The 53165-nt window shown below is 60.4% G+C and carries 65 protein-coding genes; 37 read left to right on the top strand and 28 right to left on the bottom strand.

Translation table 11 applies throughout. From position 1 onward, the window contains the following. The first annotated feature begins 65 nt into the window (after positions 1-65). A complete protein-coding gene (locus ACR0J8_RS15510; protein WP_480526223.1) occupies positions 66-3521 on the top strand; it encodes a chromosome segregation SMC family protein in 3456 nt (1151 codons plus the stop codon). A gap of 53 nt (positions 3522-3574) precedes the next feature. Further along, entirely contained in the window at positions 3575-3925 is a 351-nt protein-coding gene (locus ACR0J8_RS15505; RefSeq protein WP_170805946.1) for a hypothetical protein, read from the top strand. Positions 3926-3998: 73 nt separating this feature from the next. Here the strand turns inward: ACR0J8_RS15505 and ACR0J8_RS15500 are convergent, their stop codons facing one another. The 4 genes from ACR0J8_RS15500 to ACR0J8_RS15485 all read right to left on the bottom strand — a co-directional run bounded on the left by ACR0J8_RS15500 (position 3999) and on the right by ACR0J8_RS15485 (position 7886). Next, complete coding sequence (locus ACR0J8_RS15500; protein ID WP_480891013.1) at positions 3999-4682, bottom strand: DUF1194 domain-containing protein; 684 nt, start codon at positions 4680-4682, stop codon at positions 3999-4001. A 146-nt stretch (positions 4683-4828) separates the two neighbouring features. Beyond that, entirely contained in the window at positions 4829-5992 is a 1164-nt protein-coding gene (locus ACR0J8_RS15495) for a lytic murein transglycosylase (RefSeq protein WP_480891010.1), read from the bottom strand. Between the two features lie 11 nt (positions 5993-6003). Continuing rightward, on the bottom strand, positions 6004-6924 hold the full coding sequence (gene cbiB, locus ACR0J8_RS15490) for an adenosylcobinamide-phosphate synthase CbiB (protein ID WP_480526229.1): 921 nt from the start codon (positions 6922-6924) through the stop codon (positions 6004-6006). Beyond that, entirely contained in the window at positions 6921-7886 is a 966-nt protein-coding gene (locus ACR0J8_RS15485) for a threonine-phosphate decarboxylase (protein ID WP_480526230.1), read from the bottom strand. Before ACR0J8_RS15485 ends, cbiB begins: the two co-directional genes overlap by 4 nt. A gap of 183 nt (positions 7887-8069) precedes the next feature. On the opposite strand from ACR0J8_RS15485, the gene ACR0J8_RS15480 reads away from it, so the two are divergent. After that, a complete protein-coding gene (locus tag ACR0J8_RS15480; RefSeq protein WP_170611970.1) occupies positions 8070-8432 on the top strand; it encodes a response regulator transcription factor in 363 nt (120 codons plus the stop codon). On the opposite strand, the gene ACR0J8_RS15475 is transcribed toward ACR0J8_RS15480, so the two are convergent. Beyond that, positions 8414-9403, bottom strand: a complete 990-nt coding sequence (locus ACR0J8_RS15475) for a glutathione S-transferase family protein (protein ID WP_480891006.1) — start codon at positions 9401-9403, stop codon at positions 8414-8416. The two genes, ACR0J8_RS15480 and ACR0J8_RS15475, sit on opposite strands and share 19 nt — an antisense overlap. Positions 9404-9613: 210 nt before the next feature. Here ACR0J8_RS15475 and ACR0J8_RS15470 point away from each other — a divergent pair, with 210 nt between their 5' ends. Beyond that, positions 9614-9967, top strand: a complete 354-nt coding sequence (locus ACR0J8_RS15470) for a hypothetical protein (protein ID WP_170681560.1) — start codon at positions 9614-9616, stop codon at positions 9965-9967. Here the strand turns inward: ACR0J8_RS15470 and ACR0J8_RS15465 are convergent. Further along, positions 9964-10089: a hypothetical protein gene (locus ACR0J8_RS15465; protein ID WP_480891092.1), complete on the bottom strand. Its 126-nt coding sequence runs from the start codon at positions 10087-10089 to the stop codon at positions 9964-9966. The two genes, ACR0J8_RS15470 and ACR0J8_RS15465, sit on opposite strands and share 4 nt — an antisense overlap. 290 nt (positions 10090-10379) lie before the next feature. Then, entirely contained in the window at positions 10380-11552 is a 1173-nt protein-coding gene (locus ACR0J8_RS15460) for a MalY/PatB family protein (RefSeq protein WP_480526234.1), read from the bottom strand. Between the two features lie 94 nt (positions 11553-11646). Between ACR0J8_RS15460 and def (ACR0J8_RS15455) the strand changes: the two genes are divergently transcribed. The 6 genes from def (ACR0J8_RS15455) to speB all read left to right on the top strand — a co-directional run bounded on the left by def (ACR0J8_RS15455) (position 11647) and on the right by speB (position 14978). Beyond that, positions 11647-12165, top strand: a complete 519-nt coding sequence (gene def, locus ACR0J8_RS15455) for a peptide deformylase (RefSeq protein WP_480526236.1) — start codon at positions 11647-11649, stop codon at positions 12163-12165. Next, entirely contained in the window at positions 12162-12656 is a 495-nt protein-coding gene (gene def / locus ACR0J8_RS15450) for a peptide deformylase (protein ID WP_480526238.1), read from the top strand. Before def (ACR0J8_RS15455) ends, def (ACR0J8_RS15450) begins: the two co-directional genes overlap by 4 nt. Positions 12657-12698: 42 nt before the next feature. Next, positions 12699-13613, top strand: coding sequence for a methionyl-tRNA formyltransferase (fmt, locus tag ACR0J8_RS15445; protein WP_480526240.1), 915 nt, complete (start codon positions 12699-12701; stop codon positions 13611-13613). 5 nt (positions 13614-13618) lie between these two features. Then, a complete protein-coding gene (locus ACR0J8_RS15440; RefSeq protein ID WP_170611953.1) occupies positions 13619-13855 on the top strand; it encodes a hypothetical protein in 237 nt (78 codons plus the stop codon). Between the two features lies 1 nt (position 13856). Next, complete coding sequence (locus tag ACR0J8_RS15435) at positions 13857-14093, top strand: GlsB/YeaQ/YmgE family stress response membrane protein (RefSeq protein ID WP_170611951.1); 237 nt, start codon at positions 13857-13859, stop codon at positions 14091-14093. Between the two features lie 63 nt (positions 14094-14156). Then, positions 14157-14978, top strand: a complete 822-nt coding sequence (speB, locus tag ACR0J8_RS15430; RefSeq protein ID WP_480526242.1) for an agmatinase — start codon at positions 14157-14159, stop codon at positions 14976-14978. Here the strand turns inward: speB and ACR0J8_RS15425 are convergent. From ACR0J8_RS15425 to ACR0J8_RS15405, 5 genes are all read right to left on the bottom strand, one after another. Next, the gene (locus ACR0J8_RS15425) at positions 14975-15577 is read right to left on the bottom strand and encodes a COG3904 family protein (RefSeq protein ID WP_480526243.1); all 603 of its coding nucleotides are present in this window, start codon (positions 15575-15577) and stop codon (positions 14975-14977) included. The genes speB and ACR0J8_RS15425 overlap by 4 nt on opposite strands. A gap of 77 nt (positions 15578-15654) precedes the next feature. Continuing rightward, positions 15655-16122 (bottom strand): ribonuclease HI, encoded by a 468-nt coding sequence (rnhA, locus tag ACR0J8_RS15420; RefSeq protein ID WP_480526245.1) that lies wholly within the window; start codon positions 16120-16122, stop codon positions 15655-15657. Further along, the gene (locus tag ACR0J8_RS15415; RefSeq protein ID WP_480890997.1) at positions 16115-16702 is read right to left on the bottom strand and encodes a class I SAM-dependent methyltransferase; all 588 of its coding nucleotides are present in this window, start codon (positions 16700-16702) and stop codon (positions 16115-16117) included. The genes rnhA and ACR0J8_RS15415 overlap by 8 nt, the downstream gene beginning before the upstream one ends. Then, positions 16702-17652 (bottom strand): 4-hydroxy-3-methylbut-2-enyl diphosphate reductase, encoded by a 951-nt coding sequence (gene ispH / locus ACR0J8_RS15410; protein WP_170611941.1) that lies wholly within the window; start codon positions 17650-17652, stop codon positions 16702-16704. Before ispH ends, ACR0J8_RS15415 begins: the two co-directional genes overlap by 1 nt. Positions 17653-17843: 191 nt before the next feature. Further along, the gene (locus tag ACR0J8_RS15405) at positions 17844-18419 is read right to left on the bottom strand and encodes a LabA-like NYN domain-containing protein (protein ID WP_170611939.1); all 576 of its coding nucleotides are present in this window, start codon (positions 18417-18419) and stop codon (positions 17844-17846) included. A 144-nt stretch (positions 18420-18563) separates the two neighbouring features. On the opposite strand from ACR0J8_RS15405, the gene folK reads away from it, so the two are divergent. The 10 genes from folK to rnc all read left to right on the top strand — a co-directional run bounded on the left by folK (position 18564) and on the right by rnc (position 26421). Next, positions 18564-19133, top strand: coding sequence for a 2-amino-4-hydroxy-6-hydroxymethyldihydropteridine diphosphokinase (gene folK / locus ACR0J8_RS15400; RefSeq protein ID WP_480890994.1), 570 nt, complete (start codon positions 18564-18566; stop codon positions 19131-19133). Between the two features lie 94 nt (positions 19134-19227). Next, positions 19228-19581: a DNA-directed RNA polymerase subunit omega gene (gene rpoZ, locus ACR0J8_RS15395; protein ID WP_170611935.1), complete on the top strand. Its 354-nt coding sequence runs from the start codon at positions 19228-19230 to the stop codon at positions 19579-19581. Between the two features lie 26 nt (positions 19582-19607). Next, on the top strand, positions 19608-21740 hold the full coding sequence (locus ACR0J8_RS15390; protein ID WP_480526250.1) for a RelA/SpoT family protein: 2133 nt from the start codon (positions 19608-19610) through the stop codon (positions 21738-21740). Between the two features lie 16 nt (positions 21741-21756). Further along, positions 21757-22455: a DUF2062 domain-containing protein gene (locus tag ACR0J8_RS15385; protein WP_170611931.1), complete on the top strand. Its 699-nt coding sequence runs from the start codon at positions 21757-21759 to the stop codon at positions 22453-22455. Further along, positions 22448-23194, top strand: a complete 747-nt coding sequence (locus ACR0J8_RS15380) for a pyridoxine 5'-phosphate synthase (protein WP_480526253.1) — start codon at positions 22448-22450, stop codon at positions 23192-23194. The genes ACR0J8_RS15385 and ACR0J8_RS15380 overlap by 8 nt, the downstream gene beginning before the upstream one ends. After that, positions 23191-23814 (top strand): LysE family translocator, encoded by a 624-nt coding sequence (locus ACR0J8_RS15375; protein WP_480526255.1) that lies wholly within the window; start codon positions 23191-23193, stop codon positions 23812-23814. The genes ACR0J8_RS15380 and ACR0J8_RS15375 overlap by 4 nt, the downstream gene beginning before the upstream one ends. Further along, the gene (locus ACR0J8_RS15370; RefSeq protein WP_480526257.1) at positions 23814-24431 is read left to right on the top strand and encodes a LysE family translocator; all 618 of its coding nucleotides are present in this window, start codon (positions 23814-23816) and stop codon (positions 24429-24431) included. Before ACR0J8_RS15375 ends, ACR0J8_RS15370 begins: the two co-directional genes overlap by 1 nt. Next, entirely contained in the window at positions 24428-24847 is a 420-nt protein-coding gene (acpS, locus tag ACR0J8_RS15365; protein ID WP_480526259.1) for a holo-ACP synthase, read from the top strand. Before ACR0J8_RS15370 ends, acpS begins: the two co-directional genes overlap by 4 nt. A 57-nt stretch (positions 24848-24904) precedes the next feature. Continuing rightward, positions 24905-25744: a signal peptidase I gene (lepB, locus tag ACR0J8_RS15360; RefSeq protein ID WP_170681526.1), complete on the top strand. Its 840-nt coding sequence runs from the start codon at positions 24905-24907 to the stop codon at positions 25742-25744. Next, the gene (gene rnc, locus ACR0J8_RS15355; RefSeq protein ID WP_480890988.1) at positions 25741-26421 is read left to right on the top strand and encodes a ribonuclease III; all 681 of its coding nucleotides are present in this window, start codon (positions 25741-25743) and stop codon (positions 26419-26421) included. Before lepB ends, rnc begins: the two co-directional genes overlap by 4 nt. Positions 26422-26535: 114 nt before the next feature. Here rnc and ACR0J8_RS15350 read toward each other — a convergent pair whose 3' ends face one another. Together ACR0J8_RS15350 and ACR0J8_RS15345 are read right to left on the bottom strand one after the other, a co-directional pair. Further along, a complete protein-coding gene (locus ACR0J8_RS15350; RefSeq protein WP_480890985.1) occupies positions 26536-27177 on the bottom strand; it encodes a multicopper oxidase domain-containing protein in 642 nt (213 codons plus the stop codon). Positions 27178-27207: 30 nt separating this feature from the next. Next, on the bottom strand, positions 27208-27912 hold the full coding sequence (locus tag ACR0J8_RS15345) for a multicopper oxidase family protein (RefSeq protein WP_480890984.1): 705 nt from the start codon (positions 27910-27912) through the stop codon (positions 27208-27210). Positions 27913-28070: 158 nt separating this feature from the next. On the opposite strand from ACR0J8_RS15345, the gene era reads away from it, so the two are divergent. From era to ACR0J8_RS15330, 3 genes are all read left to right on the top strand, one after another. Beyond that, complete coding sequence (era, locus tag ACR0J8_RS15340) at positions 28071-28979, top strand: GTPase Era (protein ID WP_170815963.1); 909 nt, start codon at positions 28071-28073, stop codon at positions 28977-28979. Further along, positions 28976-29305 carry a DUF1491 family protein gene (locus ACR0J8_RS15335; RefSeq protein ID WP_170611913.1) on the top strand — a complete coding sequence of 110 codons (330 nt, stop codon included), beginning with the start codon at positions 28976-28978 and terminating at the stop codon, positions 29303-29305. Before era ends, ACR0J8_RS15335 begins: the two co-directional genes overlap by 4 nt. Before the next feature lie 113 nt (positions 29306-29418). Continuing rightward, positions 29419-29742, top strand: coding sequence for a SemiSWEET transporter (locus ACR0J8_RS15330; RefSeq protein ID WP_480890980.1), 324 nt, complete (start codon positions 29419-29421; stop codon positions 29740-29742). Positions 29743-29770: 28 nt separating this feature from the next. Here ACR0J8_RS15330 and ACR0J8_RS15325 read toward each other — a convergent pair whose 3' ends face one another. Continuing rightward, entirely contained in the window at positions 29771-30076 is a 306-nt protein-coding gene (locus tag ACR0J8_RS15325) for a hypothetical protein (protein WP_480526266.1), read from the bottom strand. Between the two features lie 126 nt (positions 30077-30202). On the opposite strand from ACR0J8_RS15325, the gene recO reads away from it, so the two are divergent. Then, complete coding sequence (gene recO / locus ACR0J8_RS15320) at positions 30203-30928, top strand: DNA repair protein RecO (RefSeq protein ID WP_170815961.1); 726 nt, start codon at positions 30203-30205, stop codon at positions 30926-30928. Here the strand turns inward: recO and ACR0J8_RS15315 are convergent. The 3 genes from ACR0J8_RS15315 to ACR0J8_RS15305 form a co-directional block, all read right to left on the bottom strand. Continuing rightward, a complete protein-coding gene (locus ACR0J8_RS15315; RefSeq protein WP_170611905.1) occupies positions 30912-31304 on the bottom strand; it encodes an META domain-containing protein in 393 nt (130 codons plus the stop codon). The genes recO and ACR0J8_RS15315 overlap by 17 nt on opposite strands. Positions 31305-31354: 50 nt before the next feature. Next, positions 31355-31909, bottom strand: a complete 555-nt coding sequence (locus ACR0J8_RS15310; RefSeq protein ID WP_480526268.1) for a hypothetical protein — start codon at positions 31907-31909, stop codon at positions 31355-31357. Positions 31910-32164: 255 nt separating this feature from the next. Beyond that, positions 32165-33856: an acyl-CoA dehydrogenase family protein gene (locus ACR0J8_RS15305; protein ID WP_480526270.1), complete on the bottom strand. Its 1692-nt coding sequence runs from the start codon at positions 33854-33856 to the stop codon at positions 32165-32167. Positions 33857-34000: 144 nt separating this feature from the next. Between ACR0J8_RS15305 and ACR0J8_RS15300 the strand changes: the two genes are divergently transcribed. After that, a complete protein-coding gene (locus ACR0J8_RS15300; RefSeq protein ID WP_480526272.1) occupies positions 34001-34765 on the top strand; it encodes a sulfite exporter TauE/SafE family protein in 765 nt (254 codons plus the stop codon). Positions 34766-34769: 4 nt separating this feature from the next. Here the strand turns inward: ACR0J8_RS15300 and ACR0J8_RS15295 are convergent, their stop codons facing one another. The 3 genes from ACR0J8_RS15295 to ACR0J8_RS15285 form a co-directional block, all read right to left on the bottom strand. Continuing rightward, entirely contained in the window at positions 34770-35312 is a 543-nt protein-coding gene (locus tag ACR0J8_RS15295) for a hypothetical protein (protein WP_480526274.1), read from the bottom strand. 33 nt (positions 35313-35345) lie between these two features. Further along, positions 35346-35636 carry a hypothetical protein gene (locus tag ACR0J8_RS15290; protein WP_170681515.1) on the bottom strand — a complete coding sequence of 97 codons (291 nt, stop codon included), beginning with the start codon at positions 35634-35636 and terminating at the stop codon, positions 35346-35348. A gap of 373 nt (positions 35637-36009) precedes the next feature. Beyond that, the gene (locus tag ACR0J8_RS15285; RefSeq protein WP_170681513.1) at positions 36010-37608 is read right to left on the bottom strand and encodes a phosphoenolpyruvate carboxykinase; all 1599 of its coding nucleotides are present in this window, start codon (positions 37606-37608) and stop codon (positions 36010-36012) included. 49 nt (positions 37609-37657) lie between these two features. On the opposite strand from ACR0J8_RS15285, the gene ACR0J8_RS15280 reads away from it, so the two are divergent. Genes ACR0J8_RS15280 through ACR0J8_RS15245 form a run of 8 tightly spaced genes read left to right on the top strand, consistent with a single transcriptional unit; the run spans position 37658 to position 43380 of the window. Next, positions 37658-37933, top strand: a complete 276-nt coding sequence (locus ACR0J8_RS15280; protein ID WP_480440604.1) for a hypothetical protein — start codon at positions 37658-37660, stop codon at positions 37931-37933. Positions 37934-37954: 21 nt separating this feature from the next. Continuing rightward, positions 37955-38659 (top strand): response regulator, encoded by a 705-nt coding sequence (locus ACR0J8_RS15275; RefSeq protein ID WP_170611892.1) that lies wholly within the window; start codon positions 37955-37957, stop codon positions 38657-38659. 33 nt (positions 38660-38692) lie between these two features. Beyond that, positions 38693-40411 (top strand): ATP-binding protein, encoded by a 1719-nt coding sequence (locus ACR0J8_RS15270; protein WP_480526277.1) that lies wholly within the window; start codon positions 38693-38695, stop codon positions 40409-40411. Between the two features lie 4 nt (positions 40412-40415). Then, positions 40416-40886, top strand: coding sequence for an HPr kinase/phosphorylase (locus ACR0J8_RS15265; protein WP_480526279.1), 471 nt, complete (start codon positions 40416-40418; stop codon positions 40884-40886). Then, positions 40871-41764: an RNase adapter RapZ gene (rapZ, locus tag ACR0J8_RS15260; RefSeq protein ID WP_480526281.1), complete on the top strand. Its 894-nt coding sequence runs from the start codon at positions 40871-40873 to the stop codon at positions 41762-41764. The genes ACR0J8_RS15265 and rapZ overlap by 16 nt, the downstream gene beginning before the upstream one ends. Next, a complete protein-coding gene (locus ACR0J8_RS15255; protein ID WP_170611883.1) occupies positions 41761-42153 on the top strand; it encodes a PTS sugar transporter subunit IIA in 393 nt (130 codons plus the stop codon). Before rapZ ends, ACR0J8_RS15255 begins: the two co-directional genes overlap by 4 nt. Before the next feature lie 17 nt (positions 42154-42170). Continuing rightward, positions 42171-42440: an HPr family phosphocarrier protein gene (locus tag ACR0J8_RS15250; protein WP_170611881.1), complete on the top strand. Its 270-nt coding sequence runs from the start codon at positions 42171-42173 to the stop codon at positions 42438-42440. 40 nt (positions 42441-42480) lie between these two features. Then, on the top strand, positions 42481-43380 hold the full coding sequence (locus ACR0J8_RS15245) for a lysophospholipid acyltransferase family protein (RefSeq protein ID WP_480526283.1): 900 nt from the start codon (positions 42481-42483) through the stop codon (positions 43378-43380). Positions 43381-43459: 79 nt separating this feature from the next. On the opposite strand, the gene ACR0J8_RS15240 is transcribed toward ACR0J8_RS15245, so the two are convergent. After that, positions 43460-44335, bottom strand: a complete 876-nt coding sequence (locus tag ACR0J8_RS15240) for a 3-hydroxybutyryl-CoA dehydrogenase (RefSeq protein WP_170805976.1) — start codon at positions 44333-44335, stop codon at positions 43460-43462. A 162-nt stretch (positions 44336-44497) separates the two neighbouring features. On the opposite strand from ACR0J8_RS15240, the gene ACR0J8_RS15235 reads away from it, so the two are divergent. Then, on the top strand, positions 44498-45310 hold the full coding sequence (locus ACR0J8_RS15235) for a DUF6473 family protein (protein ID WP_480526286.1): 813 nt from the start codon (positions 44498-44500) through the stop codon (positions 45308-45310). A gap of 59 nt (positions 45311-45369) precedes the next feature. On the opposite strand, the gene ACR0J8_RS15230 is transcribed toward ACR0J8_RS15235, so the two are convergent. From ACR0J8_RS15230 to ACR0J8_RS15205, 6 genes are all read right to left on the bottom strand, one after another. Next, complete coding sequence (locus tag ACR0J8_RS15230) at positions 45370-46299, bottom strand: electron transfer flavoprotein subunit alpha/FixB family protein (RefSeq protein ID WP_480526288.1); 930 nt, start codon at positions 46297-46299, stop codon at positions 45370-45372. Beyond that, positions 46299-47057, bottom strand: a complete 759-nt coding sequence (locus ACR0J8_RS15225; RefSeq protein ID WP_170611874.1) for an electron transfer flavoprotein subunit beta/FixA family protein — start codon at positions 47055-47057, stop codon at positions 46299-46301. The genes ACR0J8_RS15230 and ACR0J8_RS15225 overlap by 1 nt, the downstream gene beginning before the upstream one ends. A 286-nt stretch (positions 47058-47343) precedes the next feature. Beyond that, the gene (locus ACR0J8_RS15220; RefSeq protein ID WP_480890967.1) at positions 47344-47916 is read right to left on the bottom strand and encodes a cob(I)yrinic acid a,c-diamide adenosyltransferase; all 573 of its coding nucleotides are present in this window, start codon (positions 47914-47916) and stop codon (positions 47344-47346) included. After that, the gene (locus tag ACR0J8_RS15215) at positions 47917-48120 is read right to left on the bottom strand and encodes a twin transmembrane helix small protein (protein ID WP_170611869.1); all 204 of its coding nucleotides are present in this window, start codon (positions 48118-48120) and stop codon (positions 47917-47919) included. 75 nt (positions 48121-48195) lie between these two features. Next, positions 48196-49023 carry an SDR family NAD(P)-dependent oxidoreductase gene (locus tag ACR0J8_RS15210; RefSeq protein ID WP_480526292.1) on the bottom strand — a complete coding sequence of 276 codons (828 nt, stop codon included), beginning with the start codon at positions 49021-49023 and terminating at the stop codon, positions 48196-48198. 69 nt (positions 49024-49092) lie between these two features. Further along, the gene (locus ACR0J8_RS15205; RefSeq protein ID WP_480526294.1) at positions 49093-49722 is read right to left on the bottom strand and encodes an SH3 domain-containing protein; all 630 of its coding nucleotides are present in this window, start codon (positions 49720-49722) and stop codon (positions 49093-49095) included. 198 nt (positions 49723-49920) lie between these two features. Between ACR0J8_RS15205 and ACR0J8_RS15200 the strand changes: the two genes are divergently transcribed. The 3 genes from ACR0J8_RS15200 to ACR0J8_RS15190 all read left to right on the top strand — a co-directional run. Beyond that, positions 49921-52269 carry a DNA topoisomerase IV subunit A gene (locus tag ACR0J8_RS15200; RefSeq protein ID WP_480526296.1) on the top strand — a complete coding sequence of 783 codons (2349 nt, stop codon included), beginning with the start codon at positions 49921-49923 and terminating at the stop codon, positions 52267-52269. Positions 52270-52367: 98 nt separating this feature from the next. Continuing rightward, positions 52368-52958, top strand: a complete 591-nt coding sequence (locus ACR0J8_RS15195) for a hypothetical protein (protein WP_170681495.1) — start codon at positions 52368-52370, stop codon at positions 52956-52958. A 116-nt stretch (positions 52959-53074) separates the two neighbouring features. After that, positions 53075-53165 (top strand): GTP-binding protein (locus ACR0J8_RS15190; protein WP_215675807.1); only part of this gene is annotated, 91 nt, incomplete at its 3' end.

Below are 53165 nucleotides of genomic sequence, written 5' to 3'. Positions count from 1 at the left end.
GTTGACACCTCCCCCTTCGGTTGCGCAGACTTCCTACTCATAGGAATCACGGGACCCAGCGGCCATTGCGCTTTAGCAAACTCAAACTGACCGGCTTCAAAAGCTTTGTTGATCCGACCGATCTGATCATCGCGGACGGGTTGACGGGTGTGGTGGGTCCGAATGGATGCGGCAAGTCCAATCTGCTCGAGGCACTGCGCTGGGTCATGGGGGAAAACCGCCCGAAATCCATGCGCGGCGGCGCTATGGAGGATGTGATTTTTGCCGGCGCTGCCACGCGCCCCGCCCGCAATTTCGCCGAAGTGGTCCTGACCATGGACAACTCGGAACGTCTGGCGCCATCCGGGTTCAACGAGAGCGACCAGCTTGAGATCGTCCGCCGCATCACCCGCGATGTGGGCAGCGCCTACAAGACCAACGGCAAGGACGTGCGCGCCCGTGACGTGCAGATGTTGTTCGCCGATGCCTCGACCGGTGCACATTCACCGGCGCTGGTCGGCCAGAACCGCATTGCCGAACTGATCAACGCCAAACCCCGCGCGCGCCGCCGCATTCTTGAAGAGGCGGCGGGTATCTCGGGCCTGTATCAGCGCCGGCACGAGGCCGAGCTGAAATTGAAAGGAACCGAAGCCAACCTGACCCGGGTCGATGATGTGCTGGAACAATTGGGCACCCAACTGGCGCAACTCGCCCGTCAGGCCCGCCAGGCCGCCCGCTATCGCGAGATCGGCGAACAACTGCGGCAGGCTGAAGGGATGTTGCTGTATCGTCGTTGGAAAGAGGCCGACATGGCCCGCCAGCAGGCCGAGGAAAAACTGCGCGACCGCATCACCGAAGCCTCGCGCGCCGAGGCCGAAGCCCGCGCGGCTGCCGCCAAACGCGCCGAGATCGAAGAAACCCTGCCACCGCTGCGCGAGGAAGAAGCCATCGCCGCCGCCGTCCTGCAGCGCCAGCAGGTTCAGCGCGACCAGCTTTCCGATCAGGAATCCCGCGCACGCCAAACCATCGAAACCCTGACCAACCGCATCAAGCAACTTGGCAACGATATCGAACGCGAAGCCGGGCTGAACCGCGACGCAGGCGAGATGATCGAGCGTCTGGAATGGGAAGCCCGTGAGCTGGCCAAAGCGGCCGAAGGTCATGACGACAAAGTCTCCGAGGCGGCCGAAATCGCGCGCGAAGCCGCATCCGTGCTGCAGGACCGCGAGGATCACCTGTCGCAGGAAACCGAGGACATGGCCCGCCTCGTCGCGCGCCACCAGTCGGCGCAGCGGCTGGTCGAGGACAGCCGCAAGACCCTGTCCCGCTCTGAGGCCGAAGAAGACAAGGCGCGCGCCGCCGTGGATGAGGCCAAAGCTGCCCTGACCCGTGCCAGCGAAGCCTTTGAGGCCGCGCAGGACGGTGAGGAAGAAGCCCGCGAAGCCGCCGAAGCCGCCGAGGAAGCTCTGGCCTCCGCTGACGAACTGCGCAACGACACGCAGGCCCGCGAGGCGGAAGCCCGCGCGCAAAGGTCCGAAGCCGAAGGGGAGTTGGGGGCCATTCGCGCGGAAACCATGGCGCTGGCCAAACTGGTCGAACGGGATACGGCCGAAGGCGGGCAGGTGCTTGATCTGCTGCGTGTGGCGCCGGGCTATGAAAAGGCGCTGGGGGCTGCGTTGGCCGACGATCTGCGCGCGCCCCTGGTCGAAGGCGACGGTCCTTCCGGCTGGGTTCAGGTTGCGGGATATGACAATGATCAGCCCTTGCCCGACGGTGCGGAACCGCTGGCGCTGCATGTCTCGGGGCCGGATCGCCTCAGCCGCCGGATTGCGCAAATCGGGTTGGTGGATGCCGATCTGGGCGCGCGACTGCAAGCTTCTCTGAAGCCCGGCCAGCGGTTGGTGTCGCGGTCCGGCGATTTGTGGCGCTGGGACGGTTTCAGGGCCTGGGCCGAGGATGCGCCAAGCGCGGCGGCCCTGCGGCTTGAACAGCTCAACAAGCTGGAAGCGCTTAAGCAGGAACTGACCCGTACCGAAGCGCAGGCCGATGGTGCCCGCGCCGCGCACGAGGCGCTGTCTCGGAAACTGGCGGATGTGACCGAAGCCGATCGCCGCGCGCGCGAAGCCCGCCGTGCCGCCGATCAGCGCATGGCCGAAACCGCCCGCCTGCTGAGCCGGGCGGAGGCCGACCGCAACCTGGCGCAGGGCAAGCTGGAAACCCTGTCCCTTGCAGTGGATCGCCATACAGAGGACGCCATGTCCGCCCGGGTCCAGTTGCGCGAGGCCGAAGGCGCATTGAGTGGTCTGGGCGACCTCGACAGTGCCCGAGCGCAGGTCGAGGACATCAAGCAGACGGTCGAGGCGGCGCGGATCACCATGCTGACCCACCGCTCGACCCATGACGAATTGCGCCGAGAGGGCGAGGCGCGGACCCGACGCTCGCAAGAAGTGACGAAAGACCTCAGCGGCTGGAAGCACCGTCTGGAGACGGCGGAAAAGCGCATCTCGGAACTGGCTGAACGCAAGGAAAGCTCGGAAGAGGAACTGTCCGATGCTATGGCCGCCCCAGGCGAGATTGCCGAGGCCCGCGAGGAGTTAAACGAACTGATTGAGGCGGCCGAGGCCCGCCGGACCGAGGCCGCCGACAAACTGGCTGAGGCCGAGATCCAGCAGCGCGAGGTGGTCCTGGCCGAGCGCGAGGCGGAACGCCATGCCTCGGAAGCCCGCGAATCCCGCGCCGCCGCTGAAGCGCGCTGTGATGCGGCGAAAGAAAGCGTCGTTGCCGCAGCCGAACGCATTGCCGAGGATCAGCAACTGACCCCGAACCAGCTGCTGAACCAGTTGGACGCGAACCCCGACCAGATGCCCGCCGCAGATGCGCTGGAGGCCGAAGTGAACCGCCACAAGCGTCAGCGCGACGCCATGGGCGCGGTGAACCTGCGTGCCGAAGAGGACAGCAAAGAGGTTCAGGAGGAGTTCGACACCCTGAACAGCGAAAAGGCCGATCTGGAAGAGGCGATCAAGGCCCTGCGCAGCGGGATCGCCAGCCTCAACCGCGAAGGACGCGAACGGCTGCTGACCGCATTCGAACAGGTGAACGCGAACTTCGCCATGCTGTTCAAGCACCTGTTTGGCGGCGGTGAGGCCAATCTGGTCATGGTCGAAAGCGACGATCCGCTTGACGCGGGGCTTGAGATCATGTGCCAGCCGCCGGGCAAGAAACTCTCGACCCTCAGCTTGCTGTCGGGCGGTGAACAAACGCTGACGGCGACGGCGCTGATCTTCGGCGTCTTCCTCGCCAACCCCGCACCGATCTGTGTGCTGGACGAAGTCGACGCGCCGCTGGATGACGCCAACGTCACGCGTTTCTGCGACCTGCTGGACGAGATGTGCCGCCAGACCGACACGCGCTTCCTGATCATCACCCACCACGCCGTGACCATGGCGCGGATGGACCGGTTGTTTGGCGTCACCATGCAGGAACAGGGGGTCAGTCAACTGGTGTCGGTCGACCTCAAAAAAGCCGAGCAGATGGTCGCCTGATCCATCACTGCAATGTCATGCCCAATTCAGAGCCGCGCAGGGTAGGGTGGGGCATGACCCGTTTTCTGATCATTGCCCTGCTGACCGCCAGCCCGCTTGCGGCTGCAGAATGGACCACCAAACCCGGAGACGTCCCCCTGAGCGCGCAGGAATTGGACGCATTGGCGGGCCGCACGCTGACATTCTACGACGACGGAAAATCGAAATACTCGGTGGGTGGGGCCTATTCCTACACCTACGCCAGCGGCGAATCCGCGTATGGCACCTATTCCATCGCGGAGGACGGCAGCGTTTGCATCGCCTATCGCAACGGCTTCAGCCGCTGTGACCTGTATGTCCGCAGTGGTGAACGGCTGATCCTGATTGATCAGAAAGGGAACCGCTATCCGGTGCGGCCGGAGTGAGAGCGAGGCGTGCACCGTCGATCATTTCATCCACTGGCTGCAAGCGGGGCTAAGCTGCCTTGCGCTTTATTTACTATCGCGTTGCAAGCAGCTGATCTTGGAGTTCCCGTAGCAGCTTTCTCTTCATGGCCCGCGCGTAGTCCGCATAGCCGTTCGCGATTTCTACAAATGCGCCGGGCCCAGAAATTACATGGTTCGCATAGTAGGCTTGAACCTCTGTCTCGGCACCTTCGATCACTAGCCCGTTGACAGTCACGCGCTCGAAAGGAAAGTGTCTGTAAGCGCTTTCTGGCGGGTAGCGGTGGTTGTGGATGCCATCACCGGAAACATCGAGAACAAGCCTGTCACACCAAGACACCTCGCTAAGTTTAGTCGCTCCGAAACTAAGCGCAGCCCCTATTGCGGTCGGATATTCGGCCGCTCCGCGCTGATGGACGAACAAGCGCTCAATGAACCCGGATAAATCCTGTTCGTTGTGAATAAATTTCCAGGGAGAGATGATCGCTTGCTGGTAGTAACCACTCCATTCGTAGGCCATCAGCGCAACCGCATCAGGTCTGGACAGGATCACGCTTCGTACTGATGGGTCGGACAGTGCGGCAGCCAGGCCTTCACGCTGCATTTTGTATTCGGCATCGTCCACGCTGACCGAAACATCGAGTGCAAAAGCAAGGGCAGTCGAGCATTCTGGTTCTTCTGCTGTTGCCGGGCAGGTCGGCAGCAGCGCCAATAGGGCAATGCGTGCCAAAGGGATCATCGTGAACCGCTCCTTTGCAACGTGTTTGATGAAAGAACGATAGCATATCGCCCGGGATTCGTCAGAATCGGCGTTGCCAGAACACTTGAAGCTTCGGAACATCCTTCTGTGATATGTTCCGGTCTGGGTTCAAAGCAGAGATTTGATCACAACCGCCCCAGCAATTCCGCCGTTGGCCACGCATCCGCAGGCAGCCCCAACCGAACCTGTTCGGCCTGCACCGCAGCGCGTGTTCCAGCGCCCAGAATGCCATCGATCTTGCCCACGTCATGCCCGCGCGCCTGCAGCTTGCCCTGCAACTGCTTCATTTGCGCACCGGACAGCCCCTGCGCCGGATTGCCCGCATTGTAGATCTGCGCGCCTTCCAGGCGGGTGCCGAAATAGGCGGCGGTCAGAACATAGACAAAGCTCTGGTTCCATTCGAAATAAACGTCGAAATTCGGATAGGCTAGAAAGGCCGGGCCCTTGTGACCCTGCGGCAGGATCAGCGAGGCGGGCAAATCCGCCAACGTCCCATCGCGCGCCTGAACGCCCATCGCCTGCCACTCTGACACGGGCCGCGGTTTGCCGGGGCCAGACAGCGACCAATCCATCTGCGCAGGCACCGTGACTTCCTGCAGCCACGGCTGACCCGGTTGCCAGCCCAGATGCGACAGCATCTTTGCCCCCGACATCAGCGCATCGGGCGCGGATGTCTTCAATGAGACCTTTCCGTCGCCGTCCCCATCGACACCGTTTTCCAGAATGTCACGCGGCAGCATCTGCACCATTCCGATCTCGCCCGCCCATGCCCCGGTGGTGCGGGCCGGGTCGAAATTGCCTTGTTGGTACAGCTCGATTGCCGCGAAGATTTGCGGCCGGAACAGTTCGGGGCGGCGGCAGTCATGGGCCAGCGTCACCAGCGCGTTCCGGGTGTTGAAATCGCCCTGAAACGCGCCGTAGTCGGTCTCGAACGCCCAGAACGCCAACAACACGCCGCGTGAGACGCCGTATTCCCGTTCGATCCGGTCGAACACAGCATCGTATTTGCCTGACATGGCCTTGCCCCGGTCGATCCGGTTCTGCGAGATCAGGCGGCGGGAAAAATCGATGAAGGGTTTCTGGAACACGCCCTGAGCCCGGTCGGCTTTCAGCACAGCGCCATCCTGCTGAACACCATTGAAAAAGCCGTCCACGGTGGATGTGTCGAATCCCTGCTGGATGGCTTCGTCTTTCAGGCCCTTTACAAAGGAATTGAACCCGCCGCCGCATTGGGCAAAGGCAGGGGCGGCAAACAGGGTGGCGGCGATCAGGCCGGAAAGAAAACGCATGAGTGTGTCCGTCAGAAAATAAAGTTAAGCCCAACCCACACCGACACGAGGCCCAGTGCAAGCCCCCAAACCCGCCAAAGCATGTCACATGCGCGGAAAACCTCTGTCGCGCCGATCTCGCGCGGGGCTTCGCCATTGACCCAGGCCAGATCGCGCACCTGCCCGTCGTAGCTGCGCGGTCCGGCCAGTGCCACGTTCAGCGCCCGCGCCATCGCGGCTTCGGGCCAGCCTGCATTGGGCGAGATGTGTCTGTGTGCATCCCCTGTAATTTCAGGCCAGCGGTTCCATTGTCCCGACAACGCCACGATCATCAGACCGGTCAGCCGGGCCGGGATCAGGTTCAGCAGATCGTCGAACCGGGCCGCGGCCCAGCCGAATTCCCGATATTTGTCGTTGCGATAGCCGATCATGCTGTCGGCGGTGTTCACGGCCTTGTAGATCAGCAGGCCCGGAAGCCCCGCGACCAGAAACCAGAAGGCCGGCGCGATCACCCCGTCGCTCAGGTTCTCGGCGGCACTTTCGATGGCCGAGCGTGCGACCTGCGCCTCGCTCATGTCGCGTGTATCACGTGACACGATCATCGCGACCTTCGCGCGCCCTTCGGGCAGGGATACTCGCAACCCGTTCGCCACATCCTTCACATGCGACACCAGCGATTTCTGCGCCAGCAGGATGGCGCAGATCACGACCTCGGCCATCCATCCCAGAAACGAAAGCGCCCAGCCAATTAGGACCGACGCAACAACCAGCAGGGCGACAACCCCGACACCCTTGAGCCGTCGCATGGCCCCATGGTTCAGGCGCTTGTTCAGCCAGCCGATTGCATTGCCGATCACAACCGCAGGGTGACGCAACCGCGACCACAGCCAGTCCGGTTCACCCAGCGCAGCGTCCAGGGACATGGCGCAGATCAGCACGAACGCGCCAGTCACAGCGCGGCCTCAAGCCTGTCCCAGCCGTTGGCGGGCGGCAGACCAAGACGCAGGTAGGTTTCGGAATAGGGAAAGATGCGGCTCCAGATATGGGCCTTGGCCAGACGGTCCTGCCAGGCGGCGGCATTGTCCACCTCGTAGAGGCGGAACAGGGTCGTTCCACCGACCAGCCTTGCGCCCTTGTGCGTGACCAGCCTGTCCAGCTGTGCGGCTTCGTCACTCAACCTTGCATGGGTGGCCTCGGCCCAACCGGTGTCCTGCAGCGCCCGGGTTCCGATACGCAGGGCCGGACCCGATACCGCCCATGGCCCGGTCAGATCGTTCAGTTGGGCGATCATGTCCTTCGGACCGACGGCAAAGCCCAGCCGCAACCCCGCCAGCCCCCAGAACTTGCCAAAGCTTTTCAGAACGATTGTGCCGGGACGGTTCGACAGACGGATCAGAGAGGCGCCGGGTGTGACGTCGCAAAAGCTCTCGTCAATCACAGTCAGCGGGGAATTGGCGTCGCGCTCGGCCCAGATCCGGCCATCCGGGTTGTTGGGGTGCACGATCACCCGGGCCTCGGCCGCGCCGTCCCCGGTGACCGTCCAGCCCTGTGCGGCAAACGCCGCCGCGTGTTCATTATAGGTGGGCATCGTGATCCGGACCCGCCCCGTCGCTGCAAGCGCGGGAATGCGGGCGATCAGGGCCGACGCGCCGGGCGCGGGCAGAATCGCGGCCTCATCGGGAACCGACCAGAACTGTCGCGCAGCCTGAGTGAGAAGCTCGAACGCGCCGTGATCGGGCAGTTCCGTCCAGTCCGATGGCACCAGCCCGGACACATCGTAGGGATGAGGGTTGATCCCGGTCGACAGATCAATCCAGCCGCTGCGCATGCCGCCATAGCACCGGATGGCCCCGTCCAGCCCGCCGCCGTGATCCCGGTTGCTGCGCGGGTTCAGGTTGTTATCGCCGCCGATCATGTGAATTCTGCCCCAAAACGCCCGATTCAGCCCGCTTCAAGCGGATTTTTGCCTTTTTGACAAGCAAATCCGCGTGATCAGAGCCCCTCAGGGCCGTCATTAACACTTTGTTAAGGAAATCGCGTGATCACGAATTACGGGGGTCGGCACCGTTCACCTTATCAAGTGCCGAGGTTGTTGCAAATGAATGTTCTGATTGTTGAGAGTAACCCCGACCTTGGTCGGGTCTGGAAAAGGCATCTGGAAAGACAAGGCGCGATCGTTACGCTCGTCGCCGGGCAGGAGGCTGCGATCCTTGCGCTTTACGGAACGGCCTTTGATGTCATCGTGCTTGACCTGGTTCTGGAAACCGGCAGCGCGCTGGCGGTTGCGGATTTCGCCAGCTATCGCCGCCCCGAGGCGCGGGTGATCTTTGTCACCAACACCACGTTCTTCTCGGACGGTTCGATCTTTGCCCACAGTCCCAATGCCTGCGCTTATGTGCAAAGCGAAACGCCGCCAGAGGATCTGGCGGCGATGATCGAGCATTACGCAGCGGGTCGCTGATCGCGCCGGTGCGGTTCTGAATAATCCAGCACCGGGTTCACGGGAATGATGCGATGCGGGTTTATGCTGTCGTGGCTGTAGTGATAGTGACGCACAATGTGGTTCATGTTCACAGTCTGCGCGACGCCCGGCCACTGATAAAGTTCGCGCGTATAGGCCCAGAGGTTCGGGTAATCGATTAGACGGCGTTTGTTGCACTTGAAATGCAGATGATAGACCGGGTCGAACCTGATCAGAGTGGTGAACAGACGCCAGTCGGCCTCGGTAACGCGGTCGCCCATCAGATAGCGGCTCCGGGTCAGCCTCTCCTCCAGCCAGTCCAGCGTGTCGAACAACGGATGCACGGCCGCGTCATAAGCTTCCTGTGTGGTGGCAAAGCCTGATTTGTAGACACCGTTGTTGACGTCGGAATAGATGCGGGCGTTGACCGCTTCGATCTCATCCCTCATCGCCTCGGGCCAATAATCATCGGTATTGCCGGTGATCCCGTTGAAGGCGCTGTTAAACATCCGGATGATTTCCGAGCTTTCGTTCGACACGATCGTCTCCTGCGCCTTGTCCCAAAGGATCGGCACGGTCACTCGGCCCGAATAGGCAGGATCGGCTTTGGTGTAGATTTGATGCGCATGGGTCAGACCATAAAGCGTGTCGCCCGTGGCACCTTGCGCGTCCGGTTCGAATGTCCACCCCTGATCCAGCATGTCCGGGTTGACCACCGACACGGAGACATGATCACGAAGACCCTTCAGTTCCCGAAAGATCAGCGTGCGGTGCGCCCAGGGGCAGGCCAAACTGACATACAGGTGATAGCGCCCGCTTTCTGCGGCGAACCCGCCTCTGCCCGACGGGCCGGGGCTGCCATCAGCGGTCAGCCAGTTGCGAAACTGCGCGGCCGAGCGTTTGAAAGCTCCGCCGGTTGATTTGGTGTCATACCAGGTGTCATGCCACGTGCCGTCGATCAACAGGCCCATATCGGCTCCTCCGTTTGCAGTTCCCCTAAACATATGATGCCGCGCCGAACCTTCCTACGTCACCAAGCGCGCAACCGGTCTGCGCCCGTGCACATCCGGCGCTGGGATTTTCGTGCAACAGATCATTGGCAAGCCGCGCCATGTGACCCGGTTCACTGGATTTTTACATCCATGCCCTCACAATAAAGGGCACCGAAGGGGAATTTTTGTATGAGTACGTATGTTTCAAAGGAAATGCGCGCCGAGTTGGACGCCGCGCGAATCGCCACATTGAAGAAAACCAGCCGTTTGCGGGTGGAGATGGGCGACAATTACTTCAAGATCCTCAAATTGTGGAAAGACGGTTTCTCGGTTGAGGCCGCGACGACCCCGCGCCTGCGCGGGCTGGTCGATATCTATGACGGCGCGACCCACCTGTACCAATGTTTGATCATCGCCGATGAAGAGGAAGCGGGCGAAATGCGCTATGAATTCAAGCGCAACACCGTTGCCGCCGACAGCGCTCCGCTGGATTTCTACCGATCCCCCGATGCGCCGATCGCACTTCTGGGGCATGAGGACTAGGGGCGGATTTCCACCGTCCTACCGTTTTCCGTCAGGCTCCAAAGCTGCGCTATCTCGATATTGGAAATTGCAATGCAGCCTGCTGTCCAATCGCCGGGTAAGGTCGGCCCGACAACGCCGATGGGTTGCCAGTGGATGAAAATATCGCCACGGGGATCAACCCCTGCTGCCGCGCAAGGGCGATGCCCTTCGGTTGCGGATAATCAATCCCAATGGACAGGTGAAAAGCGCTTTGCGGATTGTCGCGATTGACGGCGAACGCACCCTCGGGCGTATTGCCGTCGCCTCCCCGTACCTTATTGCCATCCGCTGCAAACCCCAGCGCGATATCGGGCTGCATCACCACCGCGCCCTTCAGAGTAGCGGCCAGGTGCCGGGCAGATTTCTCGATCAAAAAGGCCCGGCGCACCTGTTACTGCAAGTCGCCAAACGCCCGTTTCAGCCGGGCGCAGGCGTCTTCGATCCGTGATTTCTGGGTCGCCAGATTGAACCGCTCAAACGTCTCGCCGCCCTTGCCGAAACCGGGGCCCGATGAGGTCGCGATCTTTGCATCCTCGCGCAGGCGGCGGACAAATTCGGCGTGATCCATCCCGGTGCCCGAGAAATCGACCCAGGCCAGATAGGTCGCCTGCAACGGCATCGACCACAGTCCGGGAATTTCGGCGATGGCGGCATCGAACAGTTTCCGGTTGTCGATCAGATGCGCGATCTGCGCATCGACCCATTCCGCCCCCGCAGGGGAATAGGCGGCGGTAACCATGGCAACACCCAGAGCGGATGGATCATAGTCCAGAGTGTAAAGCCGATGCCGCATCGTGGCGCGCAGCTTGTCGTCGGGGATGATCAGGTTGCCGGTGCGTTGACCCGCGATATTGAACGTCTTGGACGCCGCGGTCAGCGTCACTGTCCGGGGCCGCGCCTCGGGGGCGGCGACATCCATCGGCACGAAGGTGTTTCCAGGATAGACCAGATCGTGGTGAACCTCGTCTGAAACCAGAAGCAGCCCGTTGCGTTCGGCAAATTCGGCAACGGCCCGCAGTTCATCCGGCGTCCAGACCCGGCCCGACGGGTTCTGCGGCGAACACCACAGCAGCAGCTTCTCGGATCCGTCCAGCCGCGACTGCGCATCTTCCAGATCCAGCGCGTATGTATCGCCGTCGTGCACCAATGGGCATTCCACGACGCGCCGCCCGGTCTTGTTCACCTTATGGGCAAACTCGTGGTAAACCGGCGGGAAAATGACCACGCCGTCGCCCGGTTCGCTCCAGACATCCAGACACAGTGCAATGGCATTACCCAGGCCTTGCGCGGACAGCACCCAGTCGGTGTCGATTTGCCAGTTGTGCCGGGTTTTCATCCACCAGGCGATGGCCTCAAGGTATTGCGGGTGCTGCCAGGAATACCCGAAAGTCCCTTGATCGGCCGCCGCGCGCACCGCTTCGATCACGCAAGGCGCAGTGGCATAATCGGAATCCGCCGTCCACATCGCCAAACCGTCCCGGGGTGAAACCCCGTACAATTGTTCCATCTTGTCCCACTTGGTACAGTTGGTTTCGCGGCGGTCGATCGGGTCGTTGAAAGTCATGTCTGCTCCATTTGTCACGCCGAAAGCTAGCCACTATTGACACAAGCGCAAGGGGGGCGTTGCGGCTGGGCGCGCGTTGCCCTAAATCAGCCTCATGAAACGTGATATTCTGATCCATCCCGACCCCCGCCTGAAAAAGGTCTGCGCGCCTGTGGCCGACCTGACGGACGCGCTGCGCACGCTGGCCGATGACATGCTGGAGACGATGTATGATGCGCCCGGCATTGGCCTTGCCGCGCCGCAGATCGGCGTGCTCGAACGGCTGATCGTGCTGGATTGCATCAAGGAAGAGGGCGAAGCGCCGCGCCCGCTGATCATGTTCAACCCGGAAGTCATCGCCGCCTCGGAAGAAACCAATGTCTATGAGGAAGGCTGCCTGTCGATCCCTGAACAGTATGCCGAAGTGACCCGGCCCAAGGTGGTGGACGTGGCCTGGATGGACGAGAACGGCAATGCACGCACCGAAACATTTGACGGTTTGTGGGCAACCTGCGTTCAGCATGAGATCGACCACCTGAACGGCAAGTTGTTCATCGACTATCTCAAACCGCTCAAACGCCAGATGATCACCCGCAAGATGCAGAAGCTCAAACGTGAACGGGCCCGGACATGACCGTCCGCACCTGCCTGCCCTGGCCGGACAAGCGCCTGCGCACCAAGGCAGATGACGTCACCGAGATCACCGACGAAATTCGCGCCATCTGGAACGACATGATCGACACGATGGAGGCGATGCCGGGCGTTGGCCTCGCTGCGCCTCAGATCGGCGTCATGCTGCGGCTGGCGGTAGTCGATGGCTCGACCGAGCGGGGCCGGGCGATCCGGCTGGCGAACCCGGAAATCCTGCACCGTTCCATTGAGCTGCGCGAGCATGATGAGGCCAGCCCGAACCTGCCCGGTGTGTCGGCCAAGGTGAAGCGTCCTCGCGCGGTGACGGTAAAATACATCAATGAACAGGGCGTCGTCGACCGCCGCGACTTTGTCGGGATCGAGGCGACAAGCGTTCAGCATCAGATCGACCACCTGAACGGACGGATGTATTTCGACCGCCTCAGCAAGGTCAAACGCGACATGCTGCTGCGCAAGGCCAAGAAACTCACGTAGGCCGGGCTTCAGCCCGGCACCCCAGCACCTCCGGAGCCGACGATGCGCATAATCTTCATGGGAACCCCTGATTTCTCGGTCCCGGTGCTGGATGCGCTGGTCGAGGCCGGGCACGAGATCGCCGCCGTCTATTGCCAGCCGCCGCGCCCGGCCGGACGTGGAAAAAAAGACCGTCCGACCCCCGTACATGCCCGCGCCGAGGCGCTGGGCCTGACCGTCCGCCATCCCGTTTCGCTGACATCAACCGAAGAACAGGCCAAATTCGCGGCACTGCAGGCAGATGTTGCCGTTGTTGTCGCCTATGGGCTGCTCCTGCCGCAACCCGTTCTGGATGCGCCCGCGCGGGGGTGTCTGAACATCCATGCCAGCCTGCTGCCGCGATGGCGCGGCGCCGCCCCGATCCACCGGGCAATCATGTCGGGGGACGCGCAGACTGGTATCTGCATCATGCAGATGGAGGCCGGACTGGATACAGGCCCGGTCCTGCTGCGTCAGGCAACTGATATCGGGCCCGAGGAGACGACAGTCCAATTGCACGACCGGCTGTCTGACATGGGCGCCGGGCTGATCGTCGAAGCGATTGCCAAACTGCCTGATCTGACACCCGAGCCGCAGCCCGATGATGGCGTGACCTATGCCACCAAGATCGACAAGGCTGAGGCGCGCATCGACTGGGCACGGCCCGCCGCCGAGGTTGATCGCCAGATCCGCGGCCTGTCACCGTTTCCCGGCGCATGGACGGATATCAGTGGCGAGCGCATCAAGCTGCTGGCGTCGCGTCTGGCTGAAGGGCAGGGCGCACCGGGCGAGGTTCTGGATGCAACCCTGCGCGTGGCCTGCGGTGACGGGGCGGTCGAACTGCTGCGCTTGCAAAGGGCGGGCAAAGGCGCGCAGGATAGGGAAACCTTTCTGCGGGGCTGGCCGATCCCAACCGGCACCCGGATGTCTGCGGAGTAAGCTGAATGTTCATGATCCTGATGGGGACCGTCGTGATCGCCGGAATCGTGGGGTACCTGGCCGAGAAGACGGGTTTTACGCATAACGGATATCTGCCCTCGATCATCATCTGCGTTGGCGGGGCTTTTCTGTTCTATTTCGTCCGTATCATGTTCGGCATCAGCTTTGGCCCGCCCGGTCTGGACGCAATGCTGTCATCTATCGGGGCACTGATCATCGTGCCGACGCATTGGAGGAAATGACATGCCGGTTGTCGCCCTGATCGTGATCGGAGCCGCCGCAGGTTTCCTCGCCACGCGATTGATGCGGATCGAGGCGGATATTCCCACCACCATGCTGATTGGCATCGTTGGCGCTCTGATTGGCGGCTTTGTGTTGCGGATGCTGGTGACTGTGATGGGCTGGCTTTCCGGCTTCGTGGGCGCTGTTTTGGGCGCGCTTCTGGTGATCTGGCTGTGGCAGAATTACCTGCGGCGCTGATGTCTTGACCTTTCGGTGCGTTGGGGGCCAGATCACGGCCGATCCGCAACGTAAGGAAGTCCAATGCCGCATGATCTGAAACCGGGTGACGTCGCCCTGATGGGTGTCCCGCTGGACCTGCATTCCTCTTTCCTGCAAGGTCCGGCCTTTGCCCCGGGCCGCATCCGCGAGGCGTTGCATTCCGGTGCCGCCAATCTGACCGCCGAAGACGGCACCGATCTGGGCGCGACCGACCGGTTCAGGGACACGGGCGATCTGGACGTGTTCGAGATGCGCGGCCAGGAACCCATTGACCGGATCGAAACAGGGGCAGCCGAGCGCATCGCCACAGGCGCGCGGTTGTTGTCGCTGGGCGGCGATCATTCGGTCGCCTTTCCATTGATCAAGGCGCATTCCGAACGGTACGAAGGGCTGAACATCCTGCATATCGATTCACACCCCGATCTGTATGACGAACAGGATATCGGCCCGCTTGGCCATGGATGCCCCTTTGCCCGCGTGATGGAAAGCTGCCGGATCAATCGTCTGATGCAAGTTGGCATCCGGACGATGAACACCCATCAGCGAGAGCAGGCCGAAAAGTTCGGGGTCGAGGTCATCGACATGCGCAACTGGCGATCCGACCTGCAGATTTCTTTCGAAGGTCCGGTCTACCTGTCGCTGGATCTGGATGCGCTGGACCCGGCCTTTGCGCCCGGTGTCTCGCATCACGAACCCGGTGGACTCAGCACGCGCGAGGTCATCGACCTGATAAACCGGTTTCAGGGCCAGCTGGTCGGTGCGGATATCGTGGAACTGAACCCGCATCGCGACCCTTATGGCATGACGGCCATGGTCGCGGCCAAGTTTGTCAAGGAAGTCGGCGCGCGCCTGCTGCGCCGTTAGCGGTCGTCACAAACCTCGGCTGATCCAAGCCGCGGGGCGGTGCCGGTCGTCATGCCAAACAGTTCGGTCTCGGCCGCGGTCATCCAATGCATGCCCTCGGCCGGGGCTGCGGCCAGCGTGAACCAATAGAACTCCTCGGGCGCGCCGATATCGCGGAAATAGTCCAGATAGCGGTCGTGTTCGGGGTCGGTGGTTGGAATTTCGGTCGCAACGATGCCTGCCCCGCTCCAGCTGTGAACGCCGACGCAGGCACCCGGCTGCAAAATGCGCCGCTTGCCGGCCAGGAACAGATCCGTTCCGCCAGACGCAATCAGCCCGTTTGACGGAACGATGATGTCGAACCCCGCTTCATGCACTGCGCGGCTGAACACCACATTGGCGTCGTCGTCTGCCGACCCTTCGATATTCAACAACACCAGCGTCCGGATGTCTGGGTTGCGCGCGACGACCTTTTCAAAGGCGGCAAGCGTGGTGTCATCGATTGTGCCGGTTGCGATGATCTGATCATCCCGGGCGACAAACTGCACAGGCTGGTAGAACGTGCCGCATGACGCCAGCAGGCTCAGGCAGGTGCAAATAATGGCTGGGCTGGTTTTCATCCGGATACTCGCACTGTGACGGCCATGAGGTATCAGCGCGCAGATGGCCCGTCCACCGGTCAGGGCGACACTGCGGATCAGACCTGCGCCTTCTTGGGTTTGAACGGGGCCATTCCGGCACGGGCCAGTTCATCGGCACGCTCGTTATCGTGGTGTCCGGCATGGCCTTTGACCCATTCCCAGGTCACGTGATGGCGCGACTGCGCTTCGTCCAGCCGCTGCCACAGATCGACATTCTTGACCGGTTTCTTGTTCGAGGTTTTCCAGCCGTTTTTCTTCCAGCCGAATATCCAGCCGGTGACACCGTTTTTGACATAGGCGCTGTCGGTCACGATGGTAATCGCGGACGAACGCTCCAGTGTTTCCAGCGCACTGATCGCGGCCAGCAATTCCATCCGGTTGTTGGTGGTTTCGGCCTCTCCGCCGTTCAGTTCACGCTCTTTCAGAATGCGTTCGCCATCCACCGCGCGCAAAAGAACACCCCATCCGCCGGGACCGGGATTTCCCGAACAGGCACCATCGGTGTAGGCAAACAGATCAGGCATGGGCGAAAACCAGAACGAACCCGTCATAGGACCCGGCCAGCCCTTTTCCCATCCCGGTCACGCAACGATCCAGCGTGAAACCGGCATCGGCCAGCGCCGTTTCGATCTCGGGTTGCGAATAATAGGTGTAGTACCGGTCCAGATCGTCGCGATGTTCGCCCGTACCCAGCTTCATGCCCAGAAACAGCTGGCCGCCGGGTTTCAGCGCCCGGTGGATCGTGCTCAGGTGTCCGGGGAAATCGGCGCGTGGGGCGTGCAGCAGGGAAAAGCTGGCATAGATGCCGTCATATTCGGCCTCTTCGGTGACGTCTTCGAACGTACCCAGATGCGCATCCACCCCGTTTTCGCGGGCATGGTCCACAAAGGCTGGCGTGGCATCCAGCGCCCTGACCTTCAGGCCCTGCCGCATCAGAAACGCGCTGTCCGATCCGGGGCCCGAGCCCAGATCCAGCACGTATCCGCCTGCGCCGACCGCGTCGGCAAAAGCCTGTCGTGCCTCAAGCTGTTCGGCAGGCAGCGGCATCTGCAGATAGTCCGATACCCGGCTGGTATAGGCGTCGATCGTTTTCCGGTCCGGCATCACGCAGGTTCCCTCAGTACGCGCGGCACTTTGAACTCCACGTTTTCCACGGCGGTCTCAACCAGTTCGACGGTCACGTCGTAATGATCACGAAAAGCGTCGATCACCTCATTGACCAGCACTTCGGGGGCCGAGGCTCCGGCGGTGATAGCGATGCTGGAAATCCCCTCAAGCGCACGCCAGTCGATCTCGGTCGCGCGCTGAACCAACTGTGCATAATTGCACCCCGCGCGCGACGCGACCTCGACCAGACGGCGCGAGTTGGACGAGTTCGGCGCGCCCACCACCAGCAGGGCATCGGATTTCGGCGCCACCGACTTGACCGCTTCCTGCCGGTTGGTGGTGGCGTAACAGATGTCTTCCTTGTGCGGACCGACAATGGCGGGGAACCGCGCCTCAAGGGCTGCTACGATATCCCGCGTGTCATCCACCGACAGGGTGGTCTGCGTGACAAAGGCCAGCTTGCCCGGGTCGCGCACCTGTACCTGCGCCACATCGTCGACGGTTTCCACCAGCAGCACCTCGCCATCGGGCAGTTGCCCCATGGTGCCGACAGTCTCGGGATGGCCCTTGTGGCCGATCATGATCATCTGCAACCCGGCATCCGCGTGGCGCTGTGCCTCGACATGGACCTTGGACACCAGCGGGCAGGTGGCGTCGACATAGATCATCTCGCGCTGGGCGGCTGTTGCAGGAACTGATTTTGGCACACCATGGGCGGAAAAGATCACCGGCCGGTCGTCGGGGCATTCGTCCAGCTCCTCGACAAAGACCGCGCCCTTGTCGCGCAGCCCGTCGACCACGAATTTGTTGTGCACGATCTCGTGGCGCACATAGACAGGCGCGCCCCATTTCTGCAGCGCCATTTCCACGATCTTGATCGCACGGTCCACACCAGCGCAGAAGCCCCGCGGGGCAGCAAGGTAGAGTGTCAGGGGCGGCTTGGTCATTGGGCGGTCTCCTTACGGCACAGGTATTTCTTTTCCTGGCCTTGGTCCAGACAGAACCGCGTCACTGATCTGACATGAATCGGTGTTACCAAGATGGTGTTTCAGCACCTGTTCCTAGTTAAAGAAAGCGCGGCCAGGATCCAGATCCTGACCGCGCATATTTTTTCCCCATCAAGAAAACGTTGGCCGGGTCAGTGCCCACCAGCGACCGCGACACTGCGCGTCTCAGCGGGCATCTCGCGCGGAGGGCGGCCGATCACGTCGCGCAGGTCCTCGAGTTCAATGAAGTTGTCGGCCTGGCGGCGCAGCTCGTCCGAGATCATCGGCGGCTGGCTACGGATGGTCGAGACGACCGAAACGCGCACGCCCTGGCGTTGCAGGCTGGCAATCAGCGGGCGGAAATCCCCATCGCCCGAGAACAGCACGATATGATCCACGCGCGGTGCCAGTTCCATGGCATCGACGGTAAGCTCGATATCCATGTTCCCTTTGACTTTCCGACGCCCCATGCTGTCGGTGTATTCCTTGGCCGGCTTCGTCACCATGGTGAAACCGTTATAGTGCAGCCAGTCGACCAGCGGGCGGATGGGTGAGTATTCGTCGTTTTCCAGTAGCGCCGTGTAATAAAAAGCTCTAAGCAGTTTGCCTCTGCGCATGAATTCCTGACGCAGCAACTTGTAGTCGATATCAAAGCCGAGTGCTTTTGCGGCCGCATAAAGATTCGAGCCGTCGATGAACAGCGCCAGCCGCTCGTCCTTGTAAAACATAAATAGGTCCTTCCGGTATAATCCAGAGCGCCGCTTGTTACGTGAGTGAGCGAGTGAGAAAAATTATGGGCACCCCGATACCCCATAATTTAGTGCTTTTAATGTGTATCGCAAGTATGCAATTCGCCGAATATAGGGGGTGTAATGGTTAATTCTTCGTTAATCGCGGTTGTAGCGCTGGGCGCCAATCTCAGTCTGAGAGGAGCCGCGCCAGAAATGACCCTACGTCAATCTCTGGATGCGCTGGCGCATCGGGGCGTGGTGATTCGCTCTGTCAGCCGCTTTTTTGCGACCCCCTGTTTTCCCGCCGGTGCGGGTCCAGATTACGTCAATGCCGCGGCTTTGATCGAAACGGATCTGGCACCGGAAGACCTGCTTCAGATCCTGCACGAGGTCGAGCATGAGTTCGGGCGCGAACGCGCGCAGCGCTGGGGAATGCGGACGCTGGATCTGGATCTGGTCTGTTACGGCGACCAGGTGCATCCGGACCGGGCGGAGCATGACAGCTGGCGCACCCTGCCGACGCAGGACCAGGCCCGTCAGGCTCCCGACCGTCTGATCCTGCCGCACCCACGCCTTCAGGACCGGGCTTTCGTGCTGGTTCCGATGGCGGACGTGGTGCCCGACTGGCAGCATCCCGTACTGGACCGGACAGTGACCGAGATGGTCGCAGCTCTGCCGCCTGAAGATGTTGCGCAGGTTACGCCGCTGTGATCCGCGCATTTTCGGTATTTCCCGCTTGTCAATGCCGGGATTCGCGCTTAGATAATCCCCTTCCTGACATGGATTCAGTAACGGAGAGCGCTCAATGGCCCGCGTGACGGTTGAAGACTGCGTAGACAAGGTACCGAACCGGTTCGAACTGGTGATGCTTGCCGCCCATCGTGCGCGCGAGATTTCCGCCGGTGCGTCGATCACCGTGGATCGCGACAACGACAAGAACCCCGTCGTGTCGCTGCGCGAGATTGCCGACGAAACCCAAAGCGCGGATGACCTGCGCGAGCGCCTGATCGAAGCCAACCAGACCCAGATCGAGGTTGATGAGCCGGAAGAAGATCAGATGGCGCTGCTGATGGGTGCGGAATCGGACAAGCCTGCCGATGACGACATGTCGGAAGAAAAGCTCCTGCGCGCTCTGATGGAGGCACAGGGTCAGGGGTAAGCCCAAAGAATGAGGGTGCGGACCGGATGATTTCTGCTGACGACCTGATTGCGCTGGTCCGCAACTACAACCCAAAGACAAATGCTGATCGCATCGCCCGCGCCTATGAGTTCGGGATGCAGATGCACGAAGGGCAGTTCCGCCATTCCGGCGAGCCCTATTTTTCCCATCCCGTTGCCGTTGCCGCCATCCTGACCGAACAGCGTCTGGATGATGCAACGATCATCACGGCGCTGCTTCACGACACGATCGAAGACACCAAAGCCAGCTATGGCAAGGTCTCGGAACTGTTCGGCGATGAGGTCGCCAAACTGGTCGACGGCGTCACCAAGCTGACCAACCTGCAGCTTTCCAGCCGCGAAACAAAGCAGGCCGAGAATTTCCGCAAGCTGTTCATGGCCATGTCCAAGGACCTGCGGGTCATTCTGGTCAAGCTGGCTGACCGACTGCACAACATGCGCACCATAAAGGCGATGCGCCCGGAAAAGCAGGTGCAGAAAGCGCGCGAGACGATGGATATCTATGCGCCGCTCGCAGGCCGCATGGGGATGCAGTGGATGCGCGAGGAACTCGAAGACCTCGCCTTCCGCGTCCTGAACCCCGAAGGCCGCCAGTCGATCATTCGCCGCTTCATCACCCTGCAACGCGAAACCGGCGACGTGATCCACCGCATCACCGGCGACATGCGGCATGAGCTGGAAAAGGCGGGCATCGAGGCCGAGGTCTTTGGCCGCGCCAAGAAACCCTATTCGATCTGGCGCAAGATGCAGGAAAAGGATCAGGGCTTCTCGCGCCTCTCGGACATCTACGGATTCCGCATCATCACGCCCAGCGAGGAAGATTGCTATCGCACCCTTGGGGCCATTCACCAGCGCTGGCGCGCGGTGCCCGGTCGGTTCAAGGATTATATCAGCCAGCCCAAATCGAACGGCTATCGCTCGATCCACACCACGGTTTCGGGGCGTGACGGCAAACGGGTCGAAGTTCAGATTCGCACCCGCCAGATGCATGACGTTGCCGAAACCGGTGTCGCCGCGCACTGGTCCTATCGCGATGGGGTGCGCTCGGAAAACCCGTTTGCAGTCGACCCGGCCAAATGGATCGCCAATCTGACCGAACAATTCGACAACGAGGAAGATCACGAAGACTTCCTCGAAGCGGTCAAGCTCGAGATGTATTCCGACCAGGTGTTCTGCTTCACCCCCAAGGGTGACGTGGTGAAACTGCCGCGCGGGGCGACACCGATCGACTTTGCCTATGCAATTCATACCCGCATCGGGCATGCCTGCGTGGGGGCAAAGGTCGATGGTATCCGGGTGCCGCTGTGGACCCGGCTCAAGAACGGACAGTCGGTGGACATCATCACCGCCGATGGCCAGACGCCGCAGGTCACATGGCTGGAGATTGCCGTCACCGGCAAGGCGCGCACTTCGATCCGTCGTGCCCTGCGCGAGGTTGACCGCGAGCGGTTCATCAAACTGGGCAAGGAACTGGCCCGCGCCGGGTTCGAACATGTGGGCCGCAAGGCCACCGACAAGGCGCTGGACACCGCCGCCAAGCACCTGCGCCTCAAGGACCGCCATGAATTGCTGGCCCGTCTCGGCAGCGCCGAACTGACCGCGCACGAGGTGGTCAGCGCCGTCTATCCCGAACTGACCCAAGACGACGGCGATGCCATCCCGCTGCGCCGCGCGGTCATCGGGCTTGAGGCGGGGCAGAAATTCGACCGCGCGCCCTGCTGCCAGCCGCTGCCGGGTGAACGCATCGTTGGCATCACCTATCGTGGCAAGGGCGTGGTGGTCCATGCCATCGACTGCGACCGGCTGTCCGAATTCGAGGATGAGCCCGAGCGTTGGGTTGATCTGCACTGGCATCACGGCACCCATCAGGCGGTTTATGGCGCGACACTTGATCTGACCATCGGCAATGATGCCGGTGTGCTGGGGCGAATCTGCACATTGATCGGCGAGAAAAAGGCTAATATCTCGAACCTGGAATTTGTCGACCGAAAACCGGATTTTTACCGCCTGCTGATCAATGTCGAACTGCGTGATCTGGAGCAGTTGCATTCGCTGATGCTGATGCTCGAAGCGGAAAGCGACGTTGCCGCGGTGGAGCGTTTCAGGGATCGGACTAAAACCGCAGTGGCGGCTGGTTGAGAGAGGGTGATCACGAGTGGTTTTCAAGCGCCGAGACCGACGCTCGCCTGCCCGGATCGCTTCGGAATTTGTCTATCCCCGTGGGGGCTGGACCCGTGCCTTTCACTATGTCAAACACCGCGTCCGTCGCCTGCCTGACACGCCTGAACGCATTGCGCGCGGTATCGGGGCAGGGGTCTTTGCCGCATTCACCCCTTTCTATGGTCTGCACTTTCTGGTCGCGGCGGTCGGCGCGCGGCTGATCAACGGCAATATCCTGGCCTCCCTCAGCGGTACGTTTTTCGGCAATCCTCTGACTTATGTCCCCATCGGTGTGATCTGCCTACAAACCGGGCATTTCCTGCTGGGAACCGAGTTCGAAAAAAGCGAAACCCGGGGTCTGATGGGCAAGTTCGCCGATGCCATGGGCGATCTGAAGGACAATTTCTTCGCGATGTTCACCGACCGGGTCGCAGACTGGGACGGACTGAGTATCTTCTATAGCGAGGTATTTTATCCCTACATGATCGGCGGCGTCCTGCCGGGCCTTCTGGCCGGGATAATCTGCGGGTATCTCAGCCTCCCGCTGATCCGCAAATACCAGCAGCGCCGCCGGGCGAAGATCAAGGCGAAATTTGAAGAAATCAAACGGCTGGCCGGCGCAAAGACTGCAGTTCCCGAAACAAAGCCTCTAGGCTCGGGCCAAAACCAGAAAAAGGAATCGCGTGATGTCTGACAACTATCTGCGTCTGGGCGTGAATATCGACCACGTGGCCACCGTGCGCAACGCACGTGGTGGGGACTATCCCGACCCTCTGCGCGCCGCAAGGATCGCGGAAGAGGCGGGCGCGGACGGCATCACCGCGCATTTGCGCGAAGACCGCCGCCATATCTCGGACGCCGATATCGACGGGCTGATGGAGGTTCTGTCAGTGCCCTTGAATTTCGAAATGGCCGCGACCGACGAAATGCAGAAAATTGCCCTGCGCCACAAACCGCACGCAGTGTGTATTGTCCCGGAAAAGCGCGAGGAACGCACCACCGAAGGCGGGCTCGAAGTCGCGCGCGAGGAAAACAAGCTGGCCCATTTCATCGCCCCCCTGCGCGATGTCGGTTGCCGCGTGTCGATCTTCATCGCCGCCGACAAGCGCCAGATCGACGCCGCCCACCGTATCGGTGCCGAGGTGATCGAACTGCATACCGGCGCCTATTGCGATTTCCACGCCGAAGGCCGAATGGAAGACGCCGCGCGCGAGCTGGAAGCGCTGCGCGAGATGTCCACATACGCCCATTCGCTGGGGCTTGAAGTTCACGCGGGCCATGGCCTGACCTATGAATCGGTCAAACCAGTTGCCGCTTTCCCCGAGGTGCGCGAACTCAATATCGGCCATTTCCTGATCGGCGAGGCGATTTTCCGGGGCCTCACCCCAGCGATTGCCGAGATGCGCCGCCTGATGGACGAGGCGCGCGCATGATCACGCCCGCCTTTGTCGCCATCTGGTTTGCCTGGCTGATGGCCGGCGGCTCTCCTGGTCCGGCGACGATGGGCATCGCGAGCACCGCGATGAACGAAGGCCGCCGCGCCGGGCTGGTCTTTGCCTTGGGCATCTGCGCCGGGTCCGCTGCATGGGGCATCGCCGCCGCGCTGGGGCTGTCGGCGATCATGCTGGCCAATGTCTTGGTATTCGAGGTGATCCGTTACATCGGCGTGGCCTATCTGGGCTGGCTGGCCCTCAAGGCCCTGCGCCGCGCCTTGTCCGCGGATGAGGTCGCGCTGGGCAACCCGATCCGCGGCTCGCTGCAAGCCATATTCGCCAAAGGTGCCGCCATCAACCTGACCAACCCCAAGGCGATCCTCAGCTGGGGCTCGATCTACGCCATCGTCGCGCCCAACGACGCCAGCCTTTCCATGCTGCTGGGCTATTTCGGCATGCTTTACGCAGGCTCACTGCTGATCTTCATCGGCTACGCCTTCCTGTTCTCCTCCGAACGCACGGTCCGCGCCTATCGCCGCGCCCGTCGCTGTTTCGATCTGGCCTTTGCCGGGTTCTTTGGCGTGGCGAGCTGCAAGATTTTGACGGTGAGGTTGGCGTGATGGACATAACTGCACTTTTGGCCACTGCGGCAGCGTTTTTCATTGTTGCTGTCTCGCCCGGCCCGGCTAATATTTCTAATGCAGCGATTGCAATGAAACACGGCCGTAGAACCAGTCTGATCTACGGTTTCGGGCTTTCGTCCGGTTTGGTCTTTTGGGGATCGGTCGCGGCTAGCGGCATGGGGGCCGTGTTGCAAACCTCGCTCTACCTGCTCATTACGTTGAAGATTCTGGGCGGGTTGTATCTGCTGTGGCTGGCCTGGCAATCCTTCAAATCGGCGATGCAGCCGATTGAACAGCCAAAAACTACTGCGAATGGCGGCAATTGGTATTTGCGAGGTTTGATTCTGAACCTGTCAAACCCGAAATCCGTCATCGCCTGGATGGCCGCCCTTTCGGTGGGGCTGGGACCCGACGATGGCTTACTGAATCTGGCGCTTGCCACACTGACTTGTATGGTCGTCGGCTTTGCCAACAATGCGGCATATTCGGTTGTTTTCTCGTTCGATGGAATGATGCAGGGATACCGCCGCTGTCGTCGCTGGATTGATGGCGCTGCGGCTGGTCTGTTTGCGTTGGGCGGGTTCGGATTGATCAGATCGGCGTTTGCCAGATGATCCTCGGCATCGGCACAGACCTCGCAAACATAGACCGCATCCAGGGCACGCTCGACCGGTTCGGCGACCGGTTCCGCAACCGTGTCTTCACCGAAACCGAACAGCGCAAGGCCGAACGCCGCGCCGACACCGCGGGCACTTATGCCAAGCGCTGGGCCGCAAAAGAGGCGTGTTCCAAGGCGCTGGGCACCGGTCTGCGCATGGGCATTGCGTGGAAGGACATGGCCGTGACCAATCTGCGCACCGGCCAGCCCGTTATGCATGTCACCGGCTGGGCTGCCGAACGGCTGAAGGAAATGACCCCTCCGGGGCACGAGGCCATCATCCACGTCACCCTGACGGACGACCACCCCTGGGCGCAGGCGTTTGTTGTGATCGAGGCGCGCCCCGTTCAAGATCGCCCCGCGCAGCCTTGACTTGCCCCCACCCGACCCGCATGAAGCACCCCAACAAACCAAGGACCGGAGAGCAGTATGGCCGAGGAAGCCAAATCAGGTAACGCCGTCTGGGAGACGATCAAAACCATCGTCTATGCCCTGCTGATCGCGGGCATTTTCCGCACCCTGTTCTTTCAGCCCTTCTGGATCCCGTCCGGCTCGATGAAACCCACCTTGCTGATCGGCGACTTCCTGTTCGTGAACAAGATGGCCTACGGCTACTCCTACGCGTCCTGCCCCAGCGTGATCATTCCCAGCGTCGGTCTGAACATCGATGCCGAGGATATCTGCGGCTGGATGCAGGGGGATGACAATACGCGCATCTGGGGCGGCGAGCCCGATCGCGGCGATGTCATCGTCTTCCGCCACCCCGTCACAGGGCGCGATTTCATCAAACGGCTGATCGGCCTGCCCGGCGACCGCATTCAGGTCCGCGACGGGGTAATCATTCTGAACGGCACTCCCGTGCAGCAAACCCCCGACGGCGTGTTCACCGAAATCGCCGAACCGCAAGGCCCGCAGGGTCTGCGCCCGCGCTGCGAAAACGGCCCTGTCGGCATTGGTGGTGCCTGTGAAAAAAGCCGCCTGATCGAAACCCTGCCGAACGGTGCTTCCTACGAGGTGCTGAACATCCGCAATCAGGGGTCCGACAACACCGGCATCTACACGGTGCCCGAAGGCCACTATTTCTTCATGGGCGACAACCGCGACAATTCCAGCGACAGCCGCGTGCCACAGTCCGCAGGCGGCGTCGGCTATGTTCCTTATGAAAACCTGATCGGCCGCGCCGACCGGATTATGTTCTCGTCCGCGGGCCGTTCGATGCTGTTCTTCTGGACCTGGCGGGGCGACCGCTTCTTCAAGGCGGTCAATTGAAGCTTTCAGCCGAAATAAAAGCCTTCCAGCAGCGTTTGGGGTACGAGTTCAAAAACCCCGAAATTCTGCTGCGCGCGCTGACCCACGGATCGGTGTCCTCGACGACCCGGCCCGACAATCAGCGGCTCGAGTTTCTGGGCGACCGGGTCCTGGGCTTGGTGATGGCCACCGCATTGCTTGAGGCGGACAAAAATGCCTCCGAAGGCCAACTGGCCCCGCGCTTCAACGCACTTGTCCGCAAAGAGGCCTGCGCCGACGTGGCCCGCCAAATCGATCTGGGCGCGGTCCTGAAATTGGGCCGGTCCGAGATGCTGTCCGGCGGGCGCCGCAAACAGGCCTTGCTGGGCGACGCGATGGAGGCGGTGATCGCCGCTGTCTACCGCGATGCGGGGTTTGAGGCTGCCCGCGATGTCATCCTCGCGCTCTGGGGCGATCGTATTCACAAGGTCGAGGCGGACGCCCGCGACGCGAAAACCGCGCTGCAGGAATGGGCGCAGGCCCGCGGTCAAAAGCCGCCCGCTTACGTCGAAGTCAAGCGCAGCGGTCCTGATCACGCCCCGGTCTTCACCATTGCCGCCCGTCTGCAGGACGGAACCGAAGCGCAGGCTACGGCCGGATCAAAGCGGCAGGCGGAACAGGCTGCAGCTAAGGCGCTGCTGGAAAATCTCGCGAAATAACCCGACAGGGATCCGTCTTCATCTGGCCGAAAATATCTCGGGGGTGAGCCCGGATGACATCCGGGCGAGGGGGCTGGCCCCCTACCGGTCGGATTGGCGCGGCCGATCCGACGCTTAGACCACCCGGATATACGCGGTCAGCCCGGTTTTCTGATGCTCGATTACATGGCAATGAAATGCCCAGTCGCCGGGATTGTCGGCGACCAGCGCGATCTCGGCCACCTCGTCCTTCAGCAACAGCATCGTGTCGGTCATCAGGGGTGGAAGTTGGCGCAGGTTCGATTTCAGCGGCACAAAGGCCAGCCCATGCAGGTGGATCGGATGCAGATTGGGCGATTCATTGCGCAGCCGAAGCACATAGGTTTTGCCCATTTCCAATGTGGCCAGCGGGCCGACACCCTGGGCCGCATCGCCGGGCCACGGGGTCCTGTTGACCGACCAAAAATTGTAACCCAGCGAACCGCAGAACCCGTTATTGGGCGCGCCGCCCTCGGGTGTCCAGCCAAAGACGAATTCGTGCACCTCGGCCCGCACCAGATCCGGCCTGGCGACCGGGTTGATGGGCAGGGGGCGCAGGTCCCGCAAGTCCCGCGAAAGCGTTGCTCCGACAGACCGCAGTCGCGCCATGGCAACCGGTGCACTTCCCGGCAGTTTCGCCATCAGATCGACGGTTCGCCCCTCACCGGCAGGCATCGCAACGGCAAAGTCGACCCGTTGGCCGGGACCGACCAGCAACGGGTCTTCCACGCTTGGCATCGGCAGCGCGATTTCGACCGGATGACCATCTCAGGCGATAATCCGCGCCTCGGCCCCGGCCAGATGCAGTTTGTAGATGCGGGTCGTATCCGAATTGAGAACCCGCAGCCGCACCAGGCTGCCCGCCGCATGATCATAGGCCGGCCCCGTCAGCCAGTTCGCCGTCTGAACATTCCCGAACGTACCCGCCCGCGCGGCCCCGCGCGCGGTAAAGGCAGGCAGAAACTGCCCGTCCTCGCCCAGACGGAAATCCCGCAGGTTGATCACTTGCTCACTGTCAAAGCCGGGGTCTTCGGCCTCGGCGATGACCATCACCCCGGTCAGCCCATGGGCCATCTGCTCCATCGTCATGCAATGGGGGTGGTACCAATACGTCCCCGCGTCCGGGGGTGTGAACTCATAGGTAAAGACCTCATCCGTTCCGATCGGCATCTGGGTCAGATAAGGCACCCCGTCCATCTGGTTGGCAATCCGCATCCCGTGCCAGTGCATGGCGGTGTAATCTGGCAGAGTGTTGCGCACCGGCAGGCGCATCACCTCACCCTGCGTGCCATACAGAACCGGCGGCGGTGCGTCGGGTGAGAGGCTGACCATGCCCGTGGTCAACTGATCCTTTAGCGCAAAGCTGGCCGGTTGAATGACCAGTTCCTGCCCGCCTGCTGCCAGTCCCAATCCACCCAGACTCAGTGCGCCTGCGGCAGCCCCGCTGCCCAAAAGAAACTCACGGCGTTTCATATGTGCCTCATTTTCGGATTTGATCGCCTGGCTGGGTTCGGCTGAGCGCACGGTATTCGTGCCATCCCGGACGCATGGCGGCAATGCGACAAATCCCTCTGGCCCGCATGGCCAATCTGCTATAGGGATGCGCAGTTGCAAACAGGATCGCATTGAACATGACCACACGCGCCGGATTTATCGCCCTGATCGGAGAGCCCAACGCAGGCAAATCCACCCTGCTGAACCGCATGGTCGGGGCGAAGGTTTCCATCGTGACACACAAGGTGCAGACCACCCGTACCCGAATTCGCGGCGTGGCGATGGAAGGCGACGCGCAACTGGTCTTTGTCGACACGCCGGGCCTGTTCAAGCCCCGCCGCCGCCTGGACCGCGCCATGGTCGCCGCCGCTTGGGGCGGGGCGGCGGACGCTGATGTCGTCGTGCTGATGGTCGAGGCCCATCGCGGCATCACCGAAGGGGTCGAGCGTATCCTCGAAGGTCTCGAGGAGATCGGTCAGGGCCGCACCGTCGCGCTGGCCATCAACAAGATCGACAAGGTGCCGTCCGAGAAACTTCTGACCCTGACAAGCGACCTGAACGCGCGCTATCCGTTTGCTGAAACCTTCATGATTTCGGCGGAAAAGGGCCATGGCGTCGATGACCTGCGCAAATGGCTGGCCTCGGAACTGCCCGAAGGTCCTTGGCTTTACCCCGAGGATCAGATCGCCGATCTGCCCCTGCGCATGATCGCCGCCGAGATGACGCGCGAGAAACTGACCCTGCGCCTGCATCAGGAACTGCCGTACCAGCTGACCGTCGAGACCGAGAACTGGGAAGAACGCAAGGACGGTTCCGCCAAAATCGATCAGGTCATCTATGTCATGCGCGATGGCCACAAGGGCATCGTGCTGGGCAAGCGCGGCGAGACGATCAAGGCCGTCAGCCAGGCCGCGCGGGCAGAGTTGGAAGAGTTCCTCGACCGCAAGATCCACCTGTTCCTGCAGGTAAAAGTCCGGCCCAACTGGCTTGAAGAATCCGAACGCTATTCGGAAATGGGCCTGGATTTCAAAGACGGCAACGCATGACCCGTCTGACGGCGGAATTCTGGGTCCATGCCTATCTGGCACGACTTCGCTTTCAGGAAATTCCTGCCTTCGTCGTGGCCCATGGCGACGACACGGCAGGCGCGGTGCTGATCAAGCTGAACACGCTTGACGGGCAGGCCACGGCCTTCCAGCGCAGCTTTGATCTGATGAGCGGCGAACGCAAATGGGTCGAACTGTCCGGCGGCCCCGAGCCGGACGTGGACGCCGCCATCCAGCGCCAGCGCAGCTTTGACCCCGACCTCTGGGTGATCGAGGTCGAGGACCGGCAGGGTCGGCACCTGTTGGGGGAAGAGGGGTTGGAATGATCCCTGCTTCGAAGGGTCTTTGACGCGCGGATCAAAGCGTCTATTTTGGACCCGCACCTGGCCAGAACGGACTGGCCTATCCGTGAAACAACACAAGACGATGAGGTGTTTGCGTGGCTGAAACACTCGCTGAGAAACTGGAAAAATCCGAGCTTGGCCTCTGGATGCAGCGGTTCGAGGGCTTCATGGTTTTCGTCGGAGTCTTCGGCCCGTTCGCTACCCTTCCGCAATTGATTAAGCTTTACTTTACTCACTCCCAGCACGCCACCGGTCAGTCACTGCTTTCGTGGTCGCTCTATGCCGGTCTGTCGTTTCTGTGGTTCGCCTATGGGCTGGTGGTCGGCAAACTGCCGATTTACGTGGGCAACGGCATCTCCATGGTGCTGAATCTGCTCATGGTCATCGGCATCCTGATCCACGCGGGCGTGACGTTCTGACCCCGCATACTGTGGAACCACTCTGGCCTTACCACCCGCCGCTTTTCTGCGTGATATCGTGCCCGGTGGCGCTGAGCGTATCACCGGCAAACATTTTCACCTTGGGCGCAAACGCCTGAAAATATGGCTGCGATTGCACATGGGCCAATGTCTCGGCACTGTCCCAGCGTCCCCAGTGAAACCGAGACACACCATCATCGGCCACCGCAACCTGATAGGCGAATTTCCCTGCGGCCTCGGGGTCGGCGTCGATCGCCGCGATGAACGTGTTTATGGCTTCCAGCCATTCAGTCTCGTCGCCATCGTAGCGATATGTGATTGTAATTCCGCGCATCGGATCTCATCCTTATTTAACTCTAATGTTAATTAGAGAGTGATATCGCCTGCGCGTCAAGCTTTCATGGTTGCGGTCCAGACCCGCCACAGGTCAAATGGGCACAGCAAACGGCACGGGGCCCATTTGGACTGGCGCGATCACGGCATACTTCTGACCTCTCGCCGCCATGGCGAAACGGCGGCGATTATCGAGGTCTTTACCCAGACCCATGGACGTCATGCCGGTGTCGTACGTGGCGGGGCCAGCCGCAAGATTGCGCCGATCCTGCAGCCCGGCGCGCAGCTGGATGTGCTGTGGCGGGCGCGGCTTGAAGAACATATCGGAACCTTTCAGGTCGAACCCCTTCGGTCGCGCGCGGCGGCGGCCTTTTCAGGACGTCTGGCGCTGGCCGGGCTGAACACGGTTTTGTCGCTTCTGTCCTTCTGCCTGCCCGAGCGGGAACCGCATCCGGGCATCTACCAACAAACCGAACAACTGATGGACCTGCTGGGGCAGGATGACATCTGGCCACTGGCCTATCTGCGCTGGGAACTGGCCCTGCTGGAAGAGCTGGGTTTTGGCCTCGACCTGTCGGCCTGTGCGGCAACCGGCGCAACCGAAGGGTTGATCTATGTCTCGCCGAAATCGGGCCGCGCCGTCAGTGCCGCCGGCGCCGGAGAATGGGCCGACCGATTGTTGCCGCTGCCCCCCTGCCTGCGAGGCGAAGGACAGGCACCGGATGCCGAGATCGTCGAAGGGCTGAAAACAACGGGCTATTTTCTGGAACACCGCGTGGCGCCTGCACTGGGCCACCACCCCTTGCCAGCGGCCCGGGCGCGGTTTCTGGATCAGCTCACTCGACGGCTTTGAACACCATCTCGTGCCCGTCCTCATTGCGCAGGATCAGCACGTCGCCCGACACCTCGGATTGGGTCATCGCCAGCAGGGCCGCGAAATAAAACCCTTCGGCCTCAAGCCCCGCACAGGCCGCGCGGGTTGCGTTCAGGTCCGTGACCTCGAACCACGGATAAGGCGCGTTCAAGGTGCCGCTGTAGCTGTTGCAAGGCGCGTTGCCTTCGATCCTGCCCTCTTCGGGGAACCGCAGCAGAGCGCTGGCTTCAAAAGACTGCCCGTCAATTTCCTGCAAGGTCCATGTGCGGTCCGCCGCGCCATATGCGGCCACGGATTCGTCCTTGTCGCATTGCAGCAAGGCCAGCAGGGGCAGAGTCAGGATCAGCCGTGTCATACCGGTGTCTTATCCTTTTGCGGACGGTGGCGAAACCTGCGCGGTCCGGATCAATAAGGAATCTCGCCGCTCAGCAATTCAGCGCGCACCTCGCTTCGGGGTCTCCAGTTGTACTTGGTATCCTTGCGCACCGGCGCCCAGTGCAAGGCGCCGCTGTTGCGCCACGGGTCCAGGATAATGCCGTCATACAACGACGCCCCCGTGGCGCTGATCGATGCCGAATGGTGGATGATCCGGAACGCCGTGGGCGGAGATGTGGCCCAGTTCAGGTCCAGCGTGCGGAAATCTTCCTGCCGCAGCCGCTTCGTCATGGCCTCGGCCCAGTCATTGCACAACCCATATTCGCGAAAACCGTTGATGACTTTGGCGTTGTGGATGATGGCCGGATCCTCGACCTGCCATTCCCGCGCCAGACGCTGCGAATAGGTGTAAGCGATTGTGGCGGCCTTTTGCGCCTCGGTCGGGTCAACGTCGGGCCCGAGGCCGCCGATCGCTTGCGCCAGCGCGTCGATGTCGCTTTGGCCTGCCGTCGGCTGCGTGGTCGCGCAGCCGCTCAGGGCGAGCGCGGCGATGGTTGCCCAAAGTGCAAAAAGTATTCTGGTCATTCTTTGTTTACCAACTGCCCGTGTGGTTCCGTCTGTTCCACGGGATGTTCTACCCCAGTTTCGCGCGGACTCAGAGGGGGAAATTTTCGTGCCCCAATTCAGTGCCACATTCTGGTGTGCACCCGGGTTCGCCAGGGTTTGCACATGTGCAAAACGAACAGCCGGAAGGTCCAGGCACGTACAAATCCGACAAAACAAGAAAAGACCCGGCGCAAGACCGGGTCCAGTTGGGGAAACAGAGATGCCGAAAACCGGTCAGCCGAGCAGACGTCGCGCGATAACCTGAGCTTGAATTTCGGCAGCTCCTTCGAAAATGTTCAGAATGCGCGCATCGCACAGCACGCGGCTGATCTTGTATTCCAGCGCAAAGCCGTTGCCGCCATGAATTTGCAGCCCGTTATCCGCTGCCGCCCACGCGACACGCGCGCCCAGCAGCTTGGCCATTCCGGCCTCAAGATCGCAGCGCTGGCCATGGTCTTTTTCCCAGGCGCTGAAATAGGTCAGCTGCCGCGCGATCATGATCTCGACCGCCATCATGGCCAGCTTGCCCGAAACACGCGGGAAGTTGATCAGAGATTTGCCAAACTGCTTGCGGTCCTGCGCGTATTGCATGGCAATATCCAGCGCGCATTGCGCCACACCTATGGCGCGTGCCGCCGTCTGGATACGCGCGGATTCGAAGGTTTCCATCAACTGCTTGAAGCCTTTTCCTTCTTCGCCGCCCAGCAGGTTCTCTCCCTTGACGTGGAAGCCGTCAAAACCCAGCTCGTATTCCTTCATGCCGCGATAGCCCAGCACCTCGATCTCACCGCCGGTCATGCCGGGGGTGGGGAAGGGGTTTTCATCCGTACCGGGCGTCTTTTCCGCCAGGAACATGGACAATCCGCGGTGATCGGTGGTGTCGGGATTGGTGCGCGCCAGCAGGGTCATCACATGGGTGCGCGCCGCATGCGTGATCCAGGTTTTGTTGCCGGTGATCTTGTAATCACCGTTCTCGTCCTTGACCGCACGGGTGCGCAGGCTGCCAAGGTCCGAGCCGGTGTTGGGTTCGGTGAACACGGCAGTCGGCAGAATCTCGGCGTTGGCGATCTTGGGCAACCATTGCGCCTTTTGCTCATCCGTGCCGCCCGCAATGATCAGTTCAGCCGCGATCTCGGACCGGGTCCCCAGTGAACCAACGCCGATATAGCCGCGTGACAGTTCCTCGGACACTACGCACATCGAGGCTTTGGATAGACCGAACCCACCGAATTCTTCGGGAATGGTCAGGCCAAATACGCCCATTTCCGCCAGTTCTTCAATGATCTCGATCGGGATCAGTTCATCCTTGAGGTGCCAGTCATGCGCGTTCGGCTCGACCTTTTCCTGCGCATATCGGCGGAACTGGTCGCGGATCATTTCAAGCTCTTCGTCCAGACCCGAAGCGCCGAACATGGTGGCGCCGGACTGATCCTGCATCAGCGCGACCAGACGGCTGCGTGCGGCCTGTGAATTGGCCTGTGCCATCAGGGTTTGAACTTCGGAACACTGGAACCCGGACAGCGCGTCCCAGCCGAGCCCCAGATCCTGCAGGCGCACAACCTCGCCCTGGTTCATCGGAATGCCGCCCGCGACCTGATGCAAGTATTCGCCAAAGGCGATCTGGTGTAGCAGCTGTTCGATTTCACCGAACTTGCCGTCGGCCTCCAGCGTTTCGGCCCAACGCTGCATCTGTTGCAGGGATTGATTATAGGTGGCCAGCCATGCAAGGCCGTGCGCGGCGGTCTGGTTGGCTTCGATCAGTGCCCCCGAAATCTTACCATCAGCGCTGACCATACCGCGGACGGATTCCCGCGCCCGTTCAAAAACCGTCTCGACCGCCGGAACGGCAGCTCGGGTCAGGGTCAGCAGATCGGGCAAAATCGCAGGTGTCGTCATCTGGGTCATATCCTGTCCGTCATGGGCCATGAATCACGTCCTTCTCTGGGTCGTCTGGTCATATCATGCTGCACGTGCAGCGCAACAAAAATACGAAATTTGCAGGTAAAAAGTTCAAAAATTACCCGATGAGTTTTGCAGTGCAGAGAAATCTGGGAATGGTATCAACGAGGCATGACATGGTTTTCAATACTCTCGACACAGGATCTGGCGCTGGCCGTTTCGATTGCCTTTCTTGCCGGTTGCATCAAGGGAATGGTCGGATTTGCCATGCCCATGGTTCTGGTTTCGGGGCTGAGCATCTTCCTGCCGCCCGAATGGGCCGTGGCCGGGCTGATCCTGCCAACTTTGGTCACAAACGGAGTTCAGGCGTTGCGCGAAGGTGTCCCCGCGGCGGTGTCGTCCATCCGACGGTTCCGTGTGTTTCTGATCGTGGGGCTGCTGTTTTTGTTGGCGGGTGCCCAACTGGTCAGCCTGGTTCCGCCGCGAACGTTGTTGCTGATGATCGGCGCACCGGTGACGTTCTTTGCGCTGATTCAGGTCTTGGGATCAAAGCTGACATTGTCGAAACCTTCAGCCTGGATTGAGGCGGCGATGGGTTCGGTTGCCGGTTTCGTGGGCGGCATGTCAGGCATCTGGGGGCCGCCGACCGTGATGTACCTGACGGCCCTCAACACGCCGAAGGCAGATCAGATGCGGGTTCAGGGCGTCGTTTACGGGTTGGGTGCGGTGGCGCTGGTTTTTGCCCACCTGGGATCAGGCATCCTGCGCATGGAAACGGCCGCATTTTCCGGTTTTCTGATCGCACCGGCGGTCATTGGGTTGTGGGCAGGGCTTAAATTCCAGGCACGGATTGATCAGGCTCGGTTCCGCAAGGTGACGTTGATCGTGTTGCTGATCGGCGGCCTGAATCTGCTTCGCCGGGGGCTGACGGGTTGAAGGGTCAGGCCCGGCTGTCCGCGTAGCGGAACGAGAAGTAGAGGATCAGCATCAGAAAAAACAAGCCGGAGATATCGCCGATCAAAAAGGCGATGTATTCCGCCGTGGCGCTGCCAAAGGCCATGTTGGTCAGGATCGACACCAGAAATGACGTGACAATCCCCACACCCATGACACAGGCCCAGCATGGCCGTTTGCCAGGCCGGGGAAACAGGTCCCAACCAAGCCCCTTACACAGATAAAACACCGCAGGCGCGGTCGCGACGGCAATGACCATTGCCATCAGGCGGCTGGGCAGGAACACGTCCCATCCGCCGACATAAGCGAAGACGATGAAAACACCCGGCAGCAGTGCAAAAATGGCGCGCCATCCCAACAGCCAGGCGGCCAGAACCCGTACGCCATGCGGCAGAAACAACAGGCTGGCCCGGCTGGGGTATTCCGGAAAAAACACGTTCTGAAGGGGCATCAGAACCTCAAACGTGAGGAACGATACCACCACATAGGCCAAAGAGGCGTAGAAGGTTTCGGTAGCCCATTTTCGCACGACAATCAGCCGTCGTCACGAAACGCGGCGGCTTCATCTGGGTGCATGAACGATATACCGCCCCCGGTTGGCGCTGCCGCTTTGTGACAGGTACCCTTTCTGGACCAGCGATTTCAGCGCGCGGAAGAATGTCGGGCGCGAAACGCTTTTGACAAGGGTGTGTTCGATCAAACCGAAAGTGCGCACTTCCTCGTCGGATTTGGACAGTTCCTCGGCGGCATAGTAGATATCGCGCTCAACCGGAGAGAGCTTCTCGAGGCCCAGCGTTTGTTCCATGCTCTGCATGAGTTTGCGCAATTCAGTGAGTTTCGAAATTTCCGTCATGATTGTTCCGTTTTCCCCTTAATCAGGTTTCAGACACCCGAGGTGATGAGAAACATGCAGTGTGGTGCTGTACTTGGCATGTCTCATATTGACACTCATCCCTCTGGGACTAAACTGGTTTCCTGATTAGGCTGCTCAATTTCCAAGGTGAGTGAGTTCTTGAGAGCTGCCCAAAAGTTCTTTCAGTTGCGGCCCGGTGCGTTTCGTGCCGGGCATTTTTTTGACCTTAATGAAAACGTGGGTAGCGCAATTTGCCGCATCAGGCAATGCAATTGCCAACACATATGGGTGAATACATCTATATGGAGAGTAGTGCCGCGCCTTTCACCCGGGTCCGGATGAAATCAGGGGCGCTGCGGCCCCTGAAATTGCCTTATCCGATCGCGACGGCTTTGATGTCTTCGTCGATAAAGGGCAGATATTGCTCAAAGTTTTCGGCAAACATCTGCACCAGTTTTTCAGCCTGTTTGTCGAAGGCCGCCTGATCGTCCCATGTGCGGCGCGGGTCCAGCAGGACTTCGGGCACACCGGGAACAGAAACCGGAACGTCAAAGCCAAAGCTGGCATCCTTGCGGAATTCCGCATCCGCCAGCGACCCTTCCAGCGCCGCAGTCAGCAGCGCGCGGGTTGCCTTGATGGGCATCCGGCTGCCAACGCCGTAAGCGCCTCCGGTCCAGCCGGTGTTCACCAGCCAACAGGTCGCGCCGTGCTGGGCAATCTTGTCCCGCAGCAGGTTGCCGTAGGCCTCGGGGCGGCGCGGCATGAAAGGTGCGCCAAAACAGGTCGAGAATGTGGGCTGAGGCTCGGTAATGCCACGCTCGGTACCGGCGACTTTCGACGTGAAGCCTGACAGGAAGTGATACATCGCCTGCGCCGGTGTCAGCCGCGCAATCGGGGGCAGAACACCAAATGCGTCGCAGGTCAGCATGATGATATTCTTTGGATGGCCGCCCAACGCCGATTTCGATGCGTTCGAGATATACTCCAGCGGATAAGCGCAACGCATGTTCGCTGTCAGGGAATCGTCGTCGAAATCCAGTTTTTTGGTCTCGGGATCGAAGACCATGTTCTCGATCACCGTGCCGAATTTCGTGGTGGTGGCGTAAATCTCGGGTTCTGCCTCGGCATTCAGGTTGATGGTCTTGGCATAGCAGCCACCTTCGAAGTTGAAAGTGCCGCGGTCGGACCAGCCGTGCTCGTCATCGCCGATCAGCACGCGGGACGGGTCGGCGGACAAGGTGGTTTTGCCGGTGCCGGACAGGCCGAAGAACACGGCGGTATCAACCGGGTTGCCCACAGCATGGTTGGCCGAGCAGTGCATCGGCATCACGCCCTTTTCGGGCAGCATGTAGTTCAGCAGGGTAAAGACCGACTTTTTGTTCTCACCTGCATATTCTGTGCCGCCGATCAGGATCAGCTTGCGGTCGAAGTTCAGCGCAATCACGGTCTCGCTGCGGCAGCCGTGCTTTTTCGGGTCTGCGCTGAAACTGGGGCAGTTGATGACGGTGAAATCCGCGGTGAACTCGTCCAGGTCAGCGCGGTCCGGCCGTCGCAGCAGGTGGCGGATGAACAGGTTGTGCCAGGCCAGCTCGGTGACCATGCGCACGTTGATCGAATAGGCGGGATCGGCGCCACCGACGAGGTCCTGCACGAAATAGTCGCGACCCTTCATATGGGCCAGCATATCTTCATATAGCGCGTCAAAGCCCTGGGGGGTCATTGCGGCATTGTTTTCCCACCAGATGGTGTCGGCGACGCTGTCGGTCTTGACGACATGCTTGTCTTTCGGAGACCGGCCTGTGAATTTGCCAGTCGTAACCAGAAACGCGCCGCCATTGCCCAGCGTGCCCTCGCCGCGCTTCAGCGCCTCTTCGATCAGCGCCGGTTCCATGAAGTTGTAATAGACATTGCCCAGACCCTCGATGCCCTGATCCTCGAGGCGGAATTGCGGGTTAACCCGTCCAGATGTCATGTGTGTCTTCTCCTGTGGCGGCGCGAAGGCTGTTTGGCCTTATGCGCTCTTGGGGCAGTATGCCGGGAAAAACCGGCGGATGGGCGGGTCTTATCACGGTCATTTAGGGCATGAACAGGACGGTTTGGCGCAGTTAGCGCAACCAAGTACAAGTTTAGCGCCACCAAGAATTTTCCGCCAAAAATCTGGGCGGCAATTTGCGGGCAGCAAGGCAAATTTGCCGCAAGCTTGCCCCAAGAAAGGCACGATTCGCAGTTACGGATTGATTCGGCGTCCTAAAAACGCCAACAATGCCTTACAAATAAGCCAATTATTGCAAGAGTGAGCAGGAATAGGGATGAACCCGATGTCAAAGATTGCACTGGTGGATGACGACAGGAACATTCTGACGTCGGTATCCATGACGCTCGAAGCCGAGGGTTTTGAGGTCGAAACATATAATGACGGGCAGGCTGCCCTGGATGCATTCAACAAGAAATTGCCGGACATGGCGGTGCTGGACATCAAGATGCCCCGCATGGACGGCATGGACCTGTTGCAAAGGCTGCGCCAGAAAACTCAGATGCCGGTGATCTTCCTGACATCCAAGGATGACGAGATCGACGAGGTTCTGGGCCTTCGCATGGGCGCGGATGACTATGTCAAAAAGCCTTTTTCACAGCGTCTTCTGGTTGAACGTATCCGCGCGTTGCTGCGCCGGCAGGAAGCGACCGAGGGCGATGTGTCCGCTGCCGCCTCTGGCGACGCCAAGGTCATGGAGCGTGGCGAGCTTCGGATGGATCCGCTGCGCCACGCCGTAAGCTGGAAGGGCACCGATGTTTCGCTGACAGTGACCGAGTTCCTGTTGTTGCAGGCGCTGGCGCAGAGACCGGGGTTCGTCAAAAGCCGCGATCAGTTGATGGATGTGGCCTATGACGATCAGGTTTATGTCGACGACCGCACCATCGACAGCCACATCAAGCGGCTGCGCAAGAAAATGCGTGCGGCAGATCCTGAGTTTTCGGCCATCGAAACCCTGTACGGCATCGGGTACAGATACAACGAAGAATAAGAACAGCCTTCTGATAAGGGGTAGCCGGGTCTCGTGCGCGATACCGAACAAGCCAATGCGCTGCGCGACGGAGATGTCGTTCTGGGGGATGACTGGGTCATCCCGCATGATCCCGAGTCCCATGAAGTCAGGGCAACGCGGTCGCGACGCAATCTGTTTTCTCTGCGCGGCTCTCCTCTGGCGCGCAAGATCATCACGTTCAACCTGATCGCCCTGGTCATTCTTGTTACCGGGTTGCTGTATCTGGACGATTCACGCAAGGAGCGGGTCCAGCAGACGGCGCGCAATCTGGTGGGTGATGCCCAGCTGGTCAGCAACGTGTTCGAAACCCAGCTGCGTCAGGCGGACTCCGACGGCCCCCGGGACGCTGCTGATCTGGATGTCAGGGACACGCTGTCCGGACTTACACTGCCCGATGGCGGCGAGGTCTTCATTTATGATACCCAGGGCACCCTAATTGGCTGGACCCGAGGCGCTTCGCTGCCGGCGCAAATGCCTCTCGGGTTGGAGTCAGGGGCCGATGCGCCAACCGGCAGTACAGTTATCAGTGACGGTCTCAATGCCGTCTGGATGGGTCTGACGACAGTATTCACGAAACCGCAGGAAACCGATCCACCGACGCTTGCACAACGCGTACAGGAAATCATCCCGCAGGCATTGCTGGGCAATGTTCAAATGCAGGCGGTTCAGGATGATGCAGGGGAAACCGCAATCGTTGCGGCTGCGCCCATTCTGTTCGAGGGAAGCCCGGTCGGTGCCGTTGCCATGGCCGGTCCGGCCGGTGAGATTGATGCGCTTGCCCGGCAGGAGCAGGAGCGCATTCTACAGATGTTCGTGGTGGCCCTGCTGGTGTCCGTCGGCCTGAGCCTTGTTCTTGCATCAACCATCGCCAACCCGCTTGCGGATCTGGCGGCGGCTGCCGAGATGGGCAGGGACAGAGGGGCTGGTGTCAATCCGGGCCGCATTCGAATTCCCGACCTCAGCGCCCGCCCCGATGAAATCGGGCAACTCAGCGGAGCGCTGCGAGGGATGGTGACTGCGCTTTACAACCGGATCGATGCGAACGAGCAGTTTGCGGCGGACGTGGCGCATGAAATCAAGAACCCGCTTGCAAGCCTGCAATCGGCAGTCGGGACGCTGCGCATGGTCAAACGCGACGACCAGCGCGAGAAACTTTTGGGCGTGATCGAACATGACGTGCGGCGCCTGGACCGGTTGGTCAGCGATATTTCGAACGCATCCCGACTGGATGCCGAATTGGTCAAAGAAGAGGAGCAGCCCTTTGATCTGCTCAAGCTGCTGGGCAATCTTGGGCAGTATCTGGGCGAAGACGCCCGGTCGAAAGGGATCGACTACATCACCGATCTGCCGCCCGATCCGATTATGATCAACGGGCTTGAGGCGCGACTGGCACAGGTTTTCGTCAATCTGATCACCAATGCGATTTCCTTCTGCGAGGAAAGCGATGCCATTCGGGTCTGGGTACGACAGCGCGAGAACCGGGTTCTGGTGGTGGTTGAAGATACCGGTCCGGGCATACCCGATCAGGCGCTGACCAAAGTGTTCAAACGCTTCTACTCGCAGCGCCCGGTCGAGCATTTTGGGAACAACTCGGGCTTGGGGCTTGCGATTTCAAAACAGATTGTTGAGGCCCATGGCGGCGTGATCTGGGCGGAGAACATCCGTCCGACCGAAGCGGACATAACTTCGGATCCTTTGGGCGCCCGGTTTGTTGTCGGGCTTCCTTTGTAGGCATATGTCCAGCCCGACCCTTTCTGCCATCGAACAACAGAACACAGCTTGTATCCATGCCGCTTGCGTCAGCATCGAAGGGCACGGCCTTCTGATCGTGGGGCGTTCGGGCGCGGGCAAGTCGTCACTGGCGCTGCAGATGATGGCGCTGGGGGCGAGTTTTGTTGCGGACGATCGGGTCAATCTGCATGTACGGGATGGCCATGTGATCGCCGACGCCGTTCCGGAGCTGCGGGGCGTGATCGAGGCGCGTGGTATCGGCCTGTTGCGCGCAGATCCGAAGGGGCCGGTTCCTGTCAGCGTCGTTGTAGATCTGGACCAGAGCGAACCCGCACGTTTGCCCGAGCCACGGATGGTGGTTCTGCTGGGGCATCCTGTTCCCTTGCTTTGGGGCGGTGAAGTCCCCAATTTGGCCGCAGCATTGGTGCAATTAATGAAAATGGGACGAATGGATCCGGAATGGCCCGGGAACTGACAGCACAGCGGCGTATCGTTCTGGTCACCGGGCCTTCGGGTGCCGGACGTTCGACCGCAATCCACGTTCTCGAAGACCTGGGCTTTGAAGCCATCGACAACCTGCCCATGGGGTTGTTGACACGCCTTCTGGATGGCCCGGAAAGCGACCGGCCCATGGCGCTTGGGATCGACGCGCGCAACCGCGATTTTTCAACCATCGGATTCATTGAACTGGTGGCGAAACTCAGCCGGATGGAACAGGTCGATCTGACCACCCTTTATCTGGATTGCAGCGATGACGTGCTGCTGCGGCGCTTTTCCGAAACCCGTAGGCGGCACCCGGTGGCAAGGGATTCCAGCCCCGAATCCGGCGTACGCCAGGAAAAGGAACTGCTGGCCCCGATCCGCGAAATTGCCGATACGCTGATCGACTCGACAGCACTGAATGTCCATCAGTTGCGCGATGAGGTCGAGCGATGGTTCGCACCTCAGGGCGGCCGGCATCTGGCGGTGTCGATTGAATCCTTTTCGTACAAGCGCGGCCTGCCAAGGGGACTGGACATGGTGTTTGACTGCCGGTTTCTGGCCAATCCGTACTGGCGCCCTGAATTGCGCGCGGCCGATGGTAGAAACCCGGATGTTGCAAGCTATGTTCAGTCGGATATGAACTACCGACCGTTCTTCGACAGAGTCGTCGATCTGCTCAGGCTTTTGCTGCCGGCCTTCCGGGCCGAGGGCAAGGCGCATCTTTCGGTTGCGTTTGGCTGCACAGGTGGGCAACATCGCTCGGTCGCGATGGCCGAAGCGGTCGCAAAAGCCCTTGCGGAAGAGGGCCAGCAGGTGGCAATCAGACACCGCGAAATGGAACGACGCTCGTTGAATGTGAGGCCGGATTGATCGGGATCGTAATTGTAGCGCATGGCAGGCTGGCCGAAGAATACCTGGCCGCGATGCAGCACGTGGTCGGGACACAGCCGGGTCTTGTCGCGATCCCGATCGAGGCCGATCATGATCGCGACGCCAAACAAAGCGAAATATGCCGTGCCGCGGATCAGGTCGACGCCGGCGACGGTGTCGTTGTCGTGACTGACCTGTTTGGCGGCAGCCCGTCGAATCTGAGCATGCGGGCCTGCGCCCCGCAGGATCGTCGCATACTTTACGGCGCAAACCTTCCCATGTTGATCAAACTGGCCAAAAGCCGCCACTTGCCCGTCGGCGATGCCGTCCGGCAAGCGATTGAGGCTGGACGAAAATATATCAATGCGCAGAATGTCACGTTGGACTAAAATCGGATTAATAGACCATGACCACCCGAAGCTTGAAAATTATTAACGAAAAGGGCCTGCACGCCCGTGCCTCAGCCAAGCTGGTCGAGGTGGTCGAGGGATTTGATGCCAGTGCCGAGGTTTCGCGGGACGGACTTTCTGCATCCGGAGACAGTATTATGGGCCTTTTGATGTTGGCAGCATCGCGCGGAACCACTATTGACGTCGAGACGTCCGGACCGGATGCTGAGGCGTTGGCGGAAGCCTTGGAAACTTTGGTGAACGACAAGTTCGGAGAGGGATTCTGAGCCGGTCCTGCCAGGACAGGAAGAACGGGAAAACCAGGAATTGGCGGAAACAACGCACGAGACCAAGACGAACCCGGTGGTAGATGGGGCCGGTGAACAAGGCGAAATCTATGATCGCAGAACGCTGACCTACGCCAACTCGTTTGACGATGCCTGGACTTCGGCTGCCATTCGGGTCATCGAATGGTGCACCGGAAAACTGACCATTTTGCGAATGGTCAATAAATTCGAGAAAAAGAACGAGTTGTATCGCGGCCAGCGTTTCTGGGGCGGCGCGCTCGAGGTGATGGGCATCAAACTGACCACGCCGCAGGAACAGATCGATCGCATTCCCAAGGAAGGCCCGGTCGTTGTGGTCGCCAACCACCCCCATGGCATGGTTGACGGCATGATTTTTGCCGAACTGATCGGCCGCGTGCGCAGCGATTATCGCATCCTGACCCGCTCGGTTCTGACCGGCCTGGATGAAGCTGCGACATCGTTCATGATCGCAGTTCCGTTTCCGCACGATCCCGAAGCCCAGGCCAAGATGCTGGAAATGCGCGGCAAGGCGATGGAACACCTCAAGGACGGCGGCGTGGTAGCCTTGTTCCCTTCGGGCGTGGTGATGTCTTCGGACAGTTGGTTCGGCCCCGCACAGGAACGGGAATGGAACGTCTTTACGGCGAAGATGATCCGCCGGTCCGGTGCTCAGGTCGTGCCGATCTTTTTTCCTGGTTGCAACTCGCGCTGGTATCAGATCGCAAACCGTGTTTCCCCGATCCTGCGTCAGGGGCTGCTGCTGCACGAGATCGTAAGGTCCTGCAACAAACCGCAATCTCCGGTCATCGGTGATCCGATATCGCCGGACGACATGCAACTACTCGAAAAAGACCCGCGCGGGTTCATGGCATGGCTTAGAAAGCACACCTTGGCTCTGGGCGGTGGGACCAGGGCCTGATCCGCGTCTTCATCTGGCTGAAAATATCCCGGGGGTGAGCCCGGATGAAATCCGGGCGAGGGGGCTGGCCCCCTGTGCGTCAGCGCGTTGGTATTGGGACTTCGCCACGATAGTCATAAAACCCGCGCTCGGTCTTGCGGCCCAGCCAGCCGGCCTCGACATACTTTGTCAGCAGTGGACACGGACGGTATTTGGTGTCGGCCAGACCCTCATGCAGCACATTCATGATCGCCAGGCAGGTATCCAGGCCGATGAAATCCGCCAGCTCCAGCGGCCCCATCGGATGATTGGCGCCCAGCTTCATTGACTGGTCGATGGACTGAACGCTACCGACACCCTCATACAACGTATAAACCGCCTCGTTGATCATCGGCATCAGGATCCGGTTCACGATGAAGGCCGGAAAATCTTCGGCGCTGGCTGCGGTCTTGCCCAACCGGTCCACAACAGCTTTGCAGGCTTTGTAGGTCGCTTCATCCGTTGCGATGCCGCGGATCAACTCGACAAGCTGCATCACCGGTACAGGGTTCATGAAGTGAAACCCCATGAACCGTTCCGGACGGTCGGTCCGGCTGGCGAGACGCGTGATCGAAATAGATGAGGTATTCGAAGTCAGGATCGTATGGGGCTGCAGATGCGGTTGAAGGTCCTCGAAAATGGCCTGCTTGATCGTTTCGCGTTCGGTCGCGGCCTCGATCACAAGATCGGTTTGACCCAGTTTAGGCAATTCAAGCGTGGTCGCGATGCGCAAAAGGGCGGCCTGCATTGCCTCGTCGGTGATCTTTCCGCGGGACACTTGCCGGGCAAGATTGCCTTCGATCGTCGCCAGAGCATTGTCCAGCGCCTCCTGGCTGACGTCGGTCAGAAGGACGTCATATTCCGCCAGCGCCAAAACATGGGCGATGCCATTGCCCATCTGGCCCGCGCCGATCACTCCGACTGATTTTACATCCATGTTCAGGTGCCTTTGTCCCATAGGTTGATCCGACACTATCGGCAGATCGGGGCGGGCGGCAAGGGGTTGGATCAGGCTGAATTTGCTTCAAATGCGCACATTAGGGTTTTATCAATTCCTGCGGCCGCAAGATGGCACCCGGGTGAAAAACAGGTGGGTGTTATGAGCTATCTTCAGGTCGGCTCGGACCGGGTCGATGTTGCCGTTTGCCAATATGAACAATCCAGGCTCTGGTTTCGCGGGCCTGAGAAGCGACCGGACAAGTCCTCAGTGGTTTGTGTTGGCGGCGACGAAACATTCGGGCGGTTCGTGGATCAGCCGTTCCCTTCAGTGCTGGAAGGGCGTGTGGGAAAGTGTTGTGTCAATCTGGGCAGCCTGTTTGCAGGGGCCGAGGCGTTGGTGCGCGATCAAGGGATACTGAACCTGGTGAATGGTTCCGGCCTGTGCGTGCTGCAAATCCCCGGGCTTGCTGATCAGTCGAACCCATTTTACCGGGTGCATCCCCGCCGAAATGATAGGTTTCTTGAGCCGACGCGTAAACTCGTAGACCTTTACCCCGAAGTTGATTTCACAGAGTTTCACTTCGTGAAGCATCTTTTGACGCGGCTATTGGATCTTGGGGCCGCCCGGTTTGCGGTGTTAGCCCAGGGTTTGCAGGATCAGTGGTGCAAAAACCTGCAGTCCTTTCTCGAGCGTGTTGGACCGCCAGTGATATTGCTGTGGCTGCGTGTGCACAGGCAATCGCCATGCGATGTTGGCGGGCAATTGCAGATCGATAGGCCCATGGTCGAGCAATTCCGATCGCAATGCGCGGGTATCGTCGAGTTGTCGGTCAGCGTTGCCGGCGCTTCGGACGAACTTGAGGACGTGCTGTTCGGAACATTGCAGCAGCCCATGGCAGAGCACATGATCGGCCCGGCCGCACACAGGGCCATCGCGGATGCTCTGGTGCCGGTTGTTCAAGATCTGAACTGAAAAAGGCCCGCCTTGTGGCGGGCCTTGAAGATTTCTCATCGAGAAAATTGTGTTCTTGATCAGCCAAGCTTTTCGGTCAGTTCCGGAACGGCCTGGAACAGGTCGGCAACCAGTCCGAAGTCGGCGACCTGGAAGATCGGCGCTTCTTCATCCTTGTTGATCGCGACGATGACCTTCGAGTCCTTCATGCCGGCCAGGTGCTGGATCGCGCCCGAGATGCCTACGGCAACGTACAGGTCCGGAGCCACGACCTTACCGGTCTGACCCACCTGCCAGTCGTTCGGAGCGTAACCCGAGTCGACCGCCGCGCGCGATGCGCCAACAGCGGCACCCAGCTTGTCAGCCAGAGCTTCGATCAGTTTGAAGTCTTCTTCGGAGCCAACACCGCGGCCACCTGAAACAACAACGCCAGCCGAGGTCAGCTCGGGGCGGTCGCTGGCCGCAACCTTGTCCTCGACCCAGGACGACAGGCCCGGACTTTCGCCGACCGAGATGGTCTCGACCGGGGCCGAACCACCTTCGCCAGCCGCGTCAAAGCTGGCAGTCCGCAAGGTGACAACCTTTTTGGCGTCGTTCGATTTCACGGTCTGGATCGCGTTACCTGCATAGATCGGGCGTTCGAAGGTCGAGCCGTCGACAACGCCAGATGCATCCGAGATCACCATCACGTCCAGCAGCGCTGCAACACGCGGCATCACGTTCTTTGCGTCGGTGGTGGCGGGTGCCACGATGTGCTCGTACCCGTCGGCCAGACCCACGATCAGCGCTGCGGTCGATTCCGCCAGGCGGTGGCCCAGCGAAGCGTCTTCGGCAACCAGAACCTTGGAAACGCCGTCGATCTTGGCAGCAGCTTCACCAGCGGCAGCGGCGGAACCGCCAGCGGCCAGAACGGTCACATCGCCCAGAACTTTCGCGGCATTGACGGCCTTGGCGGTGGCGTCCAGCGACAGCTCACCATTGTTGACTTCAGCGAGAAGAAGAACAGCCATTACACAGCCCCCGCTTCTTTGAGTTTCTCGACTAGCTCGTCGACCGAGCCCACGATGATGCCCGCAGCGCGTGCCGGCGGCTCTTCGGTCTTGACGATTTCCAGACGCGGAGTGACGTCGACGCCGTAATCGGCGGCGGTTTTCTCGTCCAGCGGCTTTTTCTTCGCCTTCATGATGTTGGGCAGCGACGCATAGCGCGGCTCGTTCAGACGCAGATCAACGGTCACGATGGTCGGCATCTTGACGCTGATGGTCTGCAGGCCGCCGTCCACCTCGCGGGTGATCTTGGCAGTGTCGCCTTCAATGTCCAGCTCGGACGCGAAGGTGCCCTGGCTCCAGCCCAGCAGGGCCGACAGCATCTGGCCGGTGGCGTTCATGTCGTTGTCGATCGCCTGCTTACCCGCCAGAACGATGCCCGGCTGTTCTTCCTCGACCACTTTGGCAAGGATCTTGGCAACGGCCAGCGGTTCGATGTCCTGATGCACGTCATCGGCAGCAACGACCAGAATGGCGCGGTCCGCGCCCATGGCCAGAGCGGTCCGCAGCGTCTCCTGCGCCTGCTTCACGCCGATCGAGACGGCCACGACTTCCTCAGCCTTGCCAGCCTCTTTCAGGCGGATCGCCTCTTCCACTGCAATCTCGTCGAACGGGTTCATCGACATCTTTACATTGGCGAGATCAACACCGCTCCCGTCCGCCTTCACGCGAACCTTCACGTTGTAGTCAATCACGCGCTTGACAGGCACAAGTACCTTCATTTTTGCGTACGCTCCTTACAAAAACGGCAAGCCGCGTCGCGACTCCACCAATGCTCTCGGGGTGTAGATAGCGTCTCAATCCGCGCGACAACAGAGCAAAATCGTCACGTCGTAAGCTTGAGACGTCGCGTTTCATGATTTTTTTACGTAGCGGTAGTGTCGCAGTGGGAACAGGTTGGTGCGCGACGGGACGAGTGGCAGACCGGAACAGACGCTTTACTGTGATTGTCGGGCCGAGGCCTCACCCTTCCGGTCGCCACCGGGTCTACAGGACACCGTGCCGCTTTCAGCGGTTCGCGCCCGGAACCCACAAAACGTCAGCCTGGCCGTCGTTGTTGGCGCAGCGGGCGGCGACGAAGAACCAATCGCTCAGCCGGTTCAAATATTTCACGGCGACTACGTTGACGGGCTCCATATTGGACAGTTCGACCACCAGACGCTCGGCACGCCGCGACACCGTGCGACATACATGCAATTGCGCCGCCAGCCGGGTGCCGCCCGGCAGGATGAAACTGCGCAGTGGCTCCAGCCGTTCGTTCATGGAGTCGATCTCGGCTTCCAGCCGGTCGATCTGTGCCGGAGCGATCCGCAATGGCGGGTAATCCGCCTCGGCATCCTTTTCCATATCGGGACGGCACAGATCAGCGCCCAGATCGAACAGATCGTTCTGGATGCGCGCCAGCGCTAGTTCAACATCGCCATCAGCTTCAGTGCGGGCGACGCCGACAAAGGCGTTCAGTTCGTCCACCGTGCCATAGCCAGCCACACGGCCCGAGTATTTGGCGACCCGTTCGCCATTGCCAAGCGCGGTTTTTCCATCGTCGCCTGTGCGCGTGTAGATTTTGTTCAGAACAACCATTTATTGCCCTCCCTGTCCGCGCAGATAGACGTAGAGCACAATCAGCACCACGGCAATGAACTGAAACAGGATGCGCAGGCGCATCATCTTGTTGCTTTTGTGGGCCGCTTCGGTCCCACCTTTGCCAAAGTTTGCAATGCCCAAAGCCAAAACGACGACAACTGCCGCCATGGCCAAAAGCAAGACCAGCATGATCAGGTCCATGGAGCCCTCGTCCGCGTTTGTTTTCACGCCTCCATCTAGCGGGCGCAGCGGCAAAAGCGAATGGGTTTTTGTGTCTCAGCCCAATGACAGAATGCGATCTATGGTTTTTGTGGACAAAACCCGGCGCAGATACCCGGCGATGTAGGTGGGCGTGGTGACGTAATAGCGCGCGCGCGGTCTTTTCGCGCTCACGGCAATCGCGAGTTTGTCGGTCACGGCTGATGCGGGCAGTTCAAACCGGTCGGGGCCAGAAGATTCGTAGAGGCGCGTCAGCAGCGAAGTCTCGTATTTTTCCCGCAATGCCGAGTTTTCCCAGTCGATGAACCGTTCAAACACCGGGATCGAGTTTTCCCGAATCTTCGAAGTGATCGGCCCGGGTTCGATCAGGACGACCTTAATATCGGTATCCCTGAGCTCCAGCCGCAGGGTGTCGGTCAGACCCTCGATCGCGTATTTCGTCGCGACATACGCACCGCGCCAGGGGAACGCGACCAGTCCAAGCACCGATGAGCATTGTACTATACGACCGTGACCCTGACGCCGCATCACCGGGATGACCCGCCGGGTCAGCTCATGCCAGCCGAAAACATTGGATTCGAATATGACACGCAACCCATCCGTCGGCACGTCTTCTATCGCACCGGGCAATCCATGTGCACCATTGTTGAACAGTGCATCCAGTGTGCCGTCGGTCGCTTCGAGCACCTGTTCCAGGCCTGTTCGTATACTCTCCGCATCTGCATAATCGATTCGCGGACTGTCAAAGCCCTGTGCCCTCAGCCTGTCGCAGTCGCGCTGTTGGCGGCAGGCCGCGAAGACTCGCCAGCCGCGGGCGCGCATCCCATGAGCCGCATCCAGGCCAATACCGGAAGAGCAGCCTGTGATCAGAATGGATTTCTGCATGTCATCCCCGAGATGTTCTTTTGCCAAAAGCTATGGCGCGGTCCCGGTCAGGACAATGACATCGCTGTGTCAGTTTTCTGTTTTTCGGATCAGTGAGGCGGAAATCCATCCGATCTGTTGCCCGGGCAACACGCGCAGCCGCAGCCATCCGGTTCCCGAATCGCCAATCACTTCGACCTTCTGTCCGATCGAAACCTTGCCAACGACCGGATAGATCGTGCCGGGCCCATCGCGCATGTTGACGCGGGTGCCCGTAACTTCGCGGATGTCTTTTGCGGGCTCGGTGGGGGCAACGGTCTGCGTAACCCCGTCAGGCACCTCAGGTGTGATCTGACGCAGCGCTGCCGCGCCCTGATCCAGAGACGCCAGAGAGAATGTCGCGGCCTGATCGCCAAACAGGGACAGGTCTGAATTCAGCCCAACAGCAACCTGCGTCAGCTGTGCCTGAGTATCGACCTGAACAGGCGCTGGTTCAGGTTCCAGCTTTGGCTTCTCGGGTTCGACCGGCCTAATAGCGGCTTTTTTCACAAGGTCTTCCGCCGGGGCCGGGGCAATCTGCTTTGGTGCAGGTTTGGGAACTGACGCCACTTGCACAGGTTTTTCCGTGCGCAGGCCGCGCGGCTCGAAATCGGGGCCGCCGCTCATCACGTAGAAGCTCCATCCGAGCAGAGCAAAGGTAACAAGTATAAGGCGCGTCATGACGCAATCCCCCGGGTAATCGCAACAACAAACAGGCAGCATTCAATTGATGAAAGTTTAGCATAGCTTGGGGATTGAGTCGAAAGATGGGGGAAATCCGGGGCTTGCCTCCCCGTGTTGCAAAAAGCGCGACTTGTCCCCAGTAAATTGTGCCCTGCTTGCTTTACCACGCCGCGCTTGCGTCGTATCACATCATATATGAACGACACGATCGACGACCCCAACATGGAGACCCCCGGCAACGGGGGTGAGGTAGCCGAACCGCTGCGCCGCGCGATTGGCGAACGCTATCTGACCTATGCGCTGTCCACCATCATGCACCGGGCGCTGCCCGACGCGCGGGATGGGTTGAAACCGGTGCATCGGCGAATCCTCTATGCGATGAGAGAGCTGCGACTCAGCGCAACCGGAGGATTCAGGAAGTCGGCCAAGATTTCCGGCGATGTGATGGGCAACTATCACCCGCACGGGGACGCCGCGATTTACGACGCGATGGCGCGTCTGGCGCAGGACTTCAACGTCCGTTACCCGCTGGTCGACGGTCAGGGGAACTTTGGCAATATCGACGGCGACAACCCGGCGGCCTCGCGATACACCGAGGCGCGGATGACCATCGTGGCCGAGGCGCTGTTGGAAGGTCTGAACGAGGACGCCGTCGATTTTCGCGACAACTATGACGGCACGCTGACCGAACCAGTCGTGCTGCCCGCACAGTTTCCGAACCTGCTGGCCAACGGCTCCAGCGGTATCGCGGTGGGGATGGCGACCAATATCCCGCCGCACAATATCTCGGAACTCTGTGATGCCTGTCTGCATCTGATCAAAACGCCGGACGCGCGTGACGACACGCTGCTGAACTATGTTCCCGGCCCGGACTTCCCGACCGGCGGCGTGATTGTCGAGCCGCCAGAGAATATCGCACAGGCCTATCGCACCGGGCGCGGTTCGTTCCGTCTGCGCTGCAAGTTCGAGGTCGAGGATCTGGGGCGAGGTCAGTGGCAGATCGTTGTTACCGAGATCCCCTATCAGGTTCAGAAATCGAAACTGATCGAAAAGATCGCCGAACTGATCCAGACCAAGAAAATCCCGATCCTCGCGGATGTCCGCGACGAATCTGCCGATGACATTCGCCTGATCCTGGAACCACGCTCCAAGAACGTGGACCCCGAGGTGCTGATGGGGATGCTCTATCGCAACTCGGACCTTGAGGTGCGGTTCAGTCTGAACATGAACGTTCTGATCGACGGGGTGACGCCCAAGGTTTGCTCGATGAAGGAGGTGCTGCGCGCTTTCCTCGATCACCGGCAAGAAGTGCTGATCCGCCGCTCGCGTCACCGTCTTGGCAAGATCGACCACCGGTTGGAGGTGTTGGAGGGCTTTATCGTCGCGTTCCTCAACCTCGACCGCGTAATCGACATCATCCGCTACGATGACGACCCCAAAGCCGCGCTGATGCGCGAGGATTGGGGCATCGATCACGTCCGCGCGACCAACGAGGCCGACTATGTCTCGCCCAAGCCAGGTGAGGGCGAGCTGTCCGAGGTGCAGGTCGACGCCATCCTCAACATGCGCCTGCGCAGTTTGCGCCGTCTGGAAGAGATGGAGCTGGTGCGTGAGCGTGATGAATTGATGCTGGAGCGCGCCAACCTCGAAGACCTGCTGGCCGATGAGGGCCTGCAATGGGCCAAGATCGCCGAGCAGTTGAAAGAGACCAAGAAGACATTCGGCAAAGACTACGAAGGCGGCGCGCGTCGTACGCGGTTCGCCGAAGCGGGTCAGGTCGAGGAAGTGCCGCTTGAGGCGATGATCGACCGCGAGCCGATTACGGTCGTCTGCTCTCAGATGGGGTGGATTCGCGCCATGACCGGCCATATCGACCTGAAGCGTGAACTGAAGTTCAAGGACGGTGACGGCCCACGATTCATTTTCCACGCCGAAACGACCGATCGCCTGCTGGTGTTTGCCTCGAACGGGCGATTCTACACCGTCAGCGCCGCCAACTTGCCCGGCGGGCGCGGCATGGGCGAACCGCTGCGCCTGATGGTTGACCTGCCGAATGAGGCGCAGATCATCGACATTTTCATTCACAAGCCAGGCCGAAAGCTGCTTGTCGCATCGGGTGCGGGCAACGGCTTTATGGTGCCCGAGGATGATGTGCTGGCCCAGACCCGCAACGGCAAACAGGTGCTGAACGTCAAAGGCGATGAAACCGCGATGATCTGTAAACCGGTGGATGGGGATCACGTGGCCGTTGTGTCTCAGAACGGCAAGTTCCTTGTGTTCCCGACCGAAGACCTGCCCGAGATGACACGTGGCAAGGGCGTGCGCCTTCAGAAATACAACATGGCGCGCGGCCGCCAGGGCACGCTGGAGCTGGATGGCGGGTTGTCCGACATCACCACTTTCAACTGGGAAGAGGGCCTGAAGTGGTCGATGGGTGGTGACAAGACCCGGCACGAGGCCGATATGTCCCAGTGGCTGGCCAAACGTGCCAGCGTTGGTAAAAAACCTCCCTATGGCTTCCCGCGCGACTATAAATTCTCGTGATCAGGGCGCGCTTACGGGTGGATTTCTGCCGATACGACTTGGCACAGGCCGTATCGGTGCGCTAGATCAAAGAAAAACAGGCCTATCGAGACGAGAACATGTTGCGCATTCTGACCCTGATCACCGGATTGGCCCTGATGGCCGCCTGCACCCAGACGCAGGTTTATGAAGAGCCAGAATCGCTGGGCGAATTCAAGCTGCGGGTCAACTATGCCTTTGCCGAAAAGGCGGTGCAGGGCCCGGTGTCGCGGGATGCGACGCCTGATGAATGGACCGCAGCCATTCAGAACGCGGTCGACATTCGCCTGGGTCGCTACTCCGGTGCACAGGAATATGACATCGGTATCAGTCTGGAAGGCTATATGCTGGCGCCTCCGGGCATTCCCGTGATCTACAATCCCAAAAGCACGGCGATTGTTTTGGTAAACGTGTATGACGTGAACAAGAAAGAGTTTCTGGCCAAGGGCAAACAGTTTCAGGTTCTTGAGGACACGACCGGCGGAAGTGCCCTGAAAGGCTCGGGGCACGAGCGGACCAAAGAAGAGCAGATGAGCGGGCTTGCCCTAAAAGTCGCCGACCGGGTTGAGGAGTGGCTGGCCGAGGAACACAAGGACAACGGCTGGTTTGATCGGCGGCCCGATCTGATCCGGCCGCTCGAATCCGGGGATGTTACGCAAAATCCGGCATAAGGGGCCGCTTTTCCCTCAGGATGTGCTTGATTTTCCCCTTTGAACCAAATATCTCGCGCGCGCAGATGTAACCACGGGACCAAGGGTCCCCCAAATCGCAAAAGGGCGCCTGAGGAATGGCAAAGGAAAAGTTTGAGCGTACAAAACCGCACGTCAACATCGGCACGATTGGGCACGTTGACCACGGCAAGACGACGCTGACGGCGG

The sequence above is a fragment of the Ruegeria sp. N11 genome (assembly GCF_056531525.1).
The sequence above is the reverse complement of the archived record's forward strand: the minus strand, read 5'-3'. Positions and strand labels throughout refer to the sequence as shown.

Bases quoted from the DNA above. Each gene is read 5' to 3' on its own strand.
- ACR0J8_RS15505 (WP_170805946.1), top strand. From the start codon at position 3,575: ATGACCCGTTTTCTGATCATTGCCCTGCTGACCGCCAGCCCGCTTGCG.
- ACR0J8_RS15500 (WP_480891013.1), bottom strand. From the start codon at position 4,682: ATGATCCCTTTGGCACGCATTGCCCTATTGGCGCTGCTGCCGACCTGC.
- ACR0J8_RS15495 (WP_480891010.1), bottom strand. From the start codon at position 5,992: ATGCGTTTTCTTTCCGGCCTGATCGCCGCCACCCTGTTTGCCGCCCCT.
- ACR0J8_RS15485 (WP_480526230.1), bottom strand. From the start codon at position 7,886: ATGATCGGCGGCGATAACAACCTGAACCCGCGCAGCAACCGGGATCAC.
- ACR0J8_RS15480 (WP_170611970.1), top strand. From the start codon at position 8,070: ATGAATGTTCTGATTGTTGAGAGTAACCCCGACCTTGGTCGGGTCTGG.
- ACR0J8_RS15475 (WP_480891006.1), bottom strand. From the start codon at position 9,403: ATGGGCCTGTTGATCGACGGCACGTGGCATGACACCTGGTATGACACC.
- ACR0J8_RS15470 (WP_170681560.1), top strand. From the start codon at position 9,614: ATGAGTACGTATGTTTCAAAGGAAATGCGCGCCGAGTTGGACGCCGCG.
- ACR0J8_RS15460 (WP_480526234.1), bottom strand. From the start codon at position 11,552: ATGACTTTCAACGACCCGATCGACCGCCGCGAAACCAACTGTACCAAG.
- def (WP_480526236.1), top strand. From the start codon at position 11,647: ATGAAACGTGATATTCTGATCCATCCCGACCCCCGCCTGAAAAAGGTC.
- def (WP_480526238.1), top strand. From the start codon at position 12,162: ATGACCGTCCGCACCTGCCTGCCCTGGCCGGACAAGCGCCTGCGCACC.
- fmt (WP_480526240.1), top strand. From the start codon at position 12,699: ATGCGCATAATCTTCATGGGAACCCCTGATTTCTCGGTCCCGGTGCTG.
- ACR0J8_RS15440 (WP_170611953.1), top strand. From the start codon at position 13,619: ATGTTCATGATCCTGATGGGGACCGTCGTGATCGCCGGAATCGTGGGG.
- ACR0J8_RS15435 (WP_170611951.1), top strand. From the start codon at position 13,857: ATGCCGGTTGTCGCCCTGATCGTGATCGGAGCCGCCGCAGGTTTCCTC.
- speB (WP_480526242.1), top strand. From the start codon at position 14,157: ATGCCGCATGATCTGAAACCGGGTGACGTCGCCCTGATGGGTGTCCCG.
- ACR0J8_RS15425 (WP_480526243.1), bottom strand. From the start codon at position 15,577: ATGAAAACCAGCCCAGCCATTATTTGCACCTGCCTGAGCCTGCTGGCG.
- rnhA (WP_480526245.1), bottom strand. From the start codon at position 16,122: ATGCCTGATCTGTTTGCCTACACCGATGGTGCCTGTTCGGGAAATCCC.
- ACR0J8_RS15415 (WP_480890997.1), bottom strand. From the start codon at position 16,702: ATGCCGGACCGGAAAACGATCGACGCCTATACCAGCCGGGTATCGGAC.
- ispH (WP_170611941.1), bottom strand. From the start codon at position 17,652: ATGACCAAGCCGCCCCTGACACTCTACCTTGCTGCCCCGCGGGGCTTC.
- ACR0J8_RS15405 (WP_170611939.1), bottom strand. From the start codon at position 18,419: ATGTTTTACAAGGACGAGCGGCTGGCGCTGTTCATCGACGGCTCGAAT.
- folK (WP_480890994.1), top strand. From the start codon at position 18,564: ATGGTTAATTCTTCGTTAATCGCGGTTGTAGCGCTGGGCGCCAATCTC.
- rpoZ (WP_170611935.1), top strand. From the start codon at position 19,228: ATGGCCCGCGTGACGGTTGAAGACTGCGTAGACAAGGTACCGAACCGG.
- ACR0J8_RS15390 (WP_480526250.1), top strand. From the start codon at position 19,608: ATGATTTCTGCTGACGACCTGATTGCGCTGGTCCGCAACTACAACCCA.
- ACR0J8_RS15380 (WP_480526253.1), top strand. From the start codon at position 22,448: ATGTCTGACAACTATCTGCGTCTGGGCGTGAATATCGACCACGTGGCC.
- ACR0J8_RS15375 (WP_480526255.1), top strand. From the start codon at position 23,191: ATGATCACGCCCGCCTTTGTCGCCATCTGGTTTGCCTGGCTGATGGCC.
- ACR0J8_RS15370 (WP_480526257.1), top strand. From the start codon at position 23,814: ATGGACATAACTGCACTTTTGGCCACTGCGGCAGCGTTTTTCATTGTT.
- acpS (WP_480526259.1), top strand. From the start codon at position 24,428: ATGATCCTCGGCATCGGCACAGACCTCGCAAACATAGACCGCATCCAG.
- lepB (WP_170681526.1), top strand. From the start codon at position 24,905: ATGGCCGAGGAAGCCAAATCAGGTAACGCCGTCTGGGAGACGATCAAA.
- ACR0J8_RS15350 (WP_480890985.1), bottom strand. From the start codon at position 27,177: ATGCCAAGCGTGGAAGACCCGTTGCTGGTCGGTCCCGGCCAACGGGTC.
- ACR0J8_RS15345 (WP_480890984.1), bottom strand. From the start codon at position 27,912: ATGAAACGCCGTGAGTTTCTTTTGGGCAGCGGGGCTGCCGCAGGCGCA.
- era (WP_170815963.1), top strand. From the start codon at position 28,071: ATGACCACACGCGCCGGATTTATCGCCCTGATCGGAGAGCCCAACGCA.
- ACR0J8_RS15335 (WP_170611913.1), top strand. From the start codon at position 28,976: ATGACCCGTCTGACGGCGGAATTCTGGGTCCATGCCTATCTGGCACGA.
- ACR0J8_RS15325 (WP_480526266.1), bottom strand. From the start codon at position 30,076: ATGCGCGGAATTACAATCACATATCGCTACGATGGCGACGAGACTGAA.
- ACR0J8_RS15315 (WP_170611905.1), bottom strand. From the start codon at position 31,304: ATGACACGGCTGATCCTGACTCTGCCCCTGCTGGCCTTGCTGCAATGC.
- ACR0J8_RS15310 (WP_480526268.1), bottom strand. From the start codon at position 31,909: ATGACCAGAATACTTTTTGCACTTTGGGCAACCATCGCCGCGCTCGCC.
- ACR0J8_RS15305 (WP_480526270.1), bottom strand. From the start codon at position 33,856: ATGGCCCATGACGGACAGGATATGACCCAGATGACGACACCTGCGATT.
- ACR0J8_RS15300 (WP_480526272.1), top strand. From the start codon at position 34,001: ATGACATGGTTTTCAATACTCTCGACACAGGATCTGGCGCTGGCCGTT.
- ACR0J8_RS15290 (WP_170681515.1), bottom strand. From the start codon at position 35,636: ATGACGGAAATTTCGAAACTCACTGAATTGCGCAAACTCATGCAGAGC.
- ACR0J8_RS15285 (WP_170681513.1), bottom strand. From the start codon at position 37,608: ATGACATCTGGACGGGTTAACCCGCAATTCCGCCTCGAGGATCAGGGC.
- ACR0J8_RS15275 (WP_170611892.1), top strand. From the start codon at position 37,955: ATGTCAAAGATTGCACTGGTGGATGACGACAGGAACATTCTGACGTCG.
- ACR0J8_RS15265 (WP_480526279.1), top strand. From the start codon at position 40,416: ATGTCCAGCCCGACCCTTTCTGCCATCGAACAACAGAACACAGCTTGT.
- rapZ (WP_480526281.1), top strand. From the start codon at position 40,871: ATGGCCCGGGAACTGACAGCACAGCGGCGTATCGTTCTGGTCACCGGG.
- ACR0J8_RS15250 (WP_170611881.1), top strand. From the start codon at position 42,171: ATGACCACCCGAAGCTTGAAAATTATTAACGAAAAGGGCCTGCACGCC.
- ACR0J8_RS15240 (WP_170805976.1), bottom strand. From the start codon at position 44,335: ATGGATGTAAAATCAGTCGGAGTGATCGGCGCGGGCCAGATGGGCAAT.
- ACR0J8_RS15235 (WP_480526286.1), top strand. From the start codon at position 44,498: ATGAGCTATCTTCAGGTCGGCTCGGACCGGGTCGATGTTGCCGTTTGC.
- ACR0J8_RS15230 (WP_480526288.1), bottom strand. From the start codon at position 46,299: ATGGCTGTTCTTCTTCTCGCTGAAGTCAACAATGGTGAGCTGTCGCTG.
- ACR0J8_RS15225 (WP_170611874.1), bottom strand. From the start codon at position 47,057: ATGAAGGTACTTGTGCCTGTCAAGCGCGTGATTGACTACAACGTGAAG.
- ACR0J8_RS15220 (WP_480890967.1), bottom strand. From the start codon at position 47,916: ATGGTTGTTCTGAACAAAATCTACACGCGCACAGGCGACGATGGAAAA.
- ACR0J8_RS15215 (WP_170611869.1), bottom strand. From the start codon at position 48,120: ATGGACCTGATCATGCTGGTCTTGCTTTTGGCCATGGCGGCAGTTGTC.
- ACR0J8_RS15210 (WP_480526292.1), bottom strand. From the start codon at position 49,023: ATGCAGAAATCCATTCTGATCACAGGCTGCTCTTCCGGTATTGGCCTG.
- ACR0J8_RS15205 (WP_480526294.1), bottom strand. From the start codon at position 49,722: ATGACGCGCCTTATACTTGTTACCTTTGCTCTGCTCGGATGGAGCTTC.
- ACR0J8_RS15200 (WP_480526296.1), top strand. From the start codon at position 49,921: ATGAACGACACGATCGACGACCCCAACATGGAGACCCCCGGCAACGGG.
- ACR0J8_RS15195 (WP_170681495.1), top strand. From the start codon at position 52,368: ATGTTGCGCATTCTGACCCTGATCACCGGATTGGCCCTGATGGCCGCC.